Origin of the sequence: Streptococcus sp. sy010 (assembly GCF_007859175.1) — a bacterium.
In the GTDB taxonomy this organism is placed as follows: Bacteria; Bacillota; Bacilli; order Lactobacillales; family Streptococcaceae; genus Streptococcus.
Genome location: NZ_VOHO01000001.1, coordinates 1 through 57,671, shown reverse-complemented (window position 1 = coordinate 57,671; position 57,671 = coordinate 1). Strand labels below are relative to the sequence as shown.

57 protein-coding genes, 8 tRNA genes, 1 rRNA gene and 1 other annotated feature (1 of these 67 running past the window's edge) are annotated in these 57,671 nt (G+C 38.8%); of the genes, 7 read left to right on the top strand and 59 right to left on the bottom strand.

Annotated features, from left to right (window positions below):
• Positions 1-408 carry the 5' end (the start) of a catabolite control protein A gene (ccpA, locus tag FRX51_RS00335; RefSeq protein WP_146494836.1) on the bottom strand. It extends 597 nt beyond the left edge of the window, so the window shows 408 of its 1,005 coding nt (coding positions 1-408); the start codon lies at positions 406-408; its stop codon lies off the left edge, out of view.
• A gap of 175 nt (positions 409-583) precedes the next feature.
• Here ccpA and FRX51_RS00330 point away from each other — a divergent pair, with 175 nt between their 5' ends.
• The gene (locus FRX51_RS00330; protein WP_146494834.1) at positions 584-1,663 is read left to right on the top strand and encodes a Xaa-Pro peptidase family protein; all 1,080 of its coding nucleotides are present in this window, start codon (positions 584-586) and stop codon (positions 1,661-1,663) included.
• Between the two features lie 86 nt (positions 1,664-1,749).
• Here the strand turns inward: FRX51_RS00330 and smpB are convergent, their stop codons facing one another.
• From smpB to rplU, 15 genes are all read right to left on the bottom strand, one after another.
• A complete protein-coding gene (smpB, locus tag FRX51_RS00325; RefSeq protein ID WP_146459818.1) occupies positions 1,750-2,217 on the bottom strand; it encodes an SsrA-binding protein SmpB in 468 nt (155 codons plus the stop codon).
• The gene (rnr, locus tag FRX51_RS00320) at positions 2,180-4,477 is read right to left on the bottom strand and encodes a ribonuclease R (RefSeq protein ID WP_146494832.1); all 2,298 of its coding nucleotides are present in this window, start codon (positions 4,475-4,477) and stop codon (positions 2,180-2,182) included. Before rnr ends, smpB begins: the two co-directional genes overlap by 38 nt.
• 75 nt (positions 4,478-4,552) lie before the next feature.
• Entirely contained in the window at positions 4,553-4,789 is a 237-nt protein-coding gene (gene secG / locus FRX51_RS00315; protein WP_146459814.1) for a preprotein translocase subunit SecG, read from the bottom strand.
• A gap of 46 nt (positions 4,790-4,835) precedes the next feature.
• Positions 4,836-4,982, bottom strand: coding sequence for a 50S ribosomal protein L33 (rpmG, locus tag FRX51_RS00310; protein WP_146459812.1), 147 nt, complete (start codon positions 4,980-4,982; stop codon positions 4,836-4,838).
• 15 nt (positions 4,983-4,997) lie between these two features.
• On the bottom strand, positions 4,998-6,458 hold the full coding sequence (locus tag FRX51_RS00305) for a helicase HerA-like domain-containing protein (RefSeq protein WP_146494830.1): 1,461 nt from the start codon (positions 6,456-6,458) through the stop codon (positions 4,998-5,000).
• A 4-nt stretch (positions 6,459-6,462) separates the two neighbouring features.
• The gene (gene coaE, locus FRX51_RS00300; RefSeq protein ID WP_146494828.1) at positions 6,463-7,056 is read right to left on the bottom strand and encodes a dephospho-CoA kinase; all 594 of its coding nucleotides are present in this window, start codon (positions 7,054-7,056) and stop codon (positions 6,463-6,465) included.
• A complete protein-coding gene (gene mutM, locus FRX51_RS00295) occupies positions 7,056-7,880 on the bottom strand; it encodes a DNA-formamidopyrimidine glycosylase (protein ID WP_146494825.1) in 825 nt (274 codons plus the stop codon). The genes coaE and mutM overlap by 1 nt, the downstream gene beginning before the upstream one ends.
• A 134-nt stretch (positions 7,881-8,014) precedes the next feature.
• Positions 8,015-9,250: an MFS transporter gene (locus tag FRX51_RS00290; RefSeq protein ID WP_146494823.1), complete on the bottom strand. Its 1,236-nt coding sequence runs from the start codon at positions 9,248-9,250 to the stop codon at positions 8,015-8,017.
• Between the two features lie 165 nt (positions 9,251-9,415).
• Positions 9,416-10,282 (bottom strand): Rgg/GadR/MutR family transcriptional regulator, encoded by an 867-nt coding sequence (locus tag FRX51_RS00285; RefSeq protein ID WP_146494821.1) that lies wholly within the window; start codon positions 10,280-10,282, stop codon positions 9,416-9,418.
• Positions 10,283-10,333: 51 nt separating this feature from the next.
• Positions 10,334-11,233, bottom strand: coding sequence for a GTPase Era (gene era / locus FRX51_RS00280; protein ID WP_146494819.1), 900 nt, complete (start codon positions 11,231-11,233; stop codon positions 10,334-10,336).
• 9 nt (positions 11,234-11,242) lie between these two features.
• Entirely contained in the window at positions 11,243-11,650 is a 408-nt protein-coding gene (locus tag FRX51_RS00275) for a diacylglycerol kinase family protein (RefSeq protein WP_146494817.1), read from the bottom strand.
• On the bottom strand, positions 11,631-12,128 hold the full coding sequence (gene ybeY / locus FRX51_RS00270; RefSeq protein WP_146494815.1) for an rRNA maturation RNase YbeY: 498 nt from the start codon (positions 12,126-12,128) through the stop codon (positions 11,631-11,633). The genes FRX51_RS00275 and ybeY overlap by 20 nt, the downstream gene beginning before the upstream one ends.
• Before the next feature lie 307 nt (positions 12,129-12,435).
• A complete protein-coding gene (gene rpmA, locus FRX51_RS00265) occupies positions 12,436-12,729 on the bottom strand; it encodes a 50S ribosomal protein L27 (protein WP_003032879.1) in 294 nt (97 codons plus the stop codon).
• A gap of 21 nt (positions 12,730-12,750) precedes the next feature.
• Positions 12,751-13,095 (bottom strand): ribosomal-processing cysteine protease Prp, encoded by a 345-nt coding sequence (locus FRX51_RS00260; protein ID WP_146494812.1) that lies wholly within the window; start codon positions 13,093-13,095, stop codon positions 12,751-12,753.
• Between the two features lie 14 nt (positions 13,096-13,109).
• Positions 13,110-13,424 carry a 50S ribosomal protein L21 gene (gene rplU, locus FRX51_RS00255; RefSeq protein ID WP_146459794.1) on the bottom strand — a complete coding sequence of 105 codons (315 nt, stop codon included), beginning with the start codon at positions 13,422-13,424 and terminating at the stop codon, positions 13,110-13,112.
• Positions 13,425-13,457: 33 nt separating this feature from the next.
• Positions 13,458-13,531 (bottom strand) — a sequence feature (ribosomal protein L21 leader region).
• 81 nt (positions 13,532-13,612) lie between these two features.
• Between rplU and FRX51_RS00250 the strand changes: the two genes are divergently transcribed.
• Positions 13,613-13,939: a DUF4298 domain-containing protein gene (locus FRX51_RS00250; protein ID WP_146494810.1), complete on the top strand. Its 327-nt coding sequence runs from the start codon at positions 13,613-13,615 to the stop codon at positions 13,937-13,939.
• 23 nt (positions 13,940-13,962) lie between these two features.
• Here FRX51_RS00250 and FRX51_RS00245 read toward each other — a convergent pair whose 3' ends face one another.
• Together FRX51_RS00245 and FRX51_RS00240 are read right to left on the bottom strand one after the other, a co-directional pair.
• Positions 13,963-14,952: a lipoate--protein ligase gene (locus FRX51_RS00245; RefSeq protein WP_146494808.1), complete on the bottom strand. Its 990-nt coding sequence runs from the start codon at positions 14,950-14,952 to the stop codon at positions 13,963-13,965.
• Positions 14,953-15,051: 99 nt separating this feature from the next.
• Entirely contained in the window at positions 15,052-15,435 is a 384-nt protein-coding gene (locus FRX51_RS00240; protein ID WP_146494806.1) for a helix-turn-helix domain-containing protein, read from the bottom strand.
• A gap of 126 nt (positions 15,436-15,561) precedes the next feature.
• Here FRX51_RS00240 and FRX51_RS00235 point away from each other — a divergent pair, with 126 nt between their 5' ends.
• Positions 15,562-16,887 carry an NtaA/DmoA family FMN-dependent monooxygenase gene (locus FRX51_RS00235; protein ID WP_146494804.1) on the top strand — a complete coding sequence of 442 codons (1,326 nt, stop codon included), beginning with the start codon at positions 15,562-15,564 and terminating at the stop codon, positions 16,885-16,887.
• A gap of 41 nt (positions 16,888-16,928) precedes the next feature.
• Here FRX51_RS00235 and lpdA read toward each other — a convergent pair whose 3' ends face one another.
• The 14 genes from lpdA to FRX51_RS00165 form a co-directional block, all read right to left on the bottom strand.
• The gene (lpdA, locus tag FRX51_RS00230; RefSeq protein WP_146494802.1) at positions 16,929-18,674 is read right to left on the bottom strand and encodes a dihydrolipoyl dehydrogenase; all 1,746 of its coding nucleotides are present in this window, start codon (positions 18,672-18,674) and stop codon (positions 16,929-16,931) included.
• A gap of 52 nt (positions 18,675-18,726) precedes the next feature.
• Positions 18,727-20,115 (bottom strand): dihydrolipoamide acetyltransferase, encoded by a 1,389-nt coding sequence (locus FRX51_RS00225; RefSeq protein WP_146494800.1) that lies wholly within the window; start codon positions 20,113-20,115, stop codon positions 18,727-18,729.
• A 42-nt stretch (positions 20,116-20,157) separates the two neighbouring features.
• Positions 20,158-21,153 (bottom strand): alpha-ketoacid dehydrogenase subunit beta, encoded by a 996-nt coding sequence (locus FRX51_RS00220; protein WP_146459781.1) that lies wholly within the window; start codon positions 21,151-21,153, stop codon positions 20,158-20,160.
• A 50-nt stretch (positions 21,154-21,203) separates the two neighbouring features.
• Positions 21,204-22,172 (bottom strand): thiamine pyrophosphate-dependent dehydrogenase E1 component subunit alpha, encoded by a 969-nt coding sequence (locus FRX51_RS00215; RefSeq protein WP_146494798.1) that lies wholly within the window; start codon positions 22,170-22,172, stop codon positions 21,204-21,206.
• A 230-nt stretch (positions 22,173-22,402) separates the two neighbouring features.
• Positions 22,403-23,203, bottom strand: a complete 801-nt coding sequence (locus FRX51_RS00210) for an ABC transporter ATP-binding protein (RefSeq protein WP_146494796.1) — start codon at positions 23,201-23,203, stop codon at positions 22,403-22,405.
• A gap of 9 nt (positions 23,204-23,212) precedes the next feature.
• Positions 23,213-24,106: an ABC transporter permease gene (locus tag FRX51_RS00205; protein ID WP_146494794.1), complete on the bottom strand. Its 894-nt coding sequence runs from the start codon at positions 24,104-24,106 to the stop codon at positions 23,213-23,215.
• Between the two features lie 111 nt (positions 24,107-24,217).
• Entirely contained in the window at positions 24,218-24,853 is a 636-nt protein-coding gene (locus tag FRX51_RS00200; protein WP_146494792.1) for an ABC transporter substrate-binding protein, read from the bottom strand.
• Between the two features lie 45 nt (positions 24,854-24,898).
• Positions 24,899-25,861 (bottom strand): ABC transporter substrate-binding protein, encoded by a 963-nt coding sequence (locus tag FRX51_RS00195; RefSeq protein ID WP_146494790.1) that lies wholly within the window; start codon positions 25,859-25,861, stop codon positions 24,899-24,901.
• A 431-nt stretch (positions 25,862-26,292) separates the two neighbouring features.
• Positions 26,293-28,182, bottom strand: a complete 1,890-nt coding sequence (locus tag FRX51_RS00190) for an ABC-F family ATP-binding cassette domain-containing protein (RefSeq protein WP_146494788.1) — start codon at positions 28,180-28,182, stop codon at positions 26,293-26,295.
• A gap of 65 nt (positions 28,183-28,247) precedes the next feature.
• Positions 28,248-28,961, bottom strand: a complete 714-nt coding sequence (locus FRX51_RS00185; protein WP_146494786.1) for a M57 family metalloprotease — start codon at positions 28,959-28,961, stop codon at positions 28,248-28,250.
• Between the two features lie 104 nt (positions 28,962-29,065).
• Entirely contained in the window at positions 29,066-29,848 is a 783-nt protein-coding gene (locus FRX51_RS00180; RefSeq protein ID WP_146494784.1) for an alpha/beta hydrolase family protein, read from the bottom strand.
• 56 nt (positions 29,849-29,904) lie between these two features.
• Entirely contained in the window at positions 29,905-31,566 is a 1,662-nt protein-coding gene (locus FRX51_RS00175) for a ribonuclease J (protein ID WP_146494782.1), read from the bottom strand.
• A gap of 176 nt (positions 31,567-31,742) precedes the next feature.
• Positions 31,743-32,501 (bottom strand): ABC transporter ATP-binding protein, encoded by a 759-nt coding sequence (locus FRX51_RS00170; RefSeq protein WP_146494780.1) that lies wholly within the window; start codon positions 32,499-32,501, stop codon positions 31,743-31,745.
• A complete protein-coding gene (locus tag FRX51_RS00165) occupies positions 32,498-33,367 on the bottom strand; it encodes an ABC transporter permease (RefSeq protein WP_146494778.1) in 870 nt (289 codons plus the stop codon). Before FRX51_RS00165 ends, FRX51_RS00170 begins: the two co-directional genes overlap by 4 nt.
• 130 nt (positions 33,368-33,497) lie before the next feature.
• Here FRX51_RS00165 and FRX51_RS00160 point away from each other — a divergent pair, with 130 nt between their 5' ends.
• Positions 33,498-35,162 (top strand): NFACT family protein, encoded by a 1,665-nt coding sequence (locus tag FRX51_RS00160; protein WP_146494776.1) that lies wholly within the window; start codon positions 33,498-33,500, stop codon positions 35,160-35,162.
• 17 nt (positions 35,163-35,179) lie between these two features.
• On the opposite strand, the gene FRX51_RS00155 is transcribed toward FRX51_RS00160, so the two are convergent.
• From FRX51_RS00155 to FRX51_RS00105, 10 genes are all read right to left on the bottom strand, one after another.
• Positions 35,180-36,409 (bottom strand): tetratricopeptide repeat protein, encoded by a 1,230-nt coding sequence (locus FRX51_RS00155; protein ID WP_146494774.1) that lies wholly within the window; start codon positions 36,407-36,409, stop codon positions 35,180-35,182.
• Positions 36,399-37,559 carry an AI-2E family transporter gene (locus FRX51_RS00150; RefSeq protein ID WP_146494772.1) on the bottom strand — a complete coding sequence of 387 codons (1,161 nt, stop codon included), beginning with the start codon at positions 37,557-37,559 and terminating at the stop codon, positions 36,399-36,401. The genes FRX51_RS00155 and FRX51_RS00150 overlap by 11 nt, the downstream gene beginning before the upstream one ends.
• Before the next feature lie 52 nt (positions 37,560-37,611).
• Entirely contained in the window at positions 37,612-38,085 is a 474-nt protein-coding gene (locus tag FRX51_RS00145) for an 8-oxo-dGTP diphosphatase (RefSeq protein WP_146494770.1), read from the bottom strand.
• Positions 38,086-38,179: 94 nt separating this feature from the next.
• Positions 38,180-39,097 carry an aldo/keto reductase family oxidoreductase gene (locus FRX51_RS00140; protein WP_146494768.1) on the bottom strand — a complete coding sequence of 306 codons (918 nt, stop codon included), beginning with the start codon at positions 39,095-39,097 and terminating at the stop codon, positions 38,180-38,182.
• Positions 39,098-39,170: 73 nt separating this feature from the next.
• The gene (locus tag FRX51_RS00135; RefSeq protein ID WP_146494766.1) at positions 39,171-40,256 is read right to left on the bottom strand and encodes an MmcQ/YjbR family DNA-binding protein; all 1,086 of its coding nucleotides are present in this window, start codon (positions 40,254-40,256) and stop codon (positions 39,171-39,173) included.
• 62 nt (positions 40,257-40,318) lie between these two features.
• Positions 40,319-41,653 (bottom strand): hypothetical protein, encoded by a 1,335-nt coding sequence (locus FRX51_RS00130; protein WP_261379767.1) that lies wholly within the window; start codon positions 41,651-41,653, stop codon positions 40,319-40,321.
• Between the two features lie 63 nt (positions 41,654-41,716).
• Entirely contained in the window at positions 41,717-44,365 is a 2,649-nt protein-coding gene (locus tag FRX51_RS00125; RefSeq protein WP_146494764.1) for a valine--tRNA ligase, read from the bottom strand.
• A gap of 22 nt (positions 44,366-44,387) precedes the next feature.
• Positions 44,388-45,704 carry a hypothetical protein gene (locus FRX51_RS00120; RefSeq protein WP_261379766.1) on the bottom strand — a complete coding sequence of 439 codons (1,317 nt, stop codon included), beginning with the start codon at positions 45,702-45,704 and terminating at the stop codon, positions 44,388-44,390.
• Between the two features lie 33 nt (positions 45,705-45,737).
• Positions 45,738-46,649, bottom strand: a complete 912-nt coding sequence (locus tag FRX51_RS00115; RefSeq protein WP_146494759.1) for a DUF5655 domain-containing protein — start codon at positions 46,647-46,649, stop codon at positions 45,738-45,740.
• Positions 46,650-46,906: 257 nt separating this feature from the next.
• Entirely contained in the window at positions 46,907-47,161 is a 255-nt protein-coding gene (locus tag FRX51_RS00105; RefSeq protein ID WP_146459728.1) for a DUF1912 family protein, read from the bottom strand.
• Positions 47,162-47,251: 90 nt separating this feature from the next.
• Between FRX51_RS00105 and FRX51_RS00100 the strand changes: the two genes are divergently transcribed.
• Positions 47,252-47,322, top strand: a tRNA-Thr gene (locus FRX51_RS00100).
• Between the two features lie 106 nt (positions 47,323-47,428).
• Here the strand turns inward: FRX51_RS00100 and FRX51_RS00095 are convergent.
• The 9 genes from FRX51_RS00095 to rlmD all read right to left on the bottom strand — a co-directional run bounded on the left by FRX51_RS00095 (position 47,429) and on the right by rlmD (position 55,362).
• A complete protein-coding gene (locus tag FRX51_RS00095; protein ID WP_146494757.1) occupies positions 47,429-48,424 on the bottom strand; it encodes an NAD(P)-dependent oxidoreductase in 996 nt (331 codons plus the stop codon).
• An 18-nt stretch (positions 48,425-48,442) separates the two neighbouring features.
• Positions 48,443-49,513 (bottom strand): AEC family transporter, encoded by a 1,071-nt coding sequence (locus FRX51_RS00090; protein ID WP_146494755.1) that lies wholly within the window; start codon positions 49,511-49,513, stop codon positions 48,443-48,445.
• 124 nt (positions 49,514-49,637) lie between these two features.
• Complete coding sequence (locus FRX51_RS00085) at positions 49,638-50,501, bottom strand: VOC family protein (RefSeq protein ID WP_261379765.1); 864 nt, start codon at positions 50,499-50,501, stop codon at positions 49,638-49,640.
• Complete coding sequence (locus tag FRX51_RS00080) at positions 50,488-51,330, bottom strand: alpha/beta fold hydrolase (protein WP_146494753.1); 843 nt, start codon at positions 51,328-51,330, stop codon at positions 50,488-50,490. Before FRX51_RS00080 ends, FRX51_RS00085 begins: the two co-directional genes overlap by 14 nt.
• A gap of 9 nt (positions 51,331-51,339) precedes the next feature.
• Positions 51,340-52,341, bottom strand: coding sequence for an NADP-dependent oxidoreductase (locus tag FRX51_RS00075; protein WP_146494751.1), 1,002 nt, complete (start codon positions 52,339-52,341; stop codon positions 51,340-51,342).
• Positions 52,313-52,771, bottom strand: a complete 459-nt coding sequence (locus FRX51_RS00070; RefSeq protein ID WP_146494749.1) for an Rrf2 family transcriptional regulator — start codon at positions 52,769-52,771, stop codon at positions 52,313-52,315. Before FRX51_RS00070 ends, FRX51_RS00075 begins: the two co-directional genes overlap by 29 nt.
• Positions 52,772-52,802: 31 nt before the next feature.
• Complete coding sequence (locus FRX51_RS00065; protein ID WP_186627055.1) at positions 52,803-53,567, bottom strand: hypothetical protein; 765 nt, start codon at positions 53,565-53,567, stop codon at positions 52,803-52,805.
• A gap of 124 nt (positions 53,568-53,691) precedes the next feature.
• On the bottom strand, positions 53,692-53,985 hold the full coding sequence (locus tag FRX51_RS00060) for a bacteriocin immunity protein (protein WP_146494747.1): 294 nt from the start codon (positions 53,983-53,985) through the stop codon (positions 53,692-53,694).
• Between the two features lie 21 nt (positions 53,986-54,006).
• Entirely contained in the window at positions 54,007-55,362 is a 1,356-nt protein-coding gene (rlmD, locus tag FRX51_RS00055; protein WP_146494745.1) for a 23S rRNA (uracil(1939)-C(5))-methyltransferase RlmD, read from the bottom strand.
• Positions 55,363-55,417: 55 nt separating this feature from the next.
• Between rlmD and recX the strand changes: the two genes are divergently transcribed.
• Positions 55,418-56,194 carry a recombination regulator RecX gene (gene recX / locus FRX51_RS00050; RefSeq protein ID WP_146494743.1) on the top strand — a complete coding sequence of 259 codons (777 nt, stop codon included), beginning with the start codon at positions 55,418-55,420 and terminating at the stop codon, positions 56,192-56,194.
• A gap of 79 nt (positions 56,195-56,273) precedes the next feature.
• Positions 56,274-56,807 carry a DUF402 domain-containing protein gene (locus FRX51_RS00045; protein WP_146494740.1) on the top strand — a complete coding sequence of 178 codons (534 nt, stop codon included), beginning with the start codon at positions 56,274-56,276 and terminating at the stop codon, positions 56,805-56,807.
• 121 nt (positions 56,808-56,928) lie between these two features.
• Here the strand turns inward: FRX51_RS00045 and FRX51_RS00040 are convergent.
• The 8 genes from FRX51_RS00040 to rrf form a co-directional block, all read right to left on the bottom strand.
• A tRNA-Glu gene (locus tag FRX51_RS00040) sits at positions 56,929-57,000 on the bottom strand.
• A gap of 8 nt (positions 57,001-57,008) precedes the next feature.
• Positions 57,009-57,082, bottom strand: a tRNA-Ile gene (locus FRX51_RS00035).
• A gap of 28 nt (positions 57,083-57,110) precedes the next feature.
• Positions 57,111-57,183: transfer RNA gene (locus FRX51_RS00030), tRNA-Thr, on the bottom strand.
• A 16-nt stretch (positions 57,184-57,199) separates the two neighbouring features.
• A tRNA-Leu gene (locus FRX51_RS00025) sits at positions 57,200-57,281 on the bottom strand.
• Between the two features lie 5 nt (positions 57,282-57,286).
• Positions 57,287-57,359, bottom strand: a tRNA-Lys gene (locus FRX51_RS00020).
• A 32-nt stretch (positions 57,360-57,391) separates the two neighbouring features.
• A tRNA-Asp gene (locus tag FRX51_RS00015) sits at positions 57,392-57,464 on the bottom strand.
• 4 nt (positions 57,465-57,468) lie between these two features.
• Positions 57,469-57,541 (bottom strand) — tRNA-Val (locus tag FRX51_RS00010).
• Positions 57,542-57,544: 3 nt separating this feature from the next.
• A 5S ribosomal RNA gene (gene rrf / locus FRX51_RS00005) occupies positions 57,545-57,660 on the bottom strand.
• Positions 57,661-57,671: the final 11 nt, after the last annotated feature.

The following is a 57,671-nucleotide window of genomic DNA, read 5'->3' as shown; positions in this document are numbered from 1 at the left end:
ACGAACTTCATCTGTTAAATGGTGACTCATGTAGATAATGCCATCAACTTGCTTAGAAAATAACATATTCACAACATTGACTTCTTTTTCTGCATCTTCATCACTCGAAGCAATGATAATATCATATTTATACATGCTAGCAATGTCATCAATTCCTTTAGCCAATATTGAAAAATAAGAATTAGCAATATCTGGAATCACAACACCCACTGTCGTCGTTCTTTTACTAGCTAAACCACGCGCCACTGCATTAGGACGATAATCTAGACGTTCGATGACTTCCAAAACTTTTTGACGCGTATTTTCTTTAACATTCTTATTACCATTGACGACCCGGCTAACTGTTGCCATGGAAACACCCGCCTCACGAGCAACATCATAAATGGTTACTGTATCATCAATATTCATTTCTCTTTACCTTACCTTTCTAAATTGAAAATATCGCTTACATTTATTATTATAACACCATTAGTTTGCTCTTTCAAATAATAGAGCAGTAATTTTTGAGAATTTTACTTATTTTTTCAAGAAAAGCTTGCTTTTTCCTTTAATTTTTGGAAAAATAAAATCAAAGGAGGCTACTATGACAAAATTAGCTCATATTCAAACCTTACTAAGAGAGGAACAGAAACAAGTTGCTATTTTTTCTAATCCTGTTACCATTCATTATCTGACAGGTTATTTCTGTGACCCTCACGAACGCCAACTCTTTCTTTTTGTTTTTACTGATCAAGAACCTCTCCTTTTTCTACCTGAATTAGACTATTCAAGAGCTAGGCAACAAGTGACTTTTTCTGTTATTGGCTATGCTGATCATGAAAATCCTTGGCAAAAATTGCAAAGTGTTTTGAAAAACTTATCTTATCCACAACTTTTTGCTGAATTTAATCATCTGAACGTTAATAAATTTCAAGGTCTAAAAAGCATTTTCAAGGGACATTTTTCAGACATCACACCTCTAATCAATCAAATGAAAATGATTAAGTCAGCTGATGAGATCGAGAAAATGCTCCATGCTGGTCGTATGGCGGATCAAGCCATGGCAGTTGGCTTTGAACACATCAATCTTGAGCAAACCGAATTGGATCTTATCGCTCAAATTGAATTTGCCATGAAACAAGCTGGTGCCGATCGCATGAGTTTTGACACCATGGTTCTAACAGGTAAAAATGCTGCCAATCCCCATGGTATTCCAAGTCATCATAAAATTGAAAACCACGCACTTCTCCTCTTTGATCTTGGTGTGGAAACGCTAGGTTATACCAGTGATATGACGAGAACCGTAGCTATTGGGCAACCTGATCAGTTCAAGAAAGACATCTATCAAATTTGTCTAGAGGCGCAACTGACGGCTCTGGATATGATTAAACCTGGTGTCACAGCAGGCGAAATTGATGCAGCCGCTCGCTCAGTGATTGAAAAGGCTGGTTATGGTCCGTATTTTAATCACCGTTTAGGGCACGGACTTGGGATGGAAGTGCATGAGTTTCCTTCCATTATGACTGGTAATGACCTTATTATTCAAGAAGGCATGTGTTTCTCTGTAGAACCTGGTATCTATATACCTGATAAGGTTGGCGTACGTATTGAGGATTGTGGCTATGTGACAAAAAATGGTTTTAAACTCTTTACACAAACCAAAAAAGATCTACTTTACTTTTAAGCTAAATCAGACAAAAAGACCATGAACATTGACGTTCATGGTCTTAATTGATTGTATCAAGTTTGATTGTTAATAAAATTTAGGTCCTATCTCTTGTTAACAGCTTTCATGACACGAGCAATTTCACGATTCTGATCACGACGCTTAATACTCTCACGTTTATCATAATCATGTTTACCCTTGGCTAAACCAAGTAACACCTTGGCAAAACCATCTTTCAGATAAACCTTCAATGGAACAAGGGTCATACCTGTTCCTTTTAGCTCCTGAGCTAATTTTTCAATCTCACGTTTTTTCAAGAGCAACTTGCGTGTTCGCTCTGGTTCTTGATTCCAGATATTGCCTTGCTCATAAGGAGTAATATGAACATTGACCAGCCAAGCTTCACCATTTTTGATTTGAGCATAACCATCTTTCAATGTTATCCTAGCTGCACGGACACTTTTGATTTCTGTCCCTGTCAGCACCAAGCCCGCTTCAATAGTATCAACAATGCTATAATCGTGTCTTGCCTTCTTATTTTGTGCGACGACCTTTCCCTCGCCCTTTGCCATTTGAACCTCCTTTTTTTGTCACGCCCTTATAAAACGGCTTTTTCTCTTTCTGAGTTGATTTGAATCTACCTTGTGATTTTGGTTTAGCTTTTTTCTTTTGCTTAGTCGCTACCTTTTCAACCACATCATAATCACTCGGTAAATACTCAAAGTCAATCGCTCCTGCTTCTTTGTCTGCCTTGACTAACTTCACACGGATTTTTTGACCTGCCTTAAAGACTTTCCCAGATTTTTCACCTTGTAGGCTCATGGTTCTTTCATTGTAATGATAATACTCTGGCAAGGTCGTTACATGAATCAAGCCCTCAATCGTGTTTGGCAGAGCCACAAATAGACCAAATTTTACCACGGTAGCAATGACTGCATCAAATTCCTGCCCAACATAACTTTCCATGTACTCTGCTTTTTTCATGGCTTCAACTAAACGCTCTGCATCAATGGCACGACGTTCCAAACTTGACGCTTGAGTGGCAATTTCTGGAATCACCTGATTGAAATGTTCTAGCTGTTCTGAAGTAATTTGTTGATAATCACGAATCAAACGATGAACCAATAAGTCTGGATAACGTCGAATCGGACTAGTAAAGTGAGTATAATAAGTCGCTGCCAAGCCATAATGACCATGATTATGTTCAGAATAACGAGCCTGTTGCATGGAACGTAGTAACATCATAGACAAGACATCACTACCTGGCTGATTTTCTACCTTCTTCATAAAATCTTGCAAGGCTGACTGAGTGATTTTATTGGCAGTTCCTTGAACTTGGACACCAAAGACACTCGCATAATCAATAAAGGTTTGTAATTTTTCAGCCTTGGGCTCTTCATGAATCCGATAGATAAACGGTAATTTAGCCTTGGCAAAATGCTCAGCGACGCATTCATTTGCTGCTAGCATAAAGGACTCAATCATTCGCTCAGCTAGACCTCGCTCACGCAAGACTACATCAACTGGCATGCCTTTGTCATCGACGATGATTTTAGCTTCTGCCGTATCAAAGTTAAGGGCACCTCGACGGTAACGCATTTCTTCTAAGAGATGATGTAAACTAGCCATTTGATGCACACTATCAACAATTGGAGCATAACGAGTGAGTAACTCTTCATCGCCGTTAATCATTTGATTGACATCACTATAAGTCATACGAAAAGCTGACTTAATCACACTTTGGGTAATTTGATAAGAACGCACCTGACCCTGACGGTCAATCTCCATAATGGCTGATTGGGTTAGACGCTCAACATTTGGATTAAGCGAACAAATGCCATTAGACAGACGCTCAGGTAACATGGGCACTACACGGTCGGTTACATAGACAGATGTCCCACGAGCCAAAGCTTCTCGATCAAGGGCTGAATTTTCTTTAACATAATAAGACACATCAGCAATGTGAACACCTAGCTCAAAATGACCATTTTCTAGCAGCTTGATATGAACCGCATCATCCAAATCCTTGGCATCTGCACCATCAATGGTAAAGGTCAGCTCTTGGCGTAAATCTACTCGACCTAATAAATCCGTCTTAGTTGGTGCATCTGGAACTGCTTTTGCTTCTGCCAGAACATCATCAGGAAAGCTTGAAACAATATCCATTGATTCCAAGACTTCTAAAACGTCAATACCAACATCATCTTGATGGCCAATAATATCAACCAGATTGGCGACAAAATAATCATGATGACGACTTGGATACTTCTCAATATCAACCTTGAGCACTTCTGTTCCTGTTAACAACAAGGGCGTCTTTTTGATATAAATTCGTTGGGTAATTTTTTGATTTTTACTTTGGATATACCCAACATAATTAGGTTTATCATCAGACAGTATCAATTTACCAACTAGACTGGTTAAACTACGCTTAACAATATTGACGACACGCGCCTCGGCAGCCGTTCCTTTTAGACGATTGGCTACCTTTTTAATGACTACTTCAACCGTATCTCCATCAATGGCATGTCCGACATCATTACGACCAATAAAGAGATCGTCTTCTGCATCATCAACGGCTAAAAAGCCAAAACCAGCCTTATTCGCTCGAAAAACACCTGTAATTTTGATTTCATCTACTTTTTTTTCTTTTTTTCTTAAGGCTAGCTGGCCTGTATCATCAAAACGTAACAGACCTTGACTTTCCATTTGAGAAATTTCTTTGATTAGGCTTGGAAATCTCTTGGCTCCTGCCATTTCTAAGGCTTCTGCCAAGTGATTGACATCGCTCTTACCATTTTCTTCTAAATAACTAATAATTTTTTCTTTCATTGAATTCTTTCTATTGGGATAACTTGTGCTGATTTCTTATAGAAAAAGGGGTCAGACCAGATGTCTTGACCCTCTTTATTGACTTGATAAAATAGCAAGTGCCAAAGCAATCGCTAACCAGAAAAAGACAAGAATTCCAGTAAGGCGCTGCATAAAGGCCTCAAAACCACGCGCTTTTCTTCGCTCAAAAAGTGCCTCTGACCCACTACTATCAAAAACATTACTACTTGGATTTTTTTGGGGTTGCATAAAAATCGCAATCACCAACAAAGCTGATAATACAAGTAGCAGGGTGAGTAACAAGTTATACATTCATTTTTCCTCCACTATGGTCTTGATTATTCTACCACACTTTCACTTAAGATTCAAGGTGAAGGGTTACTTTTCTCTCTTTGGGACAATACTTGAGCACTTGAATCTTGTCTGGGTGATTTTTTTTATTCTTACTAGTCAGATAATTTTTACTACCACAAGCACTACATATCAATGTGATTTTTATTCGCACGTCAGCTCTCCTGATTTACTTTTTAAGACCACCAAATAAGCCTCGAACCAATTCACGAGTCACTGTGCGTACGGCTGTATTGATAAAGGAATCTCTTGCCTTATCCAAGGTAGATTTTTGACGGCGACCGCTTGTTGCTTGTCGCTTAACTTGTTGGCTAGCTGCTTTTTCTGATTTTTGTCGTTCTTCAATAACTTTGTCTTCTTCTACTTTTTTAGCCAAAAGTTCATAAGCTGATTCGCGATCTAGCGTCTGACTATACTTAGCGTCAAATGGTGATTGGTTAATTAAACCTTGCATATCCAAAGCTGACAAAGGTTCAAAACTAGATTTTGGTGGTAAAATATAGGCTCTTTCAACCATATTGGGTTGAGCTTGATCATTTAGAAATGACACCAATGCCTCACCTACTTGTAATTCTGTAATCACCTTCGCCACATCCAAGTCAGGATTTTGTCGGAAGGTTTCAGCGGCTGTCTTAACTGCTTTTAATTCTTTTGGTGTATAAGCCCTCAAAGCATGCTGCACACGATTACCCAACTGAGCCAATACTGATTCTGGCAAGTCTAGGGGATTTTGTGTAATGAAAAAAATACCCACACCCTTAGAGCGAATCAAACGAACAATCTGCTCGATTTTATCAACAAATGATTTCGGAGCATCTTTGAACAGGAGATGAGCTTCGTCAAAGAAGAACACCAACTTGGGTTGCTCTAAATCTCCAACTTCTGGCAGAGTTTCATAGAGTTCAGCTAAAAGCCAAAACAAGAAGGTTGTGTATAAGCTAGGAGCATTGAAGAGCTTAGTGGCATTTAGAATGTTAATCACCCCTTGCCCTAACTGGTCAGTTTGCAGAAAATCCTGTAAGTCCAAGGCTGGCTCACCAAAGAAAAAGTCACCGCCTTCTTGTTCTAACGCTAGTAAACTACGCTGAATGGCCGCAATAGACTGTTTGGCCATGTTTCCGTACTGGCTAGAATAATGACTAGCATTGTCTGCCACTTCACGCAAGAGAGCTTGTAGATCTTTCAAATCAATCAACAGCCAACCTTTATCATCTGCAATCTTAAACACCATACTCAAAATACCTGACTGAGTCTCATTAAGATTGAGCAAACGAGCTAGCATGATAGGTCCCATTTCAGAAATAGTTGCCCGAACAGGATGCCCTTCTTGGCCAAAAACGTCCCAAAGACGAACTGGAAAGGCTTGGGGAGTATAATCACTTAGGCCCAACATCTCCAATCGACTGGCTAGCTTATCCGTTAAGCTACCTTCTTTAGCTAAATTTGCCAAATCTCCTTTGATATCCGCCAAAAAGACTGGTACACCAGCTTGACTGAGAGATTCTGCAATGACTTTTAAAGTAACAGTTTTACCGGTCCCTGTCGCTCCTGCAATTAAGCCATGGCGATTAAGCATACTTAAATTGAGTGATACAGGTTGTGTTCCTTTTGCAATAACAATTTCTTTCATTCTTCTACCTTTCTAATGTTTCTAAAGCGAGATCAACTTGGGCATAGGTATTCGCTAAACTGCCATCATTGTCGATAAGGATCTGACTTTTTTCTCTTTTTTCATCTAGGGAAAACTGAGCTGCCAATCTGCTTTTTGCTTCTTCTAACGACAAAGCATTTCTTGCCATCAAGCGTTTTAACTGGGTAGGTTCTTGTACCATTACCAACCAAATCTGATGACACCAACTGTCATAACCTTTCTCAAATAACAAGGGGATGTCTAGAAAGATTATCTGCTGCCTTTGTGATAACTTTTTTAGTCGAGTGGATAATTCTTGACGAATCACTTGATCTTGTAAGCTGTTAGATACAGCCATCATCTCAGGATTAGAAAAGATCAACTGACCTAATTTCGCTCGGTTCAGCGACTGGTCTGGCAATAATATCTCCTGACCAAAGTAATCCACCAGGATTTGATACAGACGGCCTCCTCTAGCCTGTAACTCGTGAACCACCTGATCGGCATCTAAAACGGCATATCCCTTTTCTTTCAGATAAGTACTGACGGTTGATTTTCCTGAAGCAATGCCTCCTGTCAATCCAATTATCTTAACCATTACGACTCCTTTTGACATTGTGGACAAAAATGAGTTCCACGCCCACGAACTTTGATTTTTTCAATCAGATGACCACACCGTGAACAAGGCTGTTCTTGTTTACCATAGACTTGTAAATAGTTCTGCATGCGACCAGCCATTCCCAGAGCATTTTTATAGGTTCTGATACTAGAACCACCCTGTTCAATGCCTAGTTGCAAAATACGGATAATCTCTTTGTGTAAAACCTTGATTTCTGAATCGGTCAAACTAGCACTGGCACGCTCTGGATGTAATCTTGCTGCCCACAACACTTCATCAACATAGATATTGCCCAATCCCACAACCAAGGTCTGATCTAACAAATGTGGCTTGATAATTTTTTTTGACTTCTGTAAACCTTGACTAAAGTCTGCCAACTTAAAATCTTCTGGAGTTGGCTCAGGGCCTAGACCTTTCTTGTGAAAATAAGCTGCCTCGGCTGATTTGTCCAAATACTCCATCGTGCCAAACTTACGCACGTCATGATAAACCAAAATAGAACCGTCAGAAAGATAGAAGTAAACATGGCAGTGTTTTTGATCTTGGGTGACCTGTTCAAAACGCAGATACTTACCTTCCATTCGTAAATGGGAAATCAACAGCCCATGACTAAACTCAATAATCAGATACTTGCCCCTACGACGAACAGCCTCAACTTTTTGATAAGGTAACATGGCTTCGAGATTTTTCGCCCCTGTCAAGACCATTTTAGGAAAAGAGACACACAAACGCTCAACAGTCTTACCCACAAGCATAGGCTCTAGGCTTTGTCTGACACTTTCCACTTCTGGTAATTCTGGCATAAGATACCTCTTTCTGATGGAGTTATTACCCTTATTTTACCACATTTTTAGCATAATAAGATAGAACAAGCTAGTCTTTGTTAAAAGATATAACAGAAAATCAAGCAATAGAAAAAGCCCTAATATGAGCTTTTTTATTTATTAACTTGTCTATTTATCAAAACCAAACCAAAAGCCACCAGTGAAAAACCAGTAAATACCAACCAAGTTAACCATAATTGATATAGGGCCAAGGCTGAAAAGACAAAGATTCCTAGGGGTAATGATAGGGTGAACATCAAGCCAAGAAAATTACTAGCTTGTGCCAAAGTCTCTGAAGGAATATTAGCCATAAGCAAGGCATCCAATTTTGGATTAGCTTTCCCCAAGAGATAAGACGCAAAGGCCAACAATAACAGAGCTAGGATTGGGGGTAAATTCAACAGATTTGACAAGCCCATTAAGATAAACAAACCACTGTTAAGGACTAATAAAAAAGATAAGGATTGTTTAGCAAAGTAGTCTTTAGGGGTCAAACTCCCCAAGATAGCACCCGCTAGAAAAATAATTTGCACTAAAATCAAAGCCTGTCCATAAGGCAAACCAAAGAGCGACACCTTGAGCAGATAGAAGTTATAAATGCTCCCAAGACCACCACCCAGGGCATTTAGAACAAGAATTGACAGTAGCAAACTAGCAAAAGATGTCTGTTCTGAATTTTGGAAAATCTGCTCCATCATCTGATATAAGTCCTTAAGGCGTTGTCTTAACGGTATTTTTTCTCTTATCGTTGATACTGGTTGATGAGTGAGATTGTGTCGGTGACTATAAAGAACTAGGGCTGATAGCAAATAAAAAACGGCGTTGATCCCAGCAACTAAAGCATAAGACTGGTTTGATATCGTTAAAAGCCAAACGCCTAAAAATTGACCTGCGATTTGACAAATATACGACAGAAATTGATTGAAAGAATAAGCCTCCATCAAATCATCTGTCGCGACATGCTCTTGTAAAATAGGCAAACGCAAACCAGACGCAAAATCACTCAAACAATCACTGATGACATTAAGCAGACAAATAATTGAAAACACCAAATAAGTTCCTTGATTGATGATTAGGGCAATAATGGTGAACAGAAGTGCCTGAACAAAACCAATCACAATCATCTTTCGCCCTTTGTTATCAGTCCTATCTGCCTTAACCCCCAACCAAAAGGTGAATAAAATAGGAATCATAGGCACTATATTGGCGAGAAAAATAGCAAAATTGGGTCTTGGTAAACTAGCTGCGTAGATAACAAAAACCAAATTATAAATATAAGCTCCCAAGGTACTAAAGACACGTGACAAACTCAACACACGATATAAGGAATGAGATAAAAATAAATTCATGATTTTCTCCTTTCTTGTGATACATCTAGTATAAGAGAAAATGATTAAAGACACACAAAGTTTTCATATTTTAATTGAAGATTTTTAACAAAAAAGAGCCTTTTCTTTATCGGAAAAGCTTTTGATGCGACTCATTTTTTTAGTGTCAATTTAGATGATTTTCATTTATTCAAACTCAAGTAGCCAATGTTGATAAATTTTTTGGTAATAATCCGCACTACTATGGCAGTCCAAAAAGCGAAAGGTTTCAATGGCACGCTTGATTTGGACAGAACCTTTTTCTTTTTGACCACGCAGGTAAGAATGGTGCCCGTCTGCAATACGATAAACAATCCTCAAATAAGTTTCATTTTCTTCAAAAAAACGAGCTTGAATCTGCTTATCAAAATAAGCCACCTTATTCAAATCATTTTCTTCCAAAGCCTTGAATAAACCATTAAGTAAAATGGTGTGAATCATATTACGATGTGAGGGTAACTCGTCGAAAAAATCAATCCTTTGCAACATCTCACGCGTATAACGAAAATAAGTCGCCAAGGATAAAAGAGGAGAAATATCCGAAAATATTTTCAACTCATACTCTCCCCAAATGTCAATCCTAAAGAGATAATCATATAAAAATGCTTGTTCGTCTTCATTGAAATCAACAGGCCTACCACTAGCTGCCAGATAGGTTTTAAAGATTAAGGTTTTTAAAAAACTCTCTTCACAGTTGGTTTTTTGATAATTTTCTTTTTCTCTTTCATAACCTGTTTCCAAATAAGCAATATCTTCCTTGTCCAAGGCCTGCCAAATTTCTTTTTTTAATAAGTTAAATTCAGAAGGGTTAAAGCCTCGAACCAGATAGGCAAATTCGTCCAGTTCCGTTCGAATATTCTCCAAGGCAGGAATCAATTTTGAAATCGTTATATCTGAATCCCCATTTTCAAATTTACTCAACATTGAATAAGACAGGGCTGTTCCTGCTGCTTCTTTGAGAGATATCTTACGAGCTGTTCGTAATTCCTTGAAAATCTGTCCCATTTCTACCATATCACCACTCCTTTTTGAGAAAAAAGCCGCTAAGTAGCGACTAATTTTTCTCTAATATTCTTTGGCGTTGTAGCCAAAATCTGCCAAATCTAATTTCTTATCTCGCCAGTTCTTCTTAACCTTAACCCAAGTTTCAAGGAAAACCTTATCACCCAACATGAGTTCGATATCACGACGAGCCATTGAGCCAATCTTTTTAAGCATGGCACCACCTTTACCGATGATAATCCCCTTTTGGCTATCTCGCTCAACCATAATGGTTGCTCTCACATGAACCTTATCCGTTTCCAAATCACGCTTCATCGATTCGATAACCACCGCCACCGAATGCGGCACTTCTTGTTGCGTCAAATGAAGGACTTTTTCACGAATCATCTCTGACACCAAAAAGCGTTCTGGATGATCGGTAATCTGATCAGCTGGAAAATACTGGAAACCTTCTTCGAGATTATCTACCAAAATCTCCATCAGACGATTAACATTATTGCCTTGTGTCGCTGAAATTGGAACAATTTCTTTGAAGTCCATCTGACTTCTGAAATCTTCAATCTGCTCTAAAAGTTGGTCTGGATGAACCTTATCAATCTTATTGATGACTAGGATAACTGGTACCTTGGCTGATTTAAGGCGTTCAATAATCATATCATCGCCCTTGCCACGCTTTTCATCTGCTGGCACCATAAAGAGAACGGTTTCCACCTCACGCAAAGTGCTATAGGCAGATTCTACCATAAAATCACCCAATGCTGTTTTAGGCTTATGAATCCCTGGAGTATCAATAAAAACAATCTGCTCTTGTTCGGTCGTGTAAATCCCCATAATCTTATTACGAGTGGTCTGTGCTTTATCACTCATAATGGCAATCTTTTGCCCCATCACATAGTTCAAAAAAGTTGATTTTCCAACGTTGGGACGTCCTAAAATTGCAACAAATCCTGACTTAAAACTCATGTTCTCTCCTTAATTTCCAAAAAACAAGTGCCAAATTCTTGGCAAAAAAATCATACAACCTGTGATAAGGGCATAAGCTGAAATAACTAAGACTGCTCCTGCTGCCATATCCTTAGCATTTTTTGCCAACATTGAAAAATGATAATCACTGGCTAAATCAACGACATTTTCAATCGCCGAATTTAAAATTTCAAAGGCAATGACCAAAAAAATACTTAGCAGTAGAAAAAGCCACTCCACTCGAGAAATACCAAAAACAGCTCCTGCCACAACTGCTAAAATAGCTGACAGGGCATGCTTTTTCATATTACGCTCTTCAACAAAAGCTGTTCCAATACCGGTAAGGGCAAATTCCAAACTAGCGATTAAATCGCGATTCTTCCATTTTTTAGGGGATTTATTCTCGTGTAAGACCATAAGCTGTTAATATTTCTTCCTGTAAACCAAACATTTCTGCTTCTTCTTCTGGACTATAGTGGTCATAACCATTGATATGTAAAAAACCATGAACAGCTAAAAAGCCCATTTCACGCTCAAAAGAGTGACCATACTCCTCTGCCTGCTCCGTTGCCTTATCAATAGAAATAAACAACTCACCCAGATAAACATCAAACTCAGCCATCATTTCTGTCAATTCAGGATTATCTGCCAAATCGTCTTCATCAAAAACAATCTCATCAGTCGGTTTATACTCCAAACTAATGACATCGGTCGGTCGATCCGTGTCACGATAAAGTAGATTTAATTCATGGCTACGCTCATTGGTCACAAAAGTGATTGCCATCTCCTTATCTGACTTACCCAACTTGTCTGCTGCAAAATCTAATAATTCTTGAGTTTGTTGTTTTATTTTATCCGAAATCTGACCCGTTTCGTCAATCATTTCAATATACATCTTCTTACTTCTTTCGTCATCTTTCCCTTATTATACCATATTTCAAGATTTCTTGAAAAAAAAGAAAGCGTTTGATAGTTAGAAGTACTCTTATTTCTTAAAGAAATTGAAAACTTTCCTTTACAAATCATTTTAAGCTCTAAATTTTTAGATAAAATATCTTTTAATGCTGTTTGTTCTTCAAAACCTAATCATTTTAATAATGTTTTCTCATCCATTTATCATATACCTCATACTTATTTTTATAATGGAAATAAAACAGGCTTTCCGATAAGTCGGAAAGCCTGTTATTAAGCTATTTCTAGCCTTATTTAGCGATTGGGTAAACTGATACTTGTTTTTTATCGCGACCTTTACGCTCGAAACGAACAACACCTTCAACTTTAGCGAAAAGTGTGTCATCTCCGCCACGACCAACGTTAACACCTGGATAGATGTGTGTACCACGTTGACGGTAAAGGATTGATCCACCTGTTACTGTTTGACCATCAGCAGCTTTAGCACCTAGGCGTTTAGCTTGTGAGTCACGTCCGTTTGATGTTGAACCTCCACCTTTTTTGTGGGCGAAAAGTTGCAAGTTAGCAAGATTCATTTTTAACATAATGATAGTCCTCTCTTTAAGTTAATCTTGAGTTATAATCTTTGTTTGGACAAATTCTGGAGAATCAATCCCTAACTGATTAACTCCTAATTGAAATGATTCGTATAAGATACGAGCCGTTTCTTGTTGAGGGGCTTTCTCAAAATCTGAAAAATCAATTTGGAGATAGCCGCCTTCTTTTTGATTTAAGTGATAGCTTGGTTGATAATCAGCCAACACCTCTAAACCGTTCAATAAATTCAAACTAAGGGTGCTAACTGAAGCACACATGACATCATAACCGTATTCACCAGAACCAGCATGACCAGTCAAAACCACTTTTAAGGGTTGACCAGAAGCTTTTTTGATGATTTCTATCTTAATCATGTGTACACCAATGATTAAGCGTTAATCGCTTTGATAACCACTTTAGTGTATGGTTGACGGTGACCTTGTTTACGGTGGCTACCTTTTTTAGGTTTGTATTTGAAAGTAACAACTTTCTTTTGTTTACCTTGTTTTTCAACCGTTCCGACAACAGTTGCACCTGCAACTAATGGTGTTCCAACAACAGTTTTGTCACCACCAACAAGGACAACCTCGTCAAATGTTACCTCTGCGCCTGCTTCAACGTCAAGTTTTTCAACATAAATCGCTTGATCAACTTCAACTTTAACTTGTTTACCACCAGTTTTGATGATTGCGTATGTGCTCATGATGCACCTCCTATAAAATTTTTGATGAGGTTTCCCTCTGTGAAGACTCGCCTTGCATCGTGAGTGCAAAACTACTTGAAACGATGGTCGTGCGGTTGCACAGGACGTGCATTTAGTCAACATTTTCATTATAACATAACTTCATTTTTTTACAAGTATTTTATCTGGATTTTTGATACAATAAACACATGGAAACAATTGAACACATTAAACAAATGGAAAAAACACTCAATCAAGGGGAGAAAAGCCTTTCTCAAACATTGGACAATTTAGAAGAAATCCAACAAAACCTTGACCATTATCAAACACTCTTTGCTTATTATCAAAGTCCGGAATGGTTTGAGCACTTCGCATTAGATGAACAAGGGAAATTACCTGTTGATTTGCCTCGTGGAGTGCTTTCAGAAGATGGTATTTACAACTTCTTAGCCACTTATGTTTCCTTGGCAGATAAACTCAAGGAAGTCAGTGACAAGATGAGCCAAAAATTAGACGAACTACGACCAAAAGATTGAAGTAGCAACTTCAATCTTTTTTATTAGGCAACAATGGCCTTGGCGACTTCTTCTACCGTCATTCCTGCAAAGTATTCGGCTAAATCTAGTGTTTTCAAGCATGCTAACACATCTTCATACTCATAACGGACACCAACTAGAGCTTCTTCAACGTCAACAACATCCTTGATTCCAAAGAAATCCCCATAAAGTTTGACTGATTGAATGATGGACTTATCCACATTGGCATAGGTCGAAATCTTACCAGCAGAGTAGCGAACATCTCGTGAGATGGTATATTCTGGCGCTTGACCGTAGGTCCAATCCCATGTGGCGAATTTATCTTCTGCCAACTGTTTGATTTTGGCTAACTCATCATCTGATAGGACATATTCCGTCATCTCAGGATGCGTGTCTTTCATTTTTTGTAACAACAGGTCTGAAAATTCATTAACTGTAATTTTTTTTGGTAATTGCTCAAGAATATTGGTCACTCGAGAACGGACTGATTTAACCCCTTTAGACTCAATCTTATCCTTACTCACCTTGAGGGCTTGGCTCAAAACACTCATGTCCACATCAAAAAGTAGGCAACCGTGGTGCATCATTCGTCCCTTATAATAGGCTTGGGCATTGCCACAGAATTTTTTACCATCAATTTCTAAATCATTACGACCTGTAAACTCAGCCTTAACACCAAGATCAGCCAAGGTTTCAATCACAGGAGCTGAAAAGGTCTTAAAATCAAAAGCACCTTCTTTGCTCTTGTTTGAAATGATGGTGTAGTTCAGATTGTTCAAATCATGGTAAACTGCTCCGCCACCTGACAAACGACGAACCACACGAATGTCATTGGCATCTGTAAATTCTTTATTGATTTCTTCAATAGTGTTTTGATGGCGACCGATAATAATCGATGGTCGGTTAATCCAAAGAATAAAGAGTTCTTCCTCTTTCATCAATTCACGAAAAGCATAGGCTTCAAGGGCAATATTGTAAGCCGTTTCATTACTAGTGTTTACGATATATTTCATAGTTCAACTCCTTTAAATAGATAATCTAAATTAACTTATAGTTAGTTCTTCTTAATGATAACAAATTTTAAACCGATCCAACCAGCCATTAACAACATATTATTTGGCTTGTTGATTGGTGACGGTGTCAGCTTCTAAACCATAAACTTCCCCATAAGCTATCATCAACTCCAAAATCGGAAAAAGATCTCGCCCCTTTTGACTTAATTGATAATCCACTCTTGGCGGTACTTGAGGATAGACTGTTTTGATCACCAAACCATCTGCTTCCATTTCTCGTAATTGCTTGGTTAAAGAGCCTTGGGACAAATTACCCAGATATTTTTGAATTTGGCTAAAACGCTTTGGACCGTCTATTAAAAAATCAACAATCAGCCATTTCCAACGACCACTCATCAAATCTTGTGTGTATAACAGATAAAATAAGGGGCTGGGCTGACTTAAATCGATATTTTGAAATCCTTTTGGACATATTTTAGCCATATTTAACCTCTTTTTCTTCTTAGCCTAGCAACAAAAAAATGTACTAAGGTCAATTTTTTTGCCGTCTTCTCAGCAATCATAAAGTTTGTTATACTACATTTTATCATAACATAAGAGGAAGTAGAAATGATAAACAAACCGAAAAAGCAAATGAAAATTGTACTACAAATGGTGGCTGGCTATGGGGGAGAGTTTAAGACTTGGCGATTACCTGAAGCCAAAGCTGACGCTTATACTGACATGGATCTTTATGTTGAATTGGCTCAGCTTGCTGAAAAAGGGAAAATTCATGCCTTATTTATGGCAGACACTCCTGCTCTTGTTAATGACATTGAAGGAAATACACCCATGCACTCGATGGATCCCTTAATTGCCATGACATCTGTTGCTCGTGCTACTGAAAAAATTGGGTTGGTGGGCACTTTTTCAACGACCTTTAACGAACCCTATAACCTAGCTCGTCATCTGAAAGCCTTGGATGTGGTGAGTCATGGGCGAGTTGGTTGGAATGCTGTCACAACCTCTACTCAGGGGACAGAGGCTAATTTTGGGCAAGCAATTCCAACCTATCAAGAGCGTTATGGACGAGCTCATGAATTTATTGAGGCAGTTCAAGGTTTATGGGGGTCTTGGGGACAAACAGCCTATCGTCACGATAAATCAACTGGTCAATTTGCCGATACCACACAAATAAAACCGATTCACTATCAAGGCGAATACATCAAGACTATGGGCCCACTACCCATTCCACCATCAGAACAAGGGCAACCTCCTATTTTTCAAGCTGGTCCTAGCCCAGAAGGGATTCGATTGGCTGGACGATTCGCCTCTGGTGTCTATGCTAATCCTTTTACCATAGAAGAAGCTAAAGCTTACCGTCACATGTTACAAGCTGAAGCTGAAAAAAATGGACGTGCTGCAACAGAGATCAATAGCTTTACTGGGTTTATGTTTACTATTGCGGATAGTAAGGAAGAAGCCCTGGCACGCAGACGACAAATCCTAGCATTTGATCAAGAAGAATTAACACAACGACTGGCTTATCTAAGCGCCATGGTTGGTTTAAACCATCAAGCACTTGACCCTTATCAACCCTTACCTAAAAACTGGCTCAATTTGGCTCAATCTAACCCTGGTGATCCTCGTTCGCCAAAAGCTTTGGAAATACTCAAACAAGGCTATTCTCCTATCGACACACTGGCTCATGGTGTGATTAACTATCATCCAGTTGTAGTTGGTACGGCAAAAGATGTCGCTGATTTCTTACAAGAATGGTTTGAAGCTGGTGCTTGTGATGGCTTTTCAATTGTACCAGATTTGGCACATGATGGTATCAAATCTTTTGTAGAAAAAGTAGTTCCAATTTTACAAGAACGTGGCATTTTCCACGAAGATTATGAGGGCAGTACCTTAAGAGAACATTTGGGTGTGCCTTACCAATACGGCAAATGATATTAAAAAATCCTTTAGACTTATCTAAAGGATTTTTATGTTTATTTACGTTTTGGTGGGTTATGAATCGCTTCGCCAAGCACATCTAGGAATGCTTCATACATCACTTCTGAGAAGGTTGGATGCCCATGAATTGATTGAGCCACATCATCAACTGTTAATTCTGCTTCCATGATAGTTGCTGCTTCGTTAATCAATTCAGCTGCAACTGGCCCGACAATGTGAACACCAAGGATTTCATGGTATTTAGCGTCAGCAATGACCTTAACAAAACCATGTGCCTCGTTAGACGCAATAGCACGTCCATTACCAGTAAAGCTACATTTACCAATAAGGATGTCATTACCGTATTGCTCACGAGCTTGTTCTTCTGTCAATCCACACATCGCCACTTCTGGATGCGTGTAAACGGCTGCTGGTGTAAAATCAAGGTGTGCTTTACGGATATTACCACGCATCGCATTTTCAGCAGCAACCTCACCCATACGGTAGGCTGCGTGAGCTAGCATTTTAGTTCCATTCACATCTCCTGGGGCATAAATACCTGGAATTGATGTTTCTTGATACTCGTTAACTTTGATACGACCACGATCCATGTCAAGATCAAGATTTTCTAAACCAGCTAATTGCGGCACACGACCAATTGATAAGAGAGCACGATCTGCCACTACTTCTGAACCGTCATTCAATTTCAGAGTAAGTTGATTGTTATTTTCAACGATTTCAGCAACACCAACAGATGTCTTGATGTTCATACCTTTTTTAGACAAGATTTTTTGTAATTCCAAAGAAATTTCCTTGTCCATGGCTGGAATGATACGGTCTGCCATTTCAATAACAGTCACTTCTGTACCATAGGCTGCATATACCAAACCTAACTCGATACCAACGACACCACCACCCATAACAGCTAATGATTTCGGAATTTCACGCAAGTCAAGAATATCATCTGACGTCATGACTAATGATGACTCAATTCCTGGAATATTGATGCGTGAAACTTTTGAACCAGTCGCAAGAATGATGTTACGTCCCTTAATCGTTTCACTACCAATCGTAACTGTCTTATCTGGATTAACTTGACCAAGACCATTAAAAATGGTCACTTTATTGGCTTTCAACAAGCCTTGAACACCACTTGTCAAGGTTTTAACTACTGAATTTTTGAAGTCAACGGTCTTATCCATATCAATCGTGTAGTTGGTTGATGCTAAATTGATACCTCGACCTGCTGCAATCTTCAAACCATCAAGGATTTCAGCATTTTTCAAGTAGGTTTTAGTTGGGATACATCCCTTATTCAAGCAAGTACCACCAAATTCTGATTTCTCAACAATGGCAATCTTACCACCTAGTTGAGCACCACGAATAGCTGCATAGTACCCTGCTGGACCACCACCGACAACGACAATATCATATTCATCATCTGCAAGTGGTGCCTTGTCAGCAACAACCACAGTTTCTTGCGCTGGAGCTTTTGGCACTTCCAGACCAGCAGCTTCTAGTTCTGCCGGTGATGCACTTTTAGATCCAGCATCAACCACTTCTCCAGCCGCACCAATGTAACCAATAATTTCCGTAACTGGAACGGTTTCACCTGCACCACGGACGATTTTCAAGAGAACACCTGAATCTTCTGCTTCAAGTTCCATATTGGTCTTGTCTGACATAATCTCAAGAAGAATGTCGCCTTCTTTGACTTCATCACCTTCTTGTTTTTTCCACTCGATGATTTCGCCTTCTTGCATGTCAACACCGAGTTTTGGCATGATAATTTCTACAGCCATTATTTTCTCACTTTCTATTTTTCAACTAACATTTTACCTTGGTTTCCCATCTTTAGATGAGCAATTCCATTGGATTTTCCAAAAGATTTTTCAAATCAACCATAAACTTAGCCCCATTCATGCCGTCGATGATACGATGGTCAATCGTCAAGCACATAGCCATAATTGGACGAATCACAACTTCTCCATCTAGGGCAACTGGTGTCGGTACTGTCGCTGCTACACCAAGGATTGCTGAGTTTGGTTGGTTAATAATTGGGTTGAAGCTCTTTGTTCCAAACATACCCAGGTTGGTAATCGAGAAGGTTGAACCTGACATTTCAGCTGCTTTTAATTTACCCGTTTGAGCTTTTTTAATCACATCTTTTGACGCAACCACAAATTCAGACAAGCTCATCTTATCTGCACCATGAACAACTGGAACGACCAAACCATCATCAAGACCAACGGCAATACCAAGATTGACATACTTATGAATTTCAATTTCATTGGCATCGTTAATCAAAGACGCATTCATATAACGATGTTCTGGTTTCATCAAGGTTTTAACAACTGCAAGACCAATTAAATCAGTAAAGGTTACCTTATTGCCAGTCTTTGCCATAATTGGTTCAAGGACTTGCTTGCGTAGAGCCATTAAGTTAGTCATGTCGATGTCGTAGTTAAGCGTAAAGGTTGGAGCAGTCAAGTATGAATTAACCATTCCTTTTGAAATTGCCTTACGCATTGGACTCATCTTGATAATTTCAATATCAGATGGCACCTCTTCTTTAACCGTTTCAACGACTTTGCTTGCTGGGCTTTCAGCAGCGACTTCTTGACTTGGTGCAATGGCAGCTAAAATATCTTGTTTCATGATCTTACCACGTACACCGCTACCAACTAAGCTACTAATATCAACCCCCTTGTCTTCGGCAATCTTGCGTGCCAATGGTGAAATACGACCAATCGCTTGTTTAACTTTTTCAACATCTTCTTTGTGAATACGGCCACGAAGTCCAGTTCCTACAACAAGATGAAGGTTAATGCCCAAATCTTTCGCTAATTTACGAGCTGCTGGTGTCGCACGAACTTTCTCACCTTCTGCCACAGGAGCTACTTCTTGACTTGTTTCAAGAACCTGAGCAGGCGACTCAACCTTTTCTACAGGATTGTCAGCCATCTTAGCTGGTTTTTCTGACTGATTAGCTTCGACCACTTCTCCAGCTGCACCGATGTAACCAATGATTTCTGTAACAGGAACAGTTTCACCTGCACCACGGACGATTTTCAAGAGAACACCTGAATCTTCTGCTTCCAATTCCATATTGGTCTTGTCTGACATGATTTCAAGGAGAATTTCGCCTTCTTTGACCTCATCGCCTTCTTGTTTTTTCCACTCGATGATTTCGCCTTCTTGCATATCAACACCGAGCTTAGGCATAATAATTTCTATTGCCATTCTCTTTTCCCTTCTTTGTTATCTCACTTGTCTTTAACAAGCTTACTGCTTGTTAGCAATCTTATAGATAGCATCTTTAATCTTGGCAACATCTGGTAGGACTGCTTGTTCCAGAACACGAGCATAAGGTACTGGCACGTCTTCACTAGCTAGACGAACAATTGGATGATCAAGATAATCAAAAGCTTCACTTTCTGTCACCATAGCTGCAATTTCACCAATGAAACCGCCTGTCTTATAGGCATCGTTAACTAGCATCAATTTACCCGTTTTCTTCACTGACTCAATAATCAATTCCTTATCCAAAGGCACAAGTGTGCGTGGGTCAACAACTTCAACATTGATGCCATCAGCAGCGACTTCTTCAGCAGCCTGCAAGACACGCTCTAACATGCGACCGTAAGACACAATGGTCAAATCTGTTCCTTCACGCTTGATTTCACCCTTACCAAGTGGAATGTAGAAGTCAGGATCTTGGGTCACTTCTTCTTTTTTACCATAAAGTGCCTTTGGCTCCATGAACAAAACAATATTGTTATCACGAATAGCCGATTTCAACAAGCCCTTGGCGTCATTGGCATTACCTGGAGCAACAACCTTAATTCCTGGGATGTGAGCCAACCATGCTTCCAAAGACTGAGAATGTTGAGCCGCTGAACCGATACCTGAACCAGACGCCACACGGAAGGTGACAGGTGTTTTCAAACCACCACCAAACATGTAGTTGTTTTTCGCACCATTATTCACAATCGCATCAAGAGCAATCGTGATGAAGTCCATGAAGGTCAAGTCAATAATTGGACGCAAGCCTGTAATTGCCGCACCGACTGCTGCACCAGCGATAGCTGCTTCAGAAATTGGTGTGTCACGAACACGCTTTTTCCCAAATTCAGCTAGCATTCCAACTGAAGTACCAAAATCACCACCATAAATGCCGACATCTTCTCCCATCAAGAAAATATCTTCATCTTTACGCATTTCCTCACTCATGGCAAGGTTAATTGCTTCACGCAAAGCCATCAATTTAGTTTCTGACATGTTATTTCTCCTAATTTTTTACTGTTAGTTTACTTACCTTAGTGTGCGTCTTAATCAACCCAAACGTCTTCAAACGCAACTGACAATTCTGGATCTGGACTATTCACGGCAAATTCATAAGCATCGTCAACTTCTTTGACCACTTGTGCATCAATCGCATCTAATTCTTGATCAGTGGCAAATTTATTTTCAGTCAAATAAGCACGGTATTTGAGCATTGGATCTTTTTTCTTCCACTCATCAACTTCTTCTTTGGTACGATAAACTCCAGCATCTGCTGTTGAGTGACCAAACCAACGATAAGAAACCACTTCAACAATAGCAGGTCCATTGCCACCACGCACATGTTTTACTGCTTTTTCCATTGTTTCATAAACTGCCAAGACGTCATTGCCGTCTTCACAATAGAATCCTGGAATACCATAGGCTTCTGCACGCGTATAAAGGTGAGGGGTATTGGTCGCATTTTTAATATCCATTGAGATACCATAACCATTATTGATGATGAAGAAAATCACTGGCAATTTCCAAGTTGCTGCCATGTTGATAGACTCATGGAATGAGCCTTCATTAGTTGCACCATCTCCTGAGAAAGCGACCGCAATATTATTTGTTCCCTTGTATTGTTGCGTCAGGGCAGCACCAACTGCTAGAGCGTAGCCACCACCAACAATACCGTTGGTTCCATAGTTACCTTTTTCAAAATCAGCCAAGTGCATAGAGCCACCACGTCCCTTAGACACACCTGTCACTTTACCAGCTAATTCTGCCATCATTGCATTCAGATTCATATCCTGAGCAATACAGTGACCGTGTCCACGGTGGTTTGAGAAGAAGACATCATCATAGGTCAAATGAGCCATCGCACCAACGTTGGCTGCTTCTTCACCAACGGAGAAGTGAGTCATCCCTTGAACGAAACCTCGACGAACAAGTTTGTTAATTCGCATATCAAATTCTCTGATACGTTGCATTTTCAAATACATTTCCAAATGCTTCTCTTTAGAAATCGTTACCATATTGGCCTCCATAAATTATTTTTACACTCTTATCATACCTTAAAAATTCACAAGACGCAATTATTTTTAATAGCTAAATCATCATCATGTAAAGGTTTACCAAGAAAATAAAAATAAGTTTTTCACAAACTTTTTTGATGACTTAGATTTTCGCAAATGATTCTCCAATAAAAAAGATTCAAGTGGTTAAAAAATCACTTGAATCTGCTTTTTGATAGTTTCTGAAACCGTTACAAAATTATTTCATCATCAGTCAGTTGTTGGCCACTATTTTTATGAAAGAGAGCCATTAAATCTTGAACCGTTAAATGCTGCTTTTCTTCTCTCTGCACATCCACCACAATTTGACCACGATGGAGCATGACCAAACGATTACCGTATTGGATAGCATTTTCCATATTATGCGTAATCATCAATGCTGTTAATTGATGATTTGTCACAATTTTTTGGGTTAAATCCATCACCATGTCACTGGTTTTTGGATCTAGGGCAGCCGTATGTTCATCCAAGAGTAACAGTTTTGGTTTCACCAAGGAAGCCATCATCAAGGTCAAGGCCTGTCTTTGCCCACCAGATAAAAATTGGGTGTCAACCTTCATCCGATTTTCAAGCCCTAAACCGAGTTCCATTAAAGCTTCTTTGAAAATCTTGCGATCACTGTCTTTAACACCCCAAGAAAGGCCGCGAGAAAGACCACGCCGATAAGCAATCGCCATATTTTCCTCAATAGTCAAGCGTGAGGCTGTTCCCATTTTTGGATCTTGAAAAACACGGCTAATCTCTTTTGAACGTTTCGAAGCTGGCAGGTGTTTAATAGACTTGCCTTCTAGCAAAATATCGCCTGAATCAGGGAAAAGTGCCCCTGCCAAAAGGTTCATAAAGGTTGATTTACCCGCACCATTACCACCAATAATGGAAATGAAATCTCCCTCTTTAACCTCAAGATTTAAGCCACGCAAGACATGGTTTTCATTGACTGTTCCTGCTTCAAAGGTCTTGTGAAGATTTTGAATCGATAAAAGTGTCGTCATAGGGTCCTCCTAAGCTTGTCCATTTATTTTTGGGCGACGAATATTAAGTTTTTTCTGCAACTCTGGCACATAAAGCACAGTCGCTAGCAAAATAGCAGAGCAGAGCTTCACTAAATCAGCGTCCATGCCAGGAATTTCCAAAATAGCTAAGATAATCAAACGATAAATCACCGCTCCTAGAACCACAGACAACAAACGCCAACCAAGGCTGAGATTACGCAAAATCACTTCAGCAATAATCACAGATGCCAAGCCAATAACAATTGTTCCTGTTCCTGAATTGAGATCGGCATAGCCATTATTTTGCGTTAAAAGAGCACCACAAAGAGCAATCAAACCATTTGATATCATATAACCATAGATTTTCATGGTATTGACTTGAATGCCATTGGATTCGCTCATTGGAATATTGTCCCCTGTTGAACGGATAGCCAAACCAATTTGAGTATTCATAAAAAGGGTTAAAATAGCAACAACCAATAAAATCGCGACCACACCAATCACTAAAACGGCATTGGTTTTAGTCAGACCTAACCCTTGAAGTTGAGTGACTAAGGTTTCTTGTCTAAGCAGGGCGACATTGGCCTTGCCTAAGATTTTCAAATTGATTGAATAAAGACCTGTCAAGGTCACAATCCCCGTCAAAAGCGGCGGAATTTTTAGTTTGGTATGTAGCAAGCCAGACAGCAAGCCAGCTCCCATTCCTGCTAAGATAGACAAGAAAGTTGCTAACAAAGGATTAACACCATTGACAATAGTTGTCGCACAAACCGCAGCTCCCAAGGGATAAGCACCCTCAGCCGTCATGTCTGCAATTTCTAAAATACGAAAGGTTAGATAAACACCGATCGCCATGACCGACCAAAGTAAGCCTTGCGAGATGCTTGATAAAATAATATCCACACTTTTCTCCTTTTAATGTTGACAGTTAAGTAGGCACTGGTACCTACTTTGCTGTCTTATTCTTTTAATAGATGACTTATTTTGAAATAGATAGATTAGAAGTATCAATCCCTAACTGCTTAGCAATGTCTTGATTGCTATTTTAACTATTTGACGACCCAATGCCTCATAGTTAGTACTATAAGTCAATAGACCACCTTGATTCACCATGTCGGTCGATCCACCAATGACTAGCACCTTATTTGCAACTGATAAGTCACCAATCATGGTCCTGGTTGACGCAATGGTATTATCTGTTGATACAAAAATGGCACCTACATCCTTCATCAAGCTAGATGTTATGTCTTGAACATCATTTGAAGAAGTAATTCCTTTAAGCATGACTTGATAACTTGCCTTTTCTAGCAGTTTTTTAGCTTGCTTGACTTGCACTTCAACATTACGTTCACTTGTTGTATAGAGAATACCAACCGTTTTAGTAGTTGGTAAGGCTTGCCCCAATAATTCGATTTGTTTATCAATAGGGGCTTGATCACCTTGGGCATTTTGATAATTCAAAGTGATTTTTTCGCCCTCTTTGTAGCCATTGGCTGCCAATTCATCCACAAAACCCTTACGTGCTACGGTCAAGGAATCATGTTCCATGTATTGCAAAATCCCAATTTTAACAGAATCTGTAGAATTTGACTGCTTACCTGTTGCAGAACAAGCTCCTAAGCCAAGTAGAGCCAAGCCTGCTAATGACATAACTGCCAATTTTTTTACTGTTTGATACCCTATAGCTATCTTCTTTTATTGTTCTAAAGCTTCAATACTTGCTGGATCAATGCCAATCGCCTTAGTCATCTCATCATTGATGGTAATGGCTGCCGTATTTGGTTTTTGAACGGCTAAGTCAGCTGGTTTTTCCCCTTCAAGAATCTTCACAGCCAACTCACCAGCTTGTACCCCGATTGCCTTGTAATCAACACCGTAAGTAAAGAGTGCCGCATCAATCACTGCCGCATCACTAGCCATAGCTGGTACTTTTTTCTCTTTCAAAATCTCACCAATCGTTGAGGCTGTTGAAGCAACGACATTGTCGGTTGGTAAGTAAATAGCATCAACCTTGTCAGCCAATGAGGTCATCACTTGTTGCACATCATTACTAGAGGTCACTGTAGCTGTTTCAACGCTAAGCCCTTTAGCTTCAAGAGCTTTTTTAGCCTGTTCAGCCTGAACTTCAGAATTGACCTCACTTGAATTGTAGAAAATGCCCACCGTCTTGGCAGTTGGTACGACCTTGACCAACATGTCAATTTGTTTTGACACATCTGTCGCATCAATAGAACCTGTCATGCTGCTCTCAGGTTTTTCTAAAGATTTCACCAGTCCTGCTTCCACTGGATCAGTCACTGCTGTAAATACAGATGGTGTTTCTGAATCAGCATTCAGTAGGGCTTGGGCTGCAGGTGTTGCGATGGCAAAATTCAAATCATTTTCGCCAGCTAATTTGGTAACCATGGTTTGAAGATTGGCTTGATCACCTTGGGCATTTTGCACATCAAGAGTTAAATTGTCCCCCTCCTTGTAACCTGCCTTCTCCAAGGCTTCAACGAAACCTTGTCGTGCAGCTGTTAAGGCCTCATGTTCAGCGTACTGAATAACGCCTACCTTAACAGCGTCAGACGAAGACGATTGGCTATTGCCACAAGCGGCTAAAGCAAGTACTGATAAAAATGTAACAGAACCAAAAATAAGTTTTTTAAAAATCATGATTATTCTCCTATAAAATAAATGAATGAGTAATGGAACAAAAAGGGACCGCCTAGCATGCTATCTAGACGGTCCCTACACTTTTGTTGTATAGTAAAACAGATAAAATACTCTTTCTGTGCCATCTAGATTTAACATCTATGAGGCACACGTCAAAACAACCACAGCCACATAGATACAAACTTACGTTCCCGTGTTTGTATCCATGTTGTTATACATGCCTACAAACACTATCTAATAATAGCTGTAGAAATAAGTATTGACTGCTTGATTTTGACTAGTCAGTAACATATCTGTTCTCCTTTCCCTTGTTTAAGATATAGTTATCATACCTATTTTTTTCTCGCTTGTCAATAGAAAAATCTTGTTTTTTTCATTTTTTACTGATTTTAGAGCAAAAAACGACACTTATTTGAGATATTATTCGTTTTTTAGCTTAATTCTTCCACCAAAAACTCCCATTGCATCATCAATTCTTCTTGTTCAACGGTCAACTGATTGACCTGTTCTTGTAGGTCAATCAAGAGTTGAGCGTCGTTGGTTGCCAACATATCTTGATTGAGCAGGTCCAAATCAGACTCTAATTGTTCTAGACGGTCTTCTACTTGGACTAATTGGCGTTCTTTTTTACGCTTTTCTTTTTGCTCTAATTTTTGTTGCTGATAGTCCTGACTGGCTGCTACAAGCTTGACTTGATTGTTTTCTTCTTGAACTTCCTGCTCTGCCTTTTTTTCTAAATAATAATCATAATCGCCTAAATAAAGTGTTGTTCCTGTCGAAGAGAGCTCGACGACCTTCGTTGCTACACGATTGATAAAATAGCGATCATGACTGACAAAAAGTAGAGTGCCTTGGTAGTTAATTAAGGCGTCCTCCAAGACTTCCTTGCTATCAATGTCTAGATGGTTGGTTGGTTCATCAAGAATGAGAAAATTATTATTTTCCATGGAAAGTTTAGCCAATAAAACACGCGCTTTTTCACCACCTGAAAGCATGCCTACTGTTTTTTTCACCTCATCTCCTGAAAAGAGAAAGGCACCTAAACGATTACGGATATCAACTTCTGGCGTTGTAGGAAATGCTGACCAAAGTTCTTCTAAAACTGTATTAGAGGGCGTTAGTGCTGTTTGATTTTGATCATAGTAGCCCACCTCAAGATTGGCACCAAAATGAGCCTGCCCCTTCAAGAAATCAATCTGACCTAGCAAAGATTTAAGTAGCGTTGATTTTCCAACCCCATTTGGACCAACTAGAGCAATGGCATCGTGTTTACGCACATCTAGACTAATCTCTTGCGCCAAAATCTCTTGATCATAACCGATGGCAACTTGATCTAGATTCAAGACTTGATTTCCCGACACCTTGTCAATCTGAAAGGTCATATTAGCTGAGTCTTGATGATTTTCTGGCTTATCCAAGCGTTCCATTTTCTCCAGTTGCTTGCGACGAGATTGGGCACGCTTGGTCGTTGAGGCTCTTGCAATATTGCGTTTGACAAAATCTTCTAATTTGGCAATTTCCTTACTCTGCTTATCAAAATTCTTTTGCTCGGTAGCTAGTTTTTCAGCTTTCAAATCCATGAATTTTGAATAATTACCAACATACATATCCAAGCCATTTGGTCTTAAATCTGCCGTCTTAGTGGCCACCTTGTCAAGAAAATAACGGTCATGACTGACAATCAAAAGTGCCCCTTGGTAGTTGGTGAGATAATTTTCCAACCAAGCCACTGTTTCAATATCCAAGTGATTGGTTGGCTCATCTAGCACCAGAAGTTCTGGTTTTTCAAGTAACATTCTTGCTAGGGCTAGTCGTGTTTTTTGCCCACCAGAAAGATCTGACACTGGCATATCCCACATACTTTGGTCAAACTTGAAACCATTGAGCATTGCTTTCAAGTCACTTTCATAGGTAAAACCACCCTTGACCCTAAAGTCTTCTGCCAAACTATCATAGGACGTCATCAAGTCTTGTAAGGCTTGACCAGTCAACTCACTCATTTGCTCTTCCATGTGACGTAGGCTTTTTTCCTGTTGACGCAGGTCAGCAAAAACAGCCAACATTTCTTCAAAGATGGTACCTTTGGCATTAAATTGGGTATTTTGAGCTAGATAAGACAGTGACAAATCTCGTTTACAACTAATCTCTCCTGAGGTAGCACTTTCTTGTCCGACTAAAATTTTTAATAAGGTTGATTTACCTGCACCATTGCGACCAACTAGAGCAATGCGATCACGTTCATCAATTTGCAGATTGATATTTTGAAAAAGAACCTCCCCTGCAAAAGAGCGTTCCACCTTGTTTGCTTGTAAAATAATCATAGCTTTATTATAACAAAAAAGCCTAGAAAAGATGGAAAATTTATCATCCTTCTAGACTGAATTGATTAAGATTGGTATAACTCAACCAAGCTATTAACATCCGTTGCTTGAATGCTGTAATTGGAACCCGATGACTGCATAACAGAAAGTTCATTATCATTGTGAGATAAACCAATCGCATGACCCAATTCATGCTCAGCAGTATTGACCACACGTTCAAAGGTATAACCATAAGTATCATTCAACAGATAATAAGCATTCAGTCGAATATCTGCATAAACAATACGCTTGGTTAAGGCATTGAGTTTTGTTTCTGCTACTCCTGCTGCTTGAGTATTGGCATCCATATCATCTCTAGCGATAATATCTGCTGTTTGCTCATCGTTGGTTAGCGTAAAGGTAAAGGCTCCTGTACTGTTCCAATTAGCAATAGCTGTCTGATAGGCTGATACTAGAGTTGGATCCGTTGATTGAATATAAATGGTAGCTTGAGGTTTTGACCACCTCACTCCTTCTTGACTTTGATAAAAATCTGTCGAGAGATTTTGTAAATTTTCACGTAAATTAGTAGTATCTGTGGGGAAAATCTGTGAAATACCACTAACAACATTAGACAACTGATTAGCAAAGTCAGAGGTACTATTATTGATATACCACCAGAAGCCCCATAAAATCAAAGCCAGTAAAACTGCCGTCTGAATCAATCGCCAGATTAAATTCCAAATCAAACGTATGATAAACCTAGGCAACCACAGTAAAGATTTTAGCAAATGAACCATTAGTTAACTCTTTTCCAGTGAAATTTCCTAAAACATGAGATTGATTATAGCAAGATTAACCAGCAATTTCAACGAAAAAAATGACCTTTACAAATTTGTCATCATTATGACAAACGTTCTTCTTTAACGTAATCAATTGGTAACATTTCTAAAAAGACCTCTAATTGTTTTTCCCAGTAGTACCAATCATGCGTGCCATGACCGACCTGATAATCTAGGTATATTCCTGCTGCTTGCAAAGCCTTAGCTCCTATCTGATTGGCGTCAAAAAGAAAATCTTCTTGCCCACACCAAGCATAGAATTTGGTTTGGTTATCATGGTTTTTGACCATATTGACCAAGAAATGTTCTGATGTGTCATCTTGATTTGCCCCAAAAATCCCTTGCCAGTAAGCTAAATCTGATCTGGTTTGATCCTGCAGACTGTCTAAATCAAAAGACAAGGCTCCAGAAAATGAACCCGCATAAGCAAAACGATTGCTTAAAAGAGCTAATTTAAAAGCACCGTAACCTCCCATGGACAAACCTGCGATAAAGGTTTTAGCACGAGATTGACTCATATTAGGGAAAAAGCGGTGCAGAACTTGAGGCAACTCCTTGGCTAGCGCATCATAATAAGCTAGACCATACTGAGTATTGGTGTACCAAGCCAAATCTGTTGACGGCATGACCACGATTAAATTGGTCTTGCGTACCAAGCGTTCAATCGCTGTTCGTTTGAGCCAAGAATTTTCATTTCCTGCCATACCATGCAAGAGATACAGCATAGGAATGTCTTGACTTGTTGCTTCTTCTTGGCTAAGGTCACTAGCATCAGGATAGATGACATTGACCTGTCGCATCATGCCTAACACATCTGAATGGTATTCAATTTTTAATAAAGCCATAAATCATGTCCTTTCTTGATATAAAAAGCTAGGAGCTTATTTCCTAGCTTGTTCTTTTAGCGTACTTCCATAATGACTGGCAAAATAGCTGGTCGGCGTTTGGTCTGCTCAAATAGAAACTTACTGATACTATCACGAACTGAACCTTTCAATTCATTCCAATCAAAGTTAGGTTGGGCAAGGTAATCTTCAACAACTGTGTTGACCAAATCAGCACTTTCTCTTAAAATGTCACGACTCTTTTTAACATAGACAAAGCCACGCGTATGCACCTTGGCTCTTGAGATAATCTTACGTTCTCGTTTATTGACCGTCATGGCTACGATAAAGATACCATCTTCTGACAAAATCTTACGATCTCGCAAGACAATATTGCCTACATCACCAATGGCATTGCCATCAATCATGACATCTCCAGCAGGAATACTCCCTTCATGCAGGAAGCCCTCTTGATCATAGACCATGATATCCCCACGTTTCATGATGTAAATGTTCTCTGGTAAAACGCCAACTTCCTGTGCCAACTCAGCATGGGCCTGCAAATCACGATACTCACCCTGAATCGGAAATAGGTATTTAGGTTGAAGGAGGTTAATCATCAGCTGCAAATCACGGCCGTTAGCATGACCTGACACACGCAGATTTTGTGTGATGAGTTTAACTGAACCACCTGCCTTGTAAATCAGATTTTCAACTCGTGCCACCATAGCTTCTTTAGCAATGCTTGGTGTGGTCACGACATAAACCAAATCCCCGTCTTTAATTTGAACATAGCGGTGACGCCCAATCGCCATCTTACGCAAGCCATTGATTGGCTCACCCATCTTACCTGTTTCTAGGATAATCAATTCATGGTCTTCAAAACGATTGATGTCCTTCGGTTTGATGATTAGGCGTTCGTTAGCCAAAGACAATTTTTTTAGACGCATGGCAGTACGAACAATATTTTCCGCATCAAAACCTGTCAAGACCACACGACGACCATTAGCTGCTGCTGCATCAAAAACTTGTTGAATTCTCACTAGATTACTAGCAACTGCTGCCACAATAATGCGACCATCCGCATCGGCGATGACTTGGTTCATCTCAAGACCAACTTCAGCCTCACTGGCAACTTGAACGGTACTAGAAGCATTGGCAGAGTCTGATAAAAGGGCTAAGACGCCTTCTCGACCAATTTCTGCCAAACGACCCAAATCTGTCTGATAAAGTGAACTAGCAGCTTGATCAAATTTGAAATCCCCTGTATAAACAATCTTACCTTCTGCTGTACCAACAACAACCCCTAAACTATCTGGTATCGAGTGGGTCGTTTTGAAAAAGGAAATGGTGGCATCATCAAATTCAATTTCCGTTTCACTGTCAACAACATGAAATTGATTAAATTTCTTACTACCTTCATTATTTTTTACTACCAACTTGGCAAGTTCAATGGTGAGTTGCGAGCCAAAAACGGGCACCTTAACCTGTTGCAAGAGGTAAGGAAGGGCACCAATCGCATCGGCATGACCGTGAGTTAGGAAAATCCCTTGCACACGTTGTTTGTTTTCAATAAGGTAGTCAAAATTAGGAATGACCACATCAACCCCAAGTTGCTCATTTTCAGGATATTTCAACCCTGTATCCAAAATAAAAATCGATTCATTGACTTCAACTAGGTAGAAATTTTTTCCATTTTCTCGGACACCACCTAGAGCTATAATTTTAATTTGACTCATATCTTCTCCTTGTCTGTAATCTTATTATGCTTAAAATGACCAGTAGATTGGCTACTGGTATTATGACAAACGGTCCTTGGCTAAGCAAGTCGATTTACTGTTATAATCTCTTCCATTATATCATATTTCACATGAAAATAAAAACTAACCTTTTTGTCAAAAGGTTAGTCTCTCTCTTAATCAAAAATGCGATAATAATCAGCAATACTCAGTTGAGCTTTTTCGTCTTTGTTCAAGTCTTTGACAATCTTACCATCTTTCATGACCAATAGGCGATTGCCATATTTCAAAGCGTCTTCCATCTGATGAGTAATCATCAAGGCAGTTAATTGGTCTGTCTGAACAAAGTTATCGGTCAACTGCATTAACGACTGACTGGTCTTAGGATCTAGGGCTGCCGTATGTTCATCTAACAGCAACAACTCTGGGCGTTTGACGGTTGCCATCAAGAGACTAAGGGCTTGACGTTGACCACCTGACAATAGCCCTGCTGGCGTATCCAAATGCTTGTCCAACCCATTGCCAATCTTGCCAAGTAGCTCCTGAAATTCACCCTTATATTCCTGCAATTGACGCGACACAAGGCCTCTTTTTTGCCCTCGAAACTTGGCGATGAGCAGATTTTCAGCCACGGTCATACGTGGAGCAGTCCCCATCTTAGGATCTTGAAAGACACGTGAAAGGTGGGCTGCTCGTTTTTGTGCAGACAAGTGTGTCACGTCTTCACCCATAATAGCAATGCTACCGCTAGTCAACATGAGTGTCCCTGCAATGACATTAAATAGAGTAGATTTTCCAGCCCCATTACCACCTAAAATGGTTAAAAAGTCCTGTTCATAAATGGTCAAACTAACATCGTCCAAAATGGTCTTAACTTCATCAAACCCATTATTAACCACGACACTCGCATTTTTAAGTTCAATAATTTTTTTCATCGGGATAGGCTAACCCCTTTCAAGAATTTTTTCTTCAGCTCTGGAATCATCAAACAGATTGCCAAGACTAAGGCACTAAATAGTTTGAGATAGTTGGTATTAAAACCAAGAGCCACAACTAACCAAATCAAAGCCTGATAGCCAATTGACCCCACGACAAGAGAAATCAAACGTTCCAAAAGGGTTAAATTAGCTGATAAAACTACCTCACCGATAATGATACTTGCCAAGCCAATGACAATCACCCCAACGCCCTTAGACACATCAGCGTAGCCATCTTGCTGACTAATCAAAGCTCCTGCCAAAGCAACAATGCCATTAGAAACAACCAGTCCCATGACTTCCATTTTATCGGTATCAATGCCAAAACTACGAGCCATATCACGATTATCTCCAGTAGCGATATAGGCTTGACCCAGACGCGTATAGAAAAAATAAATCAGACCCAAAATCACCAAAAAGTTAAAAATCAAACCCAAAACCAAAAGGTTGAAACTATTGTCTAAAGGTAATAAGTCCGGCAAGGTAATGGCATCTAAAAGCCCCAAATTAGCCCTACCCATGACCATTAAAATAATGGAATGACAAGACGTCATCACCAAGATTCCCGCTAAAAGCGTCGGAATTTTCCCCTTGGTATAAAGAAGGCCTGTGACCAAACCTGCCAAACAACCTGCAAGAATAGCCATTAAGGTCGCTAAAAGAGGATGGACACCCTGTGTCATCAAGGTAACAGCTACTGCACCGCCCAAGGGAAAGGAGCCTTCTATTGTCATATCAGGAAAGTTCAAGATCCGAAAGGTCATATAGATCCCAAGACCCAAGACGGCCCAAAGTAAGCCTTGTGAAATGGTGGAAATAATCATACTAACTCCTTTATTCTTTAGTAGGACTATTGTAGCATATTCTCACCAGACCGTCTATCTCATCTCCTTGTCTATCTAGGCTCAGACATTTATGATATAATGATTAAACTAGACAAAAAAGGAGAATTGCATGTCTTTTGATGGCTTTTTTTTGCATCACCTTACCCAAGAACTTCAAACTCAACTGGTCGGTGGACGGATTCAAAAGGTCAACCAACCATTTGAGAGAGAGTTAGTCCTCACCATTCGTCACCATCGACAAAATTATAAACTGCTACTTTCTGCACATTCTGTCTTTGGTCGTATCCAATTAACGCAAACTGAGTTTCAAAATCCCAAACAACCCAGTACCTTTACCATGATTATGCGAAAGTACCTTCAAGGTGCTGTCATTGAGCAACTGAAACAAATTGATAATGATCGTATCTTAGAAATCAGTGTTTCCAACAAAAATGAAATTGGCGATCACATTGAGGTCACCTTAGTGGTTGAAATCATGGGCAAGCATAGCAACATTATCCTGTTAGACAAGGGACAAGGAAAGATTATCGAATCGATTAAACACCTTGGTTTTGCCCAAAATAGCTACCGTACCATTTTACCTGGTGCAACCTATCTAGCTCCACCACCAAAAAACAGTCACAATCCATTTACCATAGCTGATGAAAAACTCTTTGAGATTCTTCAAACGCAAGACTTGACTGCTAACAATCTTCAGCAACTTTTCCAAGGCTTAGGACGAGATACAGCTAACCAACTAACACTTGCCTTGGATTGCGACCGTAAACTCAAGGCCTTTCGAGCTTTCTTTAACCAAGAAACTAAACCTACTCTGACCAAGAATAGTTTTTCAGCCGTCACTTTTTCAGACAGCCAAAAATCATTTGCTAATTTTGCCCAACTCCTAGATTATTTTTATCAAGAAAAAGCTGAAAAAGACCGTATCAGCCAGCAGGCCAGCGATTTGATACAACGGATTCAGAATGATTTGGAAAAAAATCGTAAGAAATTGAACAAGCAAAGTCAAGAGCTAGCCGACACTGACTTGGCAGAAGATTTTCGTCAAAAAGGCGAACTACTGACAACCTATCTCAGTCAGGTTCCCAATAATAAAGATGAAATTATCTTAGACAACTACTATACCGGCCAGCCAATTACGATTGCCCTTAATCTTGCCCTCACGCCGAATCAAAATGCCCAGCGTTATTTCAAAAAATATCAAAAATTAAAAGAAGCTGTCAAACATCTAAAAGGACTGATTGAGGAAACCAAAGAAACGATTTCTTATCTTGAAAGTGTTGAAGTCGCCCTTGCTCAAGCTTCTTTGGATGATATTGAAGACATTCGAGAAGAATTGATTCAGACTGGCTTTATCAAACAAAAAAATCGTCAAAAACTCCACAAGCGTAAAAAACCTGAGCAATATCTGGCAACCGATGGTAAAACCATCATTTTAGTTGGACGCAATAACCTTCAAAATGAAGAATTGACTTTCAAACTAGCCAAGAAAGGCGAGCTTTGGTTTCATGCTAAGGATATTGCCGGAAGCCATGTCATCATCAAAGACAATCTCAACCCCAGCGATGAGGTCAAAACAGACGCAGCGGAACTAGCTGCCTATTATTCTAAGGCTCGTCTATCCAATCTTGTGCAAGTGGATATGATTGAAGCCAAAAAACTCCATAAACCTACGGGAGCAAAGCCTGGATTTGTTACCTATACTGGACAAAAAACCTTGCGAGTCACTCCTATTTCAGAAAAAATTCAAAGCATGAAATTAAACAAAAGAGATTGATAAAATATCAATCTCTTTTAATTGTCATCTAATAAGTCATACATCTCTGTATCATCAGGAACAAATGTCAAATATTGCTGAACCACCAAAGCCAAGTCTTTTTGATAGCCAAACTCCCTTAACAGATAGGCATAATCTTTTAGAAAATCAGGATTATTTCCCAAATCCTCTGTCAACGCCTTATAAATAGCCAGAGCCTTGTCTTCCTCGTCACTAGCCTGATAGGCCTTGGCCAAGGTCCACTTGGTTAATGCCCAATCATTTCCCTCATCAACCAAGGCAATAATCTCTGAATAACGTTCTTGCTCCAAGTAAAGATTAGCTAGAGCTAGGACTACTTCTTCACGATCTTCCACCACGGCCTCTGCCTTGATGAGATAGTTTTCAGCTCCAACTTGGTCATGATTTTCATAAGACAACTGAGCAGCTAAGAGCAGTAATTGCCCATCAAATTCATTTTTAGCTAGGCCACCTTGAACGAGAATCAAGGCCTCTTCTAACTGGTGATTGGCATGGAGAGAACGAGCATAAGCTAACTCATAGCCTTCAAAATCAGGACTCATGGTTTCTAATTGTTTGAAATACACATTAGCTCGTTGATAATCCTCTTGCTCACTCAAAAGACTGGCCAATTCAAAAACCGTCTGGTCATCATACTCAATCTCAACAGCCTTGGCTAAAAACTCAATCGCTGCTTCAATCTTACCCAAATGGGCATAAGAACGACCAATACGTTGATAGGTGGAAATCCCTGTCTCTGCTAGGATTGCTCGATTATCCAGTTGGGCATAAGTATCAATGGCTGCTTGAAAATTTTCCAAACGATACTCGATTTCAGCCAAACCTAGTTTAACCAGTGGATCAGTACTCAACTGACTGGCTAAAAGTAATTTTTCCCTAGCTACATCCGTCAAACCTTCACTGTCATACAAGTCAGCCATAATCAGCAGACTAACCACATAATCCGGACTTGTCGAATCAACTTGATCCAGATAAAAGAAAGCCTCTTCTATCTGACCATCCTCAGCTGCAATTTCAGCCAAGCTCAAATAAACTTCTGGAAAATCATTTTGAATTTGCTGATAAATGGCTTTGGCTTCTTCATAAAAGCCAATTGATTGCAAATAAGTCCCCAAGTCCAATAAGGTTTCTTGGTCATCTGAATGTAAGGCTCGCTGAAAATATTTCTTTGCTCGTGTCAAATCACCCATTTCCAAGGCTGCCAACATTTTTTCACTATTGCTCATCTTGACTGTTTGCCTCCTCGTAAAGCCCACTAGCTTGTTTGTACCATTCAAACATTTCTTTGACCACTACCTTGACGGAAGCATAAAATGGAATTCCCAAAAAGACACCCCAGACACCAAAGATAGATCCTGAAATCAAGAGAATAAACATAATGGTAATAGGATGAATGCTGAGCTTGCTACCTAGAACTAACGGGGTTACAAAACGACCTTCGACCGTTTGTTCAATGGTAAAGACCAACAAGACCTTGGCTAGCATTACAGGCCCATCAACCAAGGCTAAAATCACAACAGGAATCATCGCCAAGAAACTTCCCAAGTAAGGAATCATGTTCAAAATACCTGCCAAAACCCCAAGTGTGAGAGCATAGGGGAGATTGATTAAGCTAAACATGATTGAAAACATGATACCAACCACAATAGCTACCGTCACCTGTCCCTGAACATAACCAGATAGTTGTTCATTGATCCCACTTAAAATCCGAGTGGCTGACGGACGCATTTTAGTTGGGATAATAGAAACCAATCCCGTTTTCATCTGCTGGCTATCTCTTAGGAAATAAAAGAGAATAAACGGTGCAATGATAATAGCAACTGCAACCTTGGCAATGGTCGCCGCTAAACTTCCCAGCCACGACACCGCATCTCGTGAAAAGGTCTCTGCATAATCAACAGCTTTTTGACTTAAATTATCCACGACATCTTCAAGTTGTGGACGGAAATTAGCCAAACGTGGATCTTGTAACAGTTGTACTGCCTGCTTTTCCACCTGTCGAGTGTAGGTTGGCAAATTACGAATAAAACTCATCACTTGCTCTTGAGCCATGGGCACAAAATTGGCAAGTACCAGTAGCACACCTAATAACACCAAAATAAAAACAAAGGCAATCGCTGCTACACGCTGCATCCCCCTTCTTTCAATCCAAGTCACCATCGGCTCTAACAGATAATAGAGAATGGTTGACATTACTAAAGGAAGCATGACGGCTGCCCCCAAGTAAAGGACTGACATAAAGACCGAACTGATTTTTGTAAACACAAAAATATTCAAAAACAGAAGTAACGTAATCAATAGCACAGATACTGCTTGATTATGTAACAACCATTTTGAAAACCAACTTTTATCAAACTGCTTCTCGTTTTGGCTCATAATTCCTCCATTTGATAACTAACAAGACACCTTGCTTTTTCTCTAAAAATTGCTACTTATCATAAAAATAAACCTGCTGATCCAGTAACTGCCCATCTTGATAAGAAAATTTTGCAGAAAAGAAGGGGCTATCTTCTAGAATCCAAGAAAACAGTTGATAATCCCCCTCCCATGTAGGCTTGGTCAAAACTTGATCGTAAGGTACCCAAGCTAAGTTGCCTTCTGGACAATCAGACAACAAGTCACCTGAAAATGCCGTCACTCGAAAAACGTAGGTATACCAATCTTGATTTGGTGTAAAATTTGGAAATGTCACAATCCCTTTAAGGATCATCTCTTCCACATTTAGCCCCGTTTCTTCTGCCACTTCACGCCTAGCACAATCCTCTGGACTCTCACCAGCTTCTAGCTTGCCACCGACAGAAATCCATTTGCCATAGTGAACATCATCTTGGCGTTTATTACGATAAAGAAGGAGAAATTCCTTGCCATTATCAATGTAACAAATGGTCGCTAACTTTACCATGAAACTCCTCCTTCTTTTTTTCCATTATATCAAAATGTCAACAATAAAACCAATTACAAAAAGACTTAACCCATGAGTTAAATCTTTTTGTTAATTATGGTAAAAACTTACCTGCTGCTAGATACAGGCGATACCATTCTTTACGATCCAGTTCAATCTCACTAGCCTTAGCAATATTTCGCAAGCGTTCTGGATTCATAGAACCAAGGATAACTTGCATTTTAGCAGGATGACGAAGAATAAAAGCTGTCGCAATCGCTTCAACGGAGACACCTTTGGCTGTTGCTAATTCTCTCAACACTCGGTTAAGCTCTGGATAATCAGGGTGGTCAAAAAAAGTGCCTTTCACCAAATCAATCATAAACGGCGACCAAGCCTGAATGGTCACACCATGTAGGCGGCAATAGTCCAAAATACCACCGTCACGATTTGTTGCTCCATCACTCAACATATTAACCTGTAACCCACTATCAATCATAGGTGTATGAACCAAGCTAAACTGTAACTGATTGACCAAGAGTGGCTGATCCATATAGGCCTGCAAATGCTCAAACTGGTAACGATTGACATTACTCAAACCAAAATGGCGCACCTTGCCTTGCTCCTTTAGATAAGTAAAGGTTTCAGCCACTTCTTCTGGTTCCCAAAGAGTATCCGGGCGGTGTAAGAGCAAAAGATCCAAATAATCCGTTTGCAAACGTTCCAAGATACCATCAACAGATTGCAAGATATGCTCTTTTGAAAAATCAAAAAATCCCTGACGAATCCCACACTTGGACTGAATTATCAATCGCTCACGGTCAATCCCCATATCCTTAATGGCTTGACCAAACAATCGCTCTGACTGCCCCTTACCATAAATATCAGCATGGTCAAAAAAGTTAATCCCCAAATCTAAACTGGTTTGAATAACTTGTTTAGTTTCTTCCAAATCAAGACTTGCCATTCGCATGCAACCCAAGGCAAGACGTGAAACTTCTAATGCTGACTGACCTAATTGTAATGTTTTCATCAAAAACTACTTTCTTTATCAATATTAGCTTGGGATAAAGATCATTCCAAGCAATAGCTTTATTGTACAGTTTTCATTCTAACATATTTTTCAGTAAAAGAGAGTCTTGAGACTTAATCACATCGACTAGACTCTGCGGCAGTCGCCTTGGTCCACGAATAGTTTTTAAATTATGTTGTTGTAAAATGTCTTGATTAAAACAATCATCAGCATAGGTTTTTAATCGCTCCAACCGCATCAAATAGTTAATCGACGGATTGTCACGTTGACCTTGATTCCTAATATCTGCCTCTAAAACCCTACACAAATAACGCAAGGCACGAGTAGGTGCCGTCATGTAAATCAAGACAACATCACCTGCCTTAATCTTGGCTTTCTGAGTCCACTCAATGCTATCATGCTCCGCAAATTCACGATCAATGTCATAGTACTTAGGATTAGCAGGAATCACCCAAAAATCTGGCCCTGTTTCTTGTGCCAAAGATTTTGGCATAACCAACTGGCGACTCTGATCCACCAACTCAAACAAGTCTTTATCCGACAGACTATCATCTAAAACCACTGAAATCCAGCTTTTCTTAGACATATGATAGGCAGGATAAATTCCCTCTTTATCCAGGTAAGCTGATAATTTTTGAGTTGGAACCTTGAGATTGATGACTTCAACATTTTGATTGGCCAAATCACCAGACACACCCAACTTAGCCAAATTCAAAGGAAAAATCAAAGCATACCACTTGCCCGCCACTCGATAAGAAAGATAATTTGGATGCTTAACAAAAGGATAATCATAATCGTCGCCATAAGTCATTTTCAAATAATTGCCTAAGCGATTAGCTTGCTCTTGCTCAAACAACCGATCCTCATAACACGCTAAAGCAATCTCCTGTAAAACTGCTATATAGGCTTCTTTAACCTGAGTCACAAAAGCCCCCAACTGATATTCACGACGAATAGCTTCATAAGGCTCGTCCATCTCACAGTCCCAAACCTGACCAGAAACTTGACCAGACGCTGACACCCAAACCCTAGCTTCAAAATCACCTGCCATCAAGGTTCGACGATAGTAAAAATCTTGCCCATCCATCACAAAACCAAAAGACATTAGTCGGTCGAACAAGACCCGCTTTTTTGTAAAAATTGACGATTCTAGGGACATAGAGGTTCCTTTCTTATATGCTATCTTAAATATTTGTAAATGAAGAAACAATTAAACTTAATCTATATTAAAGTCTTAGATAGTATCCTCTTTATTTCCGAACGTATCTCTCTATAAACTGTATCTTCTTCGTTTTGAAAACCTCTTCTACTCTCAGAAATCTCTACACAGTTTTCCAAATAAACTTCTAAATTTCTAAATAAATACTCATTAAATTTATCTACATCCATATTATTCTGACAATAGTACACTAAGTCCCCTATATAATTTGATATTTCATGACTTCCTACAGGTGCGTCAAAAATTGATTTCCACTTTTCTGCAAATATTGCATCTTTTAAATTACCTTTAAAATATTGAGGATCATGATATTTTTTACATGTAGTATACCAAGAATCTCCAAGATATTTTTTTATCGTTTCTAATAATTCTACACTAATTTCACTTGAAAAATCTTTAGGATACGTTCTTAAATAGTTAATAGATTTTGAAAAAATTTCCCCTATCTTCTCTTTTTCAATAATATCAATTATTATTAAATTTTTATTATCTGCATAAATTTTATAATGATAATCCCCTATTAAAATTTTTGATCGATAGCTAAAGAACCTCCTCTTAGCAAGTTTTCCTTCGTAAGAATCATATATATTTTCTTTATAAATTTCAGTCTGTTCATCTAATTCATACTGTTCTCCTAGCTCAATTAAGTTGTCTGATAAATACTTTCTACCTAAACTTCTACTATATTCCCTATCTTCCTCAGACTTTACTATACGATAATGCACTCTAATATCTCCAACATTATATTGAAAATAAATCTCCTCATCAAAATAGGTCACACATCTCACAAGAATCATTTCTAACTTAGTTAAAGAAAAGTCATAAATATAGTCTCCTGATTTTTTTGTATCTATATTTTTAAATGCAATATTATCTTCCGGATCGTCCAAACTCCATTCATAAACTAAAATATTCTCTAATGGTACGTCCTTTTCTATAAAAATTTTAATCTTTGCTTGGTTTGAAAATTTATCTTTTTCAACTATAAAATATGGACGAGCTGAAGCTAAACGTTCTTCCTTCTTTTCTAAATATCTCTTTTTCTGAGCTAATTTCTCCTTCTCAATATTTTCTCTATTTTGTTCTTTTTCTTTTTGATTTTGAATATGAAAAATTAAAAAACTAGCATAAATACTTGTCGCTGAAAGAACCACTTCATAATAATTTTTATGAATACTAGACACAAAGTTGTACACATATTCTATCACTCGAAAGTCTTTAAATACAGGTAAAAATAGTAATATTAATAGTGGTAATAATAATAGTAAAAATATTACCTCTTCACGAATAATATGATCAATACTTCTTTTAAAGCTCACAAACTTTCTCTCTTTCATTAGTTAATTTAAGTATACCAAAAAACGCTAGCATCTGCTAACGTTTTCAAAGTTATTAAAACCTTATCCTCCCAACTTCTCCATCTCTTTAATCCGCTCCACTGTAGCGTCATATTTGGTTTGGTAGTCGGTTTGTTTGGCTTTTTCTTTTTCGACAACTTCTGGTTTGGCATTAGCGACAAAGCGTTCGTTGCTGAGTTTTTTGCCGACCATGTCGAGTTCTTTTTGCCATTTAGCGAGTTCTTTGTTGAGGCGTTCTAGCTCTTCTTCCACGTTGAGCAGGTCTGCGAGTGGGAGGAAGATTTCTGCACCTGTAATCACTGCTGACATGGCAAGTTCTGGGCTGGTCAAACCTGATGAAATCTCAAGGGTCTCTGGATTAGTGAAACGCTTGATGTAATTGACATTGTTATTGAAGAACGCCTCCAAATCACTGTCACTTGTCTTAACCAAAATCGTAATTGGTTTACTTGGGGCAACATTCACTTCTGCTCTGCTATTTCGCACCGCGCGAATCAAGTCTTTCAGACTTTCCACACCTTTGTGGGCAGCTTGATTTTCAAATGTCGTATCAACAGTTGGGTAGTCTGCGGTCACGATAGAGCCCTCTTCATACTGACCAAAGATTTCTTCTGTCACAAACGGCATGATTGGGTGAAGCAAACGCAAAATCTTATCCAAAGTGTAAAGAAGAACGGAACGTGTAATCACTTTTTCATCTTCATTATCACTGTACAAGACTTCTTTAGTCAACTCAACATACCAGTTGGCAAATTCTTCCCAAATAAAGTTGTAAAGGCTATGACCTGCCACACCAAACTCGAACTTATCAAAGTTTTCCGTAACCTTGCCGATTGTTTCGTTCAAATTATGGAGAATCCATTTATCCGTCACATTTCCAGCTTGATTTGCCACGACTTTTTTCACATTTGCCGTTGCCGCAGCCAAGGTCAAGCCTTCATTATTCATCAAGATATAGCGAGAAATGTTCCAGATTTTGTTAATGAAGTTCCAAGACGCGTCCATCTTTTCGTAAGAGAAACGGACATCTTGTCCTGGAGCAGAGCCGTTAGACAAGAACCAACGTAACGCGTCTGCACCGTATTTCTCAATAACATCCATTGGATCAATACCATTGCCAAGCGATTTCGACATCTTGCGTCCTTGCTCGTCACGAATCAATCCATGAATGAGAACATTTTCAAATGGACGACGCTCTGTGAATTCAAGTGATTGGAAAATCATACGAGATACCCAGAAGAAGATGATGTCATAACCCGTTACCAAGGTTGACGTTGGGAAATAACGTTTGAAATCTTCAGCGTCTTCATTTGGCCAACCCATTGTCGAGAACGGCCATAGGGCAGAGCTAAACCAAGTATCAAGCACATCTTCGTCTTGTACCCAGCCCTCACCTTCTGGTGCTTCCATGCCGACATAAATCTCACCTGCTTCATTGTACCAAGCTGGAATTTGATGACCCCACCATAATTGGCGTGAAATTACCCAATCATGAATATTTTCCATCCACTGCATAAAGGTGTCGTTAAAACGTGGTGGGTAGAACTTAACCTGATCATCAGTAGCTTGATTAGCGATAGCATTTTTAGCCAACTGATCCATTTTAACAAACCATTGAGTTGATAGACGTGGCTCAACAACGGCTCCAGAACGCTCTGAATGTCCTACTGAATGAACTCGTTGTTCAATCTCGACCAAGGCACCGATTTCTTCTAGTTTTTTGACGACTGCCTGACGTGCCTCAAAACGATCCATACCGGCAAATTCACCAGCTAGCTCGTTCATGCTACCGTCATCGTTCATGACATTGACCTGTGGTAGGTTATGACGTTGACCGACTTCAAAGTCATTTGGGTCATGGGCTGGGGTAATTTTCACCACACCTGTTCCAAATTCTGGATCAGCATGGTCATCAGCCACGATTGGGATTGGTTTATTCAGAATTGGTAGGATAACATTTTTACCAATCAAGTCCTTGTAACGCTCATCGTTTGGATTGACCGCGACAGCCACATCACCGAACATGGTTTCAGGTCGTGTGGTTGCGACCTGAAGCCCGCGTGAGCCATCTTCCAGCATATAAGTCATATGATAAAAGGCACCCTCAACATCCTTGTGGATTACCTCAATATCAGATAGGGCAGTTCTCGCAACGGGATCCCAGTTGATGATGAACTCACCACGATAGATCCAACCTTTTTTGTAAAGCTCGACAAAGACCTTACGCACAGCTTGAGATAGACCTTCGTCCAGAGTGAAACGCTCACGCGAGTAGTCAAGTGATAACCCCATCTTGCCCCACTGGTCCTTAATGGTTGCAGCATACTCGTCTTTCCACTCCCAGACTTTTTCTAGGAATTTTTCACGTCCAAGGTCATAACGAGAAATGCCTTGCTCACGCAAACGCTCTTCAACCTTAGCCTGTGTGGCAATACCGGCATGGTCCATTCCTGGCAACCAAAGGGTGTCAAAGCCCTGCATGCGTTTTTGACGGATAATAATATCTTGAAGCGTCGTATCCCAAGCATGTCCCAAGTGCAACTTACCAGTCACATTTGGTGGTGGAATCACGATAGAATAAGGCTTAGCCTCAACATCTCCCGACGGCTTAAACACACCAGCCTCAAGCCAGTTCTGATAACGACCAGCCTCAACCTCAGCTGGATTGTATTTTGGTGATAATTCTTTCATGTTAGTTCTCCTTTTTTAATTTTTAATATGGTTTCAAATATCCTAATTCTACCGCATTTTTAACACTTCCTAATAGAGATTGTGCATGCTCTTCACATTTTACATATTCATTAACTTTAATAGTCGCATAATGTCTAAATTTTTTCCAATGTTGTTCGCTATGACTAGCTGGAGTTTCTTGTTTATAATCTTCATATGTATTAAACGAAGCTATATGTTTAATATAAACTTGAAACAATAGTGTTTCATCAAAATAAGAATCATTTATAACATCATAATTTAGATGACTACTAAAAATATACTTATCTAATTCTTTAAATAAATTATAATGGTCTTTTTCTAATTTAAAATATTTCTCAGTTAATAATTTTCTTTGATCAGATTTATCAAAATCATACCTTGTATCTTCTCTCATTCGTGAAACTAATTTCCCAATTAAAACAACAATCATATTTGTTATTTGTAATCCAATATGTTCTTTAGAATCACATTTTTCTTCAACATTATCAATTTTTAAATCTTTAAATATATTCTTGGGTATTCCTTCGTCTAAAAACAATTTCCATTCAATAGTCTTATCTAAATTTTTTTGTTCACTCATCCATAAATCAAATGCCCACTTTACTTTATTCCAATCAAAAGAAAGCGGTATTTTAGGCTCAGCGAGTTTAATTTTATGATTAGTAATTACCCTATCTATAGCCACAATCAATTGCTGATAAGTTTCTAATTGTTGAGCCATTCTTAAATTGCCTTGATTATTTTTAATAATCCTATTTAAATCTTCTTTTATTAACCTTAGCAACGGTCGAGTTGGTAAGCTTTTATTTAATAGAGCTTCTATAACTTTTTTTGAAGCTTCAATCTCAACATATTTGGTTAGAACATATTTAACAATAAATGGTGATAGCTTTGTCTCTTCAGCTAAAAAATAAAAGAAGTTAGTTAATCTTGATGATGTAATAATTGACATTTTACTAATCATAAATAATAAATTGTTAACATTGTATTTATTTAACATTTTAAAGAGTGAGGTATAAAACTTAACTTCATTATTTTTCATAGAAGCAATTCCAAAATCAAAATTTGTCTTTAACAAATCCAAACCCTTGAGTTCTTTATTCTTCTGTTCCAAACTTTTTTGTAATTGCAATCTAGTTAATAAATAGGTTCTAACAATCTCATTATAATCTGATGTAATAGCTACATAATTTTCTTCATCAATCTGAATCACATTAGCAACATAGGAGTGCATATTATCATTGCCATAAGACAATTTATTCATCTTATCAAATGGTTCTGTTATCTTAAAAGTTTCTTGCGGACCTTTCTCATCCATAAACAAATATTTCATTTTCTTCCATTATCTTTCTTATATTCCCAACACCTGCTTGACCAAACTCATGATATACTCTAAGTGGCGTGTATCTTTGATAATAAACTGATAATCACCATTACCCCAAGTACCTATTTGGGAAACGTTGCGAGCCAGACCCTTGAACTCTTCCAATTCTCCCCATTTAGCATTGATAAATAGTTTTAGTTGGTTTTTCTGAACTTGAATATCCACAATATTTTTCTTGTGTTTTTTGAAAGAAAGGTAAAGCTTTTTAGCTTCCAAATGGAGTGTTGGTTCTAATTGAAAAAGAGCATTTTTGACGTCTTGATAACATTCGAGTATCGCATCTGACTTGCCAAGCAAATGATATTCTTCATCATAAGTGACAATTTCAGACAACATAGTTAACCTTTCAGTTCTTGCTGATTCTGTTTTGGTCTTAATACTTGGAGCATTTTGAGATTTACTAATCCCACTGACCACTAAAATATCTTGGTCATAGCGATTGACTTCGCATAACTCAATATTTAAATCCTTAAAATCAACTGCCTGTTTTTGAAAGTCAGTGAAATTTGGTGAAACAAAAATAACCTTACTTTGCGACCAATCAACTTCTTTTTTTGTTAATGCTTTGCCTGTTTGTTCTTGATATTCTAGAACAAAATCAGCTTTATATTTTAAGAGTGTATTCAAATAAGAAACACCTTGATCTAAAACACTCACATTGGTTGCTCGTTTATATTCAATAATCACAAATGATTTTGTTTCTAAATTATAGGCTAAGGTATCTAATCGTTGATTTTGTATGGCAAATTCAGATTTAACAAACTCCAATCCTGTGAGCGACTCTAAATTCTGCTCAAATAAATCTTGTAATTCTTTTTCTAGTTTGAAAGGTTTTTCAACTAAACTTGTTAAACCTTTTCCAATATGAAATAATTCCATTCCTCTCCTTTCTTTTATCAATTTTTTATATCAAAAAAACCGCCCAGCATACGCTAGACAGGGACGAAATTCATGTTATGATTTCCGCGGTACCACCACTGTTTCGGGACTAGCCCGCAACTTTATTATTACAACTTGAAATATCAGCAACCAGTTTTGACATTTGTGCGGGGTTCTCAGCTAAGACCGCTTTCTGTAACAAATGGGATTCAAAACACCTCTGACTACTTTTATTTTAGCAGATTACTGAACAAAAATCAATAATTTCTCGTGCCAAAAAGCCCATCTGGTAAATCATGAAAAGCCTTGCCATTTTTGTAATTGTCGAGCTTACCTTGTAAAAATTGGTAGGCATCTAAACGGCTTTCGTAGCGAATAATCGCATCCTTTGCTCGCTCATCTGCCTTAGCTTCAAACTCTTTTTGGCTTTCTTCCATAGCCACTTGATTAACCATGACCTGCATGGTCAACCATTCGTCTAAATCTTTCAAAAATTCCTGTTCAACTGTCATAAAACCACTCCATTTCCTTTTAATTTATTATACCATAATTTGAACATAGGACTTGCCTTGATACCAAAAATGTGATATGATAAAAGAGTAGCCGCTATAGTTAAATGGTATAATAGAGCAATGGTAATGCTCCGTTCCGAGTTCAATTCTCGGTGGTGGCATCAATAACCTCCTAAAAAAGCCCGATTTCATGGGCTTTTTTATTTTTTTGGTCAAAAATTTGGTCAAATAACTAAAAGCCAAGTTTATAATAAACTTGGCTTTTGTCTAAATAATTTGATTTTCTGTTTGACCTGTTGTGAAAGCCTCATGGAAGTTTTGAAAACTAATGGAAATCATATCTTCCAAGGCTGGTTCCGTATAGGCTCCCATGTGGGGGGTAATCAACACACGCGGATAACGTTTGAGTAGTTCTTGATTGATTGGGTCTGGAATCTCTGATATGTTCGAAAATGCTTGCCCCATGGTATTTGGCTCATCAATGACAACATCTGTTCCGTAAGATTCTAACTGTCCACTATCTAGGGCGACCAAGAGGGCTTCATGGTCAATCAATTCGCCACGCGCCGTATTGATTAAAATTGCTGACTTTTTCATCTTGCCTAGGAAATTAGCATCAACCATCTGATCATTTTCCCCCGGAAAATAAGGAACATGAAGTGACACAATATCTGATTGAGCTAAGAGTTCATCTAATTCCACAAAATCAGCAAATTGCTTGGCCATATCTGACGGATAAGGGTCATAGCCCAAAACCTTAGCACCTAAGCCCTTGTAAAGAGAGGCTTCTGTCGCCCCAATCTTACCCATACCAACAATACCAACCGTTGAACGATGTAATTCCTTACTAAATAGGCTTGGGTAAACCTTAAAATCTCCTTGAGCTACCTGAGTGGTTGCCAGATTAGTATGGCGAAAAAGTTGTAAAGCCAAGGTCAAGGCCAGTTCTGCCACTGCATAAGGAGAATAGTTTGGAACACGAGCCACCATCAACTTCAATGCCTTAGCCAAGTCCATGTCAATATGATTGTAACCTACTGAGCGTGTAAATAAATACTTAATCCCATAGTCAGCAATGGGTTTTAACGTTGCGGCATCACACTGGCACATGCCACGAACTAAGACAGCATCACAACCCTTAGCTTCCGTGACATTGGCAGGCGATAAGAAATCACTAACCAGTTTCAATTCGAAATTATAACGATTTAACTGATGAAAATACGGTTCCTCAATCGGTCGAACACCATAACAAACAATTTTCACAAGTCACTCCTTCTATGTCTAAAACAAACCTGCTGAATTAAGAATACCCAAAATAGCAATCCATACAGGAATAGCAATAACTGCTGCCAAAGTTGACAAGAGTGACGCATTAGACGTTAACACTGCCTCACGGTCATAACGAATGGCATAGGCTGCTGCAACAGTTGCCACTGGCGTTGCCATCATAATCACAACGGTAGCAATCGCTGCATAGTTCAAACTCAAAATACCTGTCGCATTCAGTAATAACAGACAAACTAGGTTAAGTAAAGGCACCATAACAACCTTATTAAATGAATAATACCAACTCAACTTACTTGCAGCTGCTTCTTTAAAAGAAATCGAACCTAAAGTACAACCAATTGACAACCAAGCTAGTGGTGATGCCAACTGACTCAAGTATTGCAAAGGCTTAGCCAACCAAAGTGCTGTTTGATCAATACGATAGAAAGCAACCGTCGTCATCTCACCTGTCGCAACACCATTTTTCAATTCAGGGACAGTCACTTGTGGCATTGACCCTTGAATCAACCAAAGGAAAAGACCGACAAATGTTGCAATCACAATAGGATTGATAAACATTTTCTTGATATTGCTAGATTCCATCTTCAAGCCTGACATCTTGATATAGGCATAAGAATAAAGGAAAATACGGTAACCAATATTAAAAATAGAGCTATAAATTACGCCTTCTGGGCCATAAATAGCCCCAACGATTGGAATACCAAAGAAAGTGGTTGAACCAAAAGTTGTCAAAATCGCCATAACTTCTTGACGAGATTTTTCTTCTTTTTTATAAAGAAGAGGTGTCACCAAAATCAAAATAATATAGATGACAATTCCCCAAATCAAAAGTCCCAAACCTTGCTTGAATGTGTCTGGTTTAATAGGTTGCATGAAAGAGTTAAAAGCTAGGGCTGGAATGGCAACAGAAAGTACTACACTGGTCAAGATTTTGCCAAAATTTTCTCCAAAAACGCCACGCTTACGCAGAAAATAACCTAAAAAAATAATAAAAATAGTTGATGAAATCGCACTCAGAATGCTCTGATTGGTTAATGTTTCAACAATTGCCTGTCCTAAATTCATTAGAACCTCCTCTTTGTCAATAAATAATCTGTCCTTTTGAACATTGTTAATTCTATCACAAAAAGAAAGCGCCGTCAATAGAGATAGAGAGTTTTTTCACAAAAAAAGACCACGACCTGTGATCTTATCTTTTTTCTAAAATTAACTTAAAACGTATGCCATCTGGGTCTTGAACGATTACTTCTTGTGGAGATAACTCAAGTTGTAAATTCATACGCTTTGCTTGTTGCAAGCTATGATAGAAATGAACCATATCCTGATAAATAATGGTATAGTAAGCTAGACCTGGCAACAAGGTTTTCCTAGCTTTTAGCTCTTTCCCACCCCATTCATTAACGGCTAAATGGTGATGGTAATGACCAGAAGCTAGCCAAGAGGCAGACGGTAGGCTAAACTTATTATCCACACCTAATAACTGTTGATAAAACTGACGAGAGGCACGACTGTCCTTAACTGAAAGATGGACATGTCCCATCCTTGTTCCATGTGGCAAACGATAAGGCACTTGAGACTTACCTAGATGATAAATTTCTTCTTCCGCGAAAGGACGTGTATCACCAACGATTTGCCCATTTTCTCGAATATCCCAATTAGACATAGGACGATCACGATAAACTTCAATGCCATTACCTTCCAAATCTTCCAAATAAATGGCTTCGCTATAATCATGATCACTTGCTCCCACCAAAACAATCTTATTATCCACAAAATGCTTGAAAAGATTCGCTAAGTCCTGCCTTTCTGGAACTAATAAAGCCAGATGATACAAACCATAACTTGCTGAGGCTTGCTCTTGATGTTGCGTCTTAATCAATCGAATCAACAACTCTTGGCCAACCCCTAAATCTAGTCTGTCCTCACGTTCGGCTAAAAGTTCCAAACCTAAAACCTGTTGGTAAAAACGACCTTGTAATTGTAAATCTTTAACATAGAGGGCTACATGTCCCAACTTAAATAACGATTGATAAGTCATTTCATTTCCTTTCATCTAAAAATGCTAATAAGTCTTTAGAGAACTGCTCAGCATATTGGAAAATCGACCCATGTCCTGCTTCTGGATAAATAATCAATTGACTATTGGTTAACTTCTTTGCCATCTCATAGGAGTTAGACGTTGGCACCTGCATGTCGTTATCTCCATTAACAACTAGAGTAGGCTGGGTAATATGAGCTAAATCATCAACTGGTTCTTTCCCCCAACTTTTGATCGCTTTTAACTGCTGCAAGAAACTAGGAATTGCCATTTGTCCATCCATAAAGCCAGGTTCTCTAGCAGCCATGCGTGTCAAAACTTGCTTAGCTTCTTCTGCACCCTTAGCATCATGATTATAAAAAATATAACGCTTAGGATCTACTCGTTCTATTCCTGCTTTTAGCATATATTTGAAGGTCTTTTCTGTGACTTTATCTAGTTCTAAACCACCACGATGACCAGTTCCTGCTAAAATCAATTTTTCAACCAAATTTTGATCCAAACGAATGATTTCTTGTGCAATCATTCCTCCCATTGAAAGACCTAACAAATTGATTTTCTGATAACCTAAAGCTTTAATAATAGCAATTGCTTGCTCAGCCATAGCTGGAATGGTCTTACCAACCTTCCCTTGACTACCACCGACACCTGGTAAATCCAATAAGATGATTTCTTGCTTTTCAGCTAGTAAATCAATCAATTTAGGATCCCAATTATCCAAAGTTGCAGCCAAGTGAATCAACATAACCAAAGGAAGTTTCGATTTACCCTGTCCCACACGACGATATGCCATTTTTTGTCCCGAAACCATCACATACTGATTTTTAGTTCTCAAATACCCCATTATTTTCTCCTATTCAAATCTTAAAACGGTTTTACCACGCGAACGACCATTAGCCACTTTATCCAAGGCAAGATTGACATCATCAAATGCAAAAACGGTATCAATAGATGGTTTAATCTTTAACTGACTAAACAAGTCAGCGACTTCTTGTAACTGTTGCCCATTACTTTCAACAAAGATAAAATGATAACTTACCCCATATTGTTTCGCCTTTTTATCAAAAGAACGACCTGCCAAGGCAAAAAGTCCTTGTTTCCATAGTGACAAGTTCATTCGCTTGGCAAAGGCACCATTAGGCATACCACGCAAAGACACAAGCTGACCACCTTTTTTCATAATGCTCATTTGTTTTTCTGTCTCTTGGCCCCCCAAGGTATCCAAAACATAATCAATTTCCGTTAATAACGTCGTATAATCCTCTGTTTTGTAATCAATAAATTGATCTGCCCCTAAGGCTAAAACTCGCTCTGCATTAGCACCATCACCATTAGTAATCACTTTTAAGCCTTTGGCTTTAGCAATAGGAATGGCCATCGCACCAACACCACCTGTCCCACCAGAGATAAAAATGGTTTTACCAGCTTGAGCCTTCATCAAATCCAAAGATTGCATAATGGTCAAGGCTGTCAAGGGAATGGCTGCCGCTTCCACATCCGTCAAATACTCAGGAACTTTGGCTAGGGCTTGACTATCCACTGCCACATACTCTGCAAAAGCACCGATATTCGTCAAGGGCAAGCGAGCAAAAACACGATCACCAAGGGCAAATTGACTAACTTGACTACCTAGACTTTCCACTCGACCAACCACTTCATTACCTGCAATCTGTGGCAACTTGTAAGGCACAATCATCTTGACCTCTCCACGAGAAATCATATTATCTAAGGGATTAACACCTGCTGCTAAAACCTTTATTACAACTTGTTGGGGCTTAGGAACTGGCTTTTTAACTTCTGATAGACTTAGTTCTAAAGAATTTTTATCATAATTTGTTACTAGAGCTGCTTTCATTTTTATCTTTCCTTTCTTTTGTCTGATAAAGCCTATCAATGACATCTTGTAAACTTTGATGAGACAGCGACTTGGCCAAACTCATTTCGATGTCTTGAAAAAGTGGAGATAGGCTAGCTTCAATATAACGCCCCACAGGACAATCTTGATTGCCATTTTGATGAATGTCAAAAAGATGAATATGATCCAACTCCTGTGTCGCTAGATAAATCTCTAAGAGAGACATGTCTGATGCCAAACGGGTTAAGCTATAACCCGATTTGCCTTGCTGACTACTAATTAACGATGCTTGTTTCAATAAGCCAATCACCTTGCGAACATAGCTCGGATTCGTTCCAACACTAGTTGCTAAAAAACTTGATGTTAATGGCTTTTGGCTTTCAGCAATCATGCTCAATACATGCAAACCAACTGAAAATTTAGTATCCATTTTTTCTACTTTCTATTTAAACGACCATTGTTTATTGACGTTTGCCATCAGCAACAAAGGTTAAAGTTTTATCAATCTGATAAGTGTGTAAGGCTGATACATAAGTTGTCAAAGTGGCATTCAACTGAGGAGCTACCTTCTCATAAAAATCTTGTCGAGCTTCTTGATTTGCAAATCCTAAGATAACAGACGCATGCAGATGTTCTGATTTAGGATTGTCATGTGCGACATTTGGTGTATCCCACGTTTTTTCATTCCAAGGCATATAGACTTGCGAACGAACCTCTGTCACGCTATCTACTTCTGCCAACTGATCAATCAATTTTTCATTAACATACTGTCTAAAAGCATGACTACTCACTCCTTCTTGACGACGCAAATATAAGACATCACGCAGTTGACTGTCTTCTTTGTCTGTTGCTGTTAACCAACGTGACGAATAAGGAAAGCCCATGTGCATTAACGTGCGACGAAAAACATTCACTTCATCTTGGAATGCCAAGGCTGTCTGTTTACGACCAGCTAGTGGCGATAACATATTTTCAAAAGTAACTTCAGCAATCCCATCAATCCGACGATCTTCTGAAACTTGAGTTTCTAAACCATCAACTTGTGGCCAAAAACTATGCTCTGTTGGACTCAAATGTTGCTGACGATACTCCAATAAACCTTTCGATGCTGCAATAATCTGAGAATGTGGACCACTCCAATAATCCATTCCCTCCTGTCTTGGCTTATCATCTCTCATCCACAATAAAATTGATACTGAAAATTGTTTGCTAAATTGATTTTTCATTCTAAATTCATCCTTTTGAAAGTTTTTGTTGTACTTATTTGTGATACAAGTATATACTGGGTCGTTAACTTTGTCAACTGTTTTAACTCAAAAATCTCCAATGACAACATTGGAGATTTTTATATCATTGATTAAATAAACTAAAAGCTACTTGAAGTAAGCCTCTTGCCTTACCTCGCTCTTGATGTAGCGATTTCTGAAACTTTTGAGCAAAATCAATCACTGACTTAGGGGCTTCATATCGATGAGTTAACAAATACAAGGAAACTTTTGACGTCAAAGACAGCATAATAGCGTCATCTTTTTTCTTTTGATACTCGCTATAACTCGTCAAAAAAAGTTGATACAGTTCTTCTTTTTCTTGTACAGCTGGATCTTGCAAGACTTTTAAAAACAAATCATCATAATAATCTGCCATAGGAACATCCCTCCGTCTTTTTTATGTTTTTTTAATCAATTTAACAACAGCCTCAGTGCGTGCCGTGTGTGGAAACATATCGACAGATTGAATATAAACCACCTCATAAACTTGACTTAAACTCACCAAATCTCTAGCTAAGGTTGAAGTGTTACAAGACACATAAACCATTTTTTCTGGAGCATAGGTCAAGATGGTCTTGAGCAATTTATCATCTAAACCTGTTCTAGGAGGATCGACAATTAAGGCATCTGCTCGATAGCCTTGACTATACCACTTAGGAATAATATCTTCTGCCTTGCCCGTCTCATAATAAGTATTAGTGAAGCCCATCTTAGTCGCATTATTTTTAGCATCCTCAATAGCTTCTGGAATAATATCCATGCCTCGTACCGACTTAACCTTCTTAGCAAAGGCAAAACCAATGGTTCCAACACCACAGTAAGCATCAATAATATGATCGGTTTCTTTGACATCTAGAGCCTCAATCACCTGAGCATAAAGTTTTTCCGTTTGTTCTGGATTAAGTTGATAAAATGCTCTTGGAGATAAAGAGAAATAATAATCTAAAACAGACTCTTCTATAGCTTTTTGACCCCAAAGAATCTCCGTTTTTTGTCCATAAATCTCACTAGTTCTCGCACGATTAAGATTAAGGGCAACTGTTTTAACTTGAGGAAATTTAGCAATCAAATCTTGAATAAGCGGAGATAATCGAATCTCTCTACTCGCTACAAAGATTAGTTGAAGCTCTCCCGTTTTCCTAGCACGACGTACCATAACCGTACGAACACCTTCTGCTCGTCTTTCCTGATAAATCGGTACCCTATGTTTTTCTAATAAGTGGACCACATGGTTAATGACAAATTGTGTTTCTTCATCTTGCACCAAACAATCTTTAATATCAATTAAGCGATGTGAATTTTCTGCATAAAGACCTGCTATTACTTTCTTACCAACTTGACGAATTTGAAATTGTAGCTTAGCCCGATAATGAGTCGGATTAGTCATCCCCAAGATAGAGCGAATCTCATAATTTTCATAACCCTCAGGCTTAAATTTCTTCAAAGCTTGACGGATAATATCATCTTTAAAAACAAGCTGCTTGTCATAACGCAAGTGCATAATCTGACAACCACCACAGGCTTCATAAATCGGACAAGCAGGGGTGACACGAAATTTAGACGGTTTATTGATTTTTAAGATACTAGCTTCTACAAAATTTCGCTGAACCTTAGTAATTTGGCAAAAAACTTCTTCTCCTTTCAAAGCACCCGGTACAAAAACCAAGGTTTTCTTGTAAAAACCAATCCCCTCACCATTGATTCCCATTTTTTTAATCTTGAGAGGAATTCTTTGTTTAACTGCTAAATTCATCACACACCCCACCTTTTCTCACTTCTATTCTATCATTTTTTGTTACAATAAAGATATGAAAATTACCAAACTAGAAAAGAAAAAACGACTCTATCTCTTAGAACTAGATGAAACAGAAAAACTCTATATCACCGAAGATAGTCTTGTACGCTTTATGTTAAGTAAAGGCAAAGAGCTTAATCAAGATGAAATTAATAAACTCAAAGACTACAATCAATTTTCATTAGGGCGAGGCTTGGCACTTTATTACCTATCATTTAGCCAACGAACTACAGCTCAAGTCAAAACTTACCTCCATAAATATGATATTGACGAAGTAGCTAGTCAAAAAATCATAAACTATCTGACACAAGAAAATTTTCTCAACGATAGAACCTATACTAAACACTATATTGAGCAACAAAATCAACATGGTGATAAAGGACCTTATGTCATCACACAAAAATTATTACAAAAAGGCATTGATAAAGAGATCATAGAAGATGAATTAGAAGCTATCGATTTTTCAGCAAGTCTAGAAAAATTAGCCAATAAACTAGCCAAAAAATATAGCCATCGACTACCTACTAAGGCACTCGAACAAAAAATCATTCAGTTGATTATCAATAGAGGATTCGCTTATGCTCAAGCCCAAGAAGCCTTATTGACTTTAGATCTAACCAGCAATACAGAAGATGAATTGGAACTTCTTTATACAGAACTTGACAAACAATATCGTAAACTAGCAAAACGTTATGACGGTTATCAGCTTCACCAAAAACTCTATCAAAATCTGTTCAGAAAAGGTTATCAATCCCAAGACATTCAAACCGTACTCAAAGACTACAAATAAATCAAGTTTCAAGAGTGCTTTTTTATTGATATTATGCTAGAATAAGAAAGAATAGAGTCTTTTAGAAAGTTGGTAAATCATGAAATTACCTAAAGAAGGCGACTTTATTACCATTCAAAGTTATAAGCATAATGGGCATCTTCACCGTGCTTGGCGAGATACCATGGTACTAAAAACAACAGAGCATGCTCTAATTGGTGTCAATGATCATACACTAGTCACTGAAAATGACGGACGACGTTGGGTTACTCGGGAACCTGCTGTTGTTTATTTTCATAACAAATACTGGTTTAATATTATTGCCATGATTCGAGAAGAAGGTATTTCTTATTATTGTAATCTAGCCAGTCCCCATATTATAGACGAAGAGGCACTCAAATATATCGATTACGATTTAGATGTCAAAGTCTTTCCTGATGGCTACAAACGATTACTGGATATAGAAGAATACGAAATCCATCGAAGAACCATGAATTATTCAGCAGAGTTAGATTACATTTTGAAAGAAAATGTTAAAATCTTAGTTGACTGGATCAATCACCAAAAAGGCCCCTTCTCTCCATCCTATGTCAAAATTTGGTACCAACGTTATCTAAAACTCAAGAATCGTTGATCGTCGAAATATAAAATAGAGCAATGAAATGATTTCATTGCTCTATTTTATATTAACATGCTTAGAAAAAATAAACTAATTCATTTTACAAAATAAAAAAGCCCTTAAGGCTTTTAACAAACAGTCCGTACGGGATTCGAACCCGTGTTACCGCCGTGAAAAGGCGGTGTCTTAACCCCTTGACCAACGGACCATCATATATGGGCACGAGTGGACTCGAACCACCGACCTCACGCTTATCAGGCGTGCGCTCTAACCACCTGAGCTACGCGCCCAAATATTAAATTTAGTACCAATGTACTATGCCGGCTACATGACTTGAACACGCGACCCTCTGATTACAAATCAGATGCTCTACCAACTGAGCTAAGCCGGCCTATTATTATACTATATGCGGGTTAAGGGACTTGAACCCCCACGCCTCGCGGCGCCAGATCCTAAATCTGGTGCGTCTGCCAATTCCGCCAAACCCGCTTATATGACCCGTGCTGGGCTCGAACCAGCGACCCATTGATTAAAAGTCAATTGCTCTACCAACTGAGCTAACGAGTCTGACCTTTCCAAGTAACCTAATACTCGAAAAACGGTCCCGACGGGAATCGAACCCGCGATCTTCGCCGTGACAGGGCGACGTGATAACCGCTACACTACGGGACCTATATGGGAGTTAACGGGATCGAACCGCTGACCCTCTGCTTGTAAGGCAGATGCTCTCCCAGCTGAGCTAAACTCCCCTCGCTAAGCGACTACCTTATCTCACAGGGGGCAACCCCCAACTACTTCAGGCGTGCTAGGGCTTAACTGCTGTGTTCGGCATGGGTACAGGTGTATCTCCTAGGCTATCATCACTTAACTACTCTGATT

Bases quoted from the DNA above. Each gene is read 5' to 3' on its own strand.
- FRX51_RS00190 (WP_146494788.1), bottom strand. From the start codon at position 28,182: ATGATTATTTTACAAGCAAACAAGGTGGAACGCTCTTTTGCAGGGGAG.
- FRX51_RS00135 (WP_146494766.1), bottom strand. From the start codon at position 40,256: ATGTCCCTAGAATCGTCAATTTTTACAAAAAAGCGGGTCTTGTTCGAC.
- FRX51_RS00245 (WP_146494808.1), bottom strand. From the start codon at position 14,952: ATGAAATATATCGTAAACACTAGTAATGAAACGGCTTACAATATTGCC.
- FRX51_RS00090 (WP_146494755.1), bottom strand. From the start codon at position 49,513: ATGAATTTAGGACAGGCAATTGTTGAAACATTAACCAATCAGAGCATT.
- FRX51_RS00260 (WP_146494812.1), bottom strand. From the start codon at position 13,095: ATGATTAAGATAGAAATCATCAAAAAAGCTTCTGGTCAACCCTTAAAA.
- FRX51_RS00130 (WP_261379767.1), bottom strand. From the start codon at position 41,653: ATGAAAGAGAGAAAGTTTGTGAGCTTTAAAAGAAGTATTGATCATATT.
- FRX51_RS00105 (WP_146459728.1), bottom strand. From the start codon at position 47,161: ATGACAGTTGAACAGGAATTTTTGAAAGATTTAGACGAATGGTTGACC.
- coaE (WP_146494828.1), bottom strand. From the start codon at position 7,056: ATGGTTAAGATAATTGGATTGACAGGAGGCATTGCTTCAGGAAAATCA.
- FRX51_RS00200 (WP_146494792.1), bottom strand. From the start codon at position 24,853: ATGTCATTAGCAGGCTTGGCTCTACTTGGCTTAGGAGCTTGTTCTGCA.
- era (WP_146494819.1), bottom strand. From the start codon at position 11,233: ATGAGTTTTAAGTCAGGATTTGTTGCAATTTTAGGACGTCCCAACGTT.
- FRX51_RS00075 (WP_146494751.1), bottom strand. From the start codon at position 52,341: ATGAAAGCAGCTCTAGTAACAAATTATGATAAAAATTCTTTAGAACTA.
- FRX51_RS00220 (WP_146459781.1), bottom strand. From the start codon at position 21,153: ATGTCAGAAACTAAATTGATGGCTTTGCGTGAAGCAATTAACCTTGCC.
- FRX51_RS00085 (WP_261379765.1), bottom strand. From the start codon at position 50,501: ATGAAAGGAAATGAAATGACTTATCAATCGTTATTTAAGTTGGGACAT.
- FRX51_RS00180 (WP_146494784.1), bottom strand. From the start codon at position 29,848: ATGGCTTTATTAAAAATTGAATACCATTCAGATGTGTTAGGCATGATG.
- FRX51_RS00080 (WP_146494753.1), bottom strand. From the start codon at position 51,330: ATGGGGTATTTGAGAACTAAAAATCAGTATGTGATGGTTTCGGGACAA.
- FRX51_RS00115 (WP_146494759.1), bottom strand. From the start codon at position 46,649: ATGGAATTATTTCATATTGGAAAAGGTTTAACAAGTTTAGTTGAAAAA.
- FRX51_RS00145 (WP_146494770.1), bottom strand. From the start codon at position 38,085: ATGGTAAAGTTAGCGACCATTTGTTACATTGATAATGGCAAGGAATTT.
- FRX51_RS00225 (WP_146494800.1), bottom strand. From the start codon at position 20,115: ATGGCAATAGAAATTATTATGCCTAAGCTCGGTGTTGATATGCAAGAA.
- FRX51_RS00305 (WP_146494830.1), bottom strand. From the start codon at position 6,458: ATGAAAGAAATTGTTATTGCAAAAGGAACACAACCTGTATCACTCAAT.
- FRX51_RS00160 (WP_146494776.1), top strand. From the start codon at position 33,498: ATGTCTTTTGATGGCTTTTTTTTGCATCACCTTACCCAAGAACTTCAA.
- FRX51_RS00125 (WP_146494764.1), bottom strand. From the start codon at position 44,365: ATGAAAGAATTATCACCAAAATACAATCCAGCTGAGGTTGAGGCTGGT.
- smpB (WP_146459818.1), bottom strand. From the start codon at position 2,217: ATGGCAAAGGGCGAGGGAAAGGTCGTCGCACAAAATAAGAAGGCAAGA.
- rpmA (WP_003032879.1), bottom strand. From the start codon at position 12,729: ATGTTAAAAATGAATCTTGCTAACTTGCAACTTTTCGCCCACAAAAAA.
- FRX51_RS00250 (WP_146494810.1), top strand. From the start codon at position 13,613: ATGGAAACAATTGAACACATTAAACAAATGGAAAAAACACTCAATCAA.
- FRX51_RS00120 (WP_261379766.1), bottom strand. From the start codon at position 45,704: ATGGATGAGAAAGGTCCGCAAGAAACTTTTAAGATAACAGAACCATTT.
- mutM (WP_146494825.1), bottom strand. From the start codon at position 7,880: ATGCCAGAATTACCAGAAGTGGAAAGTGTCAGACAAAGCCTAGAGCCT.
- FRX51_RS00285 (WP_146494821.1), bottom strand. From the start codon at position 10,282: ATGGTAGAAATGGGACAGATTTTCAAGGAATTACGAACAGCTCGTAAG.
- FRX51_RS00330 (WP_146494834.1), top strand. From the start codon at position 584: ATGACAAAATTAGCTCATATTCAAACCTTACTAAGAGAGGAACAGAAA.
- recX (WP_146494743.1), top strand. From the start codon at position 55,418: ATGAAAATTACCAAACTAGAAAAGAAAAAACGACTCTATCTCTTAGAA.
- FRX51_RS00290 (WP_146494823.1), bottom strand. From the start codon at position 9,250: ATGAATTTATTTTTATCTCATTCCTTATATCGTGTGTTGAGTTTGTCA.
- FRX51_RS00065 (WP_186627055.1), bottom strand. From the start codon at position 53,567: ATGAAAAATCAATTTAGCAAACAATTTTCAGTATCAATTTTATTGTGG.
- rlmD (WP_146494745.1), bottom strand. From the start codon at position 55,362: ATGAATTTAGCAGTTAAACAAAGAATTCCTCTCAAGATTAAAAAAATG.
- lpdA (WP_146494802.1), bottom strand. From the start codon at position 18,674: ATGGCTGTAGAAATTATCATGCCAAAACTCGGTGTTGACATGCAAGAA.
- rnr (WP_146494832.1), bottom strand. From the start codon at position 4,477: ATGAAAGAAAAAATTATTAGTTATTTAGAAGAAAATGGTAAGAGCGAT.
- FRX51_RS00210 (WP_146494796.1), bottom strand. From the start codon at position 23,203: ATGACGACACTTTTATCGATTCAAAATCTTCACAAGACCTTTGAAGCA.
- FRX51_RS00215 (WP_146494798.1), bottom strand. From the start codon at position 22,172: ATGGTAACGATTTCTAAAGAGAAGCATTTGGAAATGTATTTGAAAATG.
- secG (WP_146459814.1), bottom strand. From the start codon at position 4,789: ATGTATAACTTGTTACTCACCCTGCTACTTGTATTATCAGCTTTGTTG.
- FRX51_RS00165 (WP_146494778.1), bottom strand. From the start codon at position 33,367: ATGATTATTTCCACCATTTCACAAGGCTTACTTTGGGCCGTCTTGGGT.
- FRX51_RS00140 (WP_146494768.1), bottom strand. From the start codon at position 39,097: ATGAAAACATTACAATTAGGTCAGTCAGCATTAGAAGTTTCACGTCTT.
- FRX51_RS00185 (WP_146494786.1), bottom strand. From the start codon at position 28,961: ATGGTTCATTTGCTAAAATCTTTACTGTGGTTGCCTAGGTTTATCATA.
- FRX51_RS00155 (WP_146494774.1), bottom strand. From the start codon at position 36,409: ATGAGCAATAGTGAAAAAATGTTGGCAGCCTTGGAAATGGGTGATTTG.
- FRX51_RS00240 (WP_146494806.1), bottom strand. From the start codon at position 15,435: ATGGCTAAAATATGTCCAAAAGGATTTCAAAATATCGATTTAAGTCAG.
- FRX51_RS00070 (WP_146494749.1), bottom strand. From the start codon at position 52,771: ATGGATACTAAATTTTCAGTTGGTTTGCATGTATTGAGCATGATTGCT.
- FRX51_RS00150 (WP_146494772.1), bottom strand. From the start codon at position 37,559: ATGAGCCAAAACGAGAAGCAGTTTGATAAAAGTTGGTTTTCAAAATGG.
- FRX51_RS00275 (WP_146494817.1), bottom strand. From the start codon at position 11,650: ATGGTCTTACACGAGAATAAATCCCCTAAAAAATGGAAGAATCGCGAT.
- FRX51_RS00235 (WP_146494804.1), top strand. From the start codon at position 15,562: ATGATAAACAAACCGAAAAAGCAAATGAAAATTGTACTACAAATGGTG.
- ybeY (WP_146494815.1), bottom strand. From the start codon at position 12,128: ATGTATATTGAAATGATTGACGAAACGGGTCAGATTTCGGATAAAATA.
- FRX51_RS00175 (WP_146494782.1), bottom strand. From the start codon at position 31,566: ATGAGTCAAATTAAAATTATAGCTCTAGGTGGTGTCCGAGAAAATGGA.
- FRX51_RS00195 (WP_146494790.1), bottom strand. From the start codon at position 25,861: ATGATTTTTAAAAAACTTATTTTTGGTTCTGTTACATTTTTATCAGTA.
- rplU (WP_146459794.1), bottom strand. From the start codon at position 13,424: ATGAGCACATACGCAATCATCAAAACTGGTGGTAAACAAGTTAAAGTT.
- FRX51_RS00045 (WP_146494740.1), top strand. From the start codon at position 56,274: ATGAAATTACCTAAAGAAGGCGACTTTATTACCATTCAAAGTTATAAG.
- FRX51_RS00170 (WP_146494780.1), bottom strand. From the start codon at position 32,501: ATGAAAAAAATTATTGAACTTAAAAATGCGAGTGTCGTGGTTAATAAT.
- FRX51_RS00060 (WP_146494747.1), bottom strand. From the start codon at position 53,985: ATGGCAGATTATTATGATGATTTGTTTTTAAAAGTCTTGCAAGATCCA.